The organism is Microbacterium sp. NPDC056057 (assembly GCF_042266945.1).
Lineage (GTDB): Bacteria > Actinomycetota > Actinomycetes > Actinomycetales > Microbacteriaceae > Microbacterium > Microbacterium trichothecenolyticum_C.
The window spans coordinates 169,149-225,790 of record NZ_JBHJWS010000003.1; the positions used below are offsets into that span (position 1 = coordinate 169,149).

At 70.7% G+C, this 56,642-nt stretch carries 51 protein-coding genes and 3 tRNA genes (2 of these 54 cut by a window edge); 42 read left to right on the plus strand and 12 right to left on the minus strand.

The window, feature by feature from the left end; all coding sequences use genetic code 11:
- Together ilvC and ACFC1K_RS12875 are read left to right on the plus strand one after the other, a co-directional pair.
- Positions 1-871 carry the 3' portion of a ketol-acid reductoisomerase gene (gene ilvC / locus ACFC1K_RS12870; RefSeq protein WP_375871940.1) on the plus strand. Its footprint begins 362 nt before the window's first position, so 871 of the gene's 1,233 nt are visible here — the last part of the coding sequence; its start codon lies off the left edge, out of view; it ends in the stop codon at positions 869-871.
- Between the two features lie 97 nt (positions 872-968).
- On the plus strand, positions 969-2,279 hold the full coding sequence (locus tag ACFC1K_RS12875; RefSeq protein WP_375872404.1) for an alpha-L-fucosidase: 1,311 nt from the start codon (positions 969-971) through the stop codon (positions 2,277-2,279).
- 4 nt (positions 2,280-2,283) lie between these two features.
- Here the strand turns inward: ACFC1K_RS12875 and ACFC1K_RS12880 are convergent, their stop codons facing one another.
- A complete protein-coding gene (locus ACFC1K_RS12880; RefSeq protein WP_375871941.1) occupies positions 2,284-3,435 on the minus strand; it encodes an ROK family protein in 1,152 nt (383 codons plus the stop codon).
- Positions 3,436-3,625: 190 nt separating this feature from the next.
- Between ACFC1K_RS12880 and ACFC1K_RS12885 the strand changes: the two genes are divergently transcribed.
- The 15 genes from ACFC1K_RS12885 to serA all read left to right on the plus strand — a co-directional run bounded on the left by ACFC1K_RS12885 (position 3,626) and on the right by serA (position 21,516).
- Positions 3,626-4,888 carry a sugar ABC transporter substrate-binding protein gene (locus tag ACFC1K_RS12885; RefSeq protein WP_310291378.1) on the plus strand — a complete coding sequence of 421 codons (1,263 nt, stop codon included), beginning with the start codon at positions 3,626-3,628 and terminating at the stop codon, positions 4,886-4,888.
- Positions 4,889-4,934: 46 nt separating this feature from the next.
- Positions 4,935-5,843: a sugar ABC transporter permease gene (locus tag ACFC1K_RS12890; RefSeq protein ID WP_310291375.1), complete on the plus strand. Its 909-nt coding sequence runs from the start codon at positions 4,935-4,937 to the stop codon at positions 5,841-5,843.
- Positions 5,833-6,780 (plus strand): carbohydrate ABC transporter permease, encoded by a 948-nt coding sequence (locus ACFC1K_RS12895; RefSeq protein ID WP_375871942.1) that lies wholly within the window; start codon positions 5,833-5,835, stop codon positions 6,778-6,780. Before ACFC1K_RS12890 ends, ACFC1K_RS12895 begins: the two co-directional genes overlap by 11 nt.
- Positions 6,777-7,757 carry an ROK family protein gene (locus ACFC1K_RS12900; RefSeq protein ID WP_310291370.1) on the plus strand — a complete coding sequence of 327 codons (981 nt, stop codon included), beginning with the start codon at positions 6,777-6,779 and terminating at the stop codon, positions 7,755-7,757. Before ACFC1K_RS12895 ends, ACFC1K_RS12900 begins: the two co-directional genes overlap by 4 nt.
- A complete protein-coding gene (locus ACFC1K_RS12905) occupies positions 7,741-9,318 on the plus strand; it encodes a M81 family metallopeptidase (RefSeq protein WP_375871943.1) in 1,578 nt (525 codons plus the stop codon). Before ACFC1K_RS12900 ends, ACFC1K_RS12905 begins: the two co-directional genes overlap by 17 nt.
- Positions 9,315-10,658, plus strand: a complete 1,344-nt coding sequence (locus ACFC1K_RS12910; protein WP_375871944.1) for an alpha-L-fucosidase — start codon at positions 9,315-9,317, stop codon at positions 10,656-10,658. Before ACFC1K_RS12905 ends, ACFC1K_RS12910 begins: the two co-directional genes overlap by 4 nt.
- Complete coding sequence (locus ACFC1K_RS12915) at positions 10,658-11,374, plus strand: copper homeostasis protein CutC (RefSeq protein WP_375871945.1); 717 nt, start codon at positions 10,658-10,660, stop codon at positions 11,372-11,374. The genes ACFC1K_RS12910 and ACFC1K_RS12915 overlap by 1 nt, the downstream gene beginning before the upstream one ends.
- 100 nt (positions 11,375-11,474) lie before the next feature.
- Complete coding sequence (locus tag ACFC1K_RS12920) at positions 11,475-13,310, plus strand: 5'-nucleotidase C-terminal domain-containing protein (RefSeq protein WP_375871946.1); 1,836 nt, start codon at positions 11,475-11,477, stop codon at positions 13,308-13,310.
- 201 nt (positions 13,311-13,511) lie between these two features.
- Positions 13,512-13,718: a hypothetical protein gene (locus tag ACFC1K_RS12925; RefSeq protein ID WP_375871947.1), complete on the plus strand. Its 207-nt coding sequence runs from the start codon at positions 13,512-13,514 to the stop codon at positions 13,716-13,718.
- Positions 13,719-13,800: 82 nt separating this feature from the next.
- Positions 13,801-14,517, plus strand: a complete 717-nt coding sequence (locus tag ACFC1K_RS12930; RefSeq protein ID WP_375871948.1) for a copper homeostasis protein CutC — start codon at positions 13,801-13,803, stop codon at positions 14,515-14,517.
- 79 nt (positions 14,518-14,596) lie between these two features.
- A complete protein-coding gene (locus ACFC1K_RS12935) occupies positions 14,597-17,845 on the plus strand; it encodes a lamin tail domain-containing protein (RefSeq protein WP_375871949.1) in 3,249 nt (1,082 codons plus the stop codon).
- Between the two features lie 80 nt (positions 17,846-17,925).
- The gene (locus ACFC1K_RS12940; protein ID WP_375871950.1) at positions 17,926-18,780 is read left to right on the plus strand and encodes a peptidoglycan-binding protein; all 855 of its coding nucleotides are present in this window, start codon (positions 17,926-17,928) and stop codon (positions 18,778-18,780) included.
- Positions 18,781-18,855: 75 nt separating this feature from the next.
- Entirely contained in the window at positions 18,856-19,401 is a 546-nt protein-coding gene (locus ACFC1K_RS12945) for a DNA polymerase III subunit gamma/tau (RefSeq protein ID WP_375871951.1), read from the plus strand.
- A complete protein-coding gene (locus ACFC1K_RS12950; protein ID WP_310291349.1) occupies positions 19,398-19,772 on the plus strand; it encodes a bacitracin resistance protein in 375 nt (124 codons plus the stop codon). Before ACFC1K_RS12945 ends, ACFC1K_RS12950 begins: the two co-directional genes overlap by 4 nt.
- A gap of 139 nt (positions 19,773-19,911) precedes the next feature.
- On the plus strand, positions 19,912-21,516 hold the full coding sequence (gene serA, locus ACFC1K_RS12955) for a phosphoglycerate dehydrogenase (RefSeq protein WP_310291347.1): 1,605 nt from the start codon (positions 19,912-19,914) through the stop codon (positions 21,514-21,516).
- A gap of 81 nt (positions 21,517-21,597) precedes the next feature.
- On the opposite strand, the gene ACFC1K_RS12960 is transcribed toward serA, so the two are convergent.
- Complete coding sequence (locus ACFC1K_RS12960; RefSeq protein WP_375871952.1) at positions 21,598-22,143, minus strand: TetR/AcrR family transcriptional regulator; 546 nt, start codon at positions 22,141-22,143, stop codon at positions 21,598-21,600.
- Between the two features lie 63 nt (positions 22,144-22,206).
- On the opposite strand from ACFC1K_RS12960, the gene ACFC1K_RS12965 reads away from it, so the two are divergent.
- From ACFC1K_RS12965 to ACFC1K_RS12985, 5 genes are all read left to right on the plus strand, one after another.
- Entirely contained in the window at positions 22,207-23,748 is a 1,542-nt protein-coding gene (locus tag ACFC1K_RS12965; RefSeq protein WP_375871953.1) for an MFS transporter, read from the plus strand.
- A gap of 7 nt (positions 23,749-23,755) precedes the next feature.
- Positions 23,756-24,808 (plus strand): 3-isopropylmalate dehydrogenase, encoded by a 1,053-nt coding sequence (locus ACFC1K_RS12970; RefSeq protein ID WP_375871954.1) that lies wholly within the window; start codon positions 23,756-23,758, stop codon positions 24,806-24,808.
- A 61-nt stretch (positions 24,809-24,869) separates the two neighbouring features.
- A complete protein-coding gene (locus tag ACFC1K_RS12975; RefSeq protein WP_375871955.1) occupies positions 24,870-25,976 on the plus strand; it encodes a branched-chain amino acid aminotransferase in 1,107 nt (368 codons plus the stop codon).
- A gap of 112 nt (positions 25,977-26,088) precedes the next feature.
- Positions 26,089-26,856, plus strand: a complete 768-nt coding sequence (locus tag ACFC1K_RS12980; protein ID WP_045297943.1) for a fumarylacetoacetate hydrolase family protein — start codon at positions 26,089-26,091, stop codon at positions 26,854-26,856.
- On the plus strand, positions 26,849-28,150 hold the full coding sequence (locus ACFC1K_RS12985) for an MFS transporter (protein ID WP_375871956.1): 1,302 nt from the start codon (positions 26,849-26,851) through the stop codon (positions 28,148-28,150). The genes ACFC1K_RS12980 and ACFC1K_RS12985 overlap by 8 nt, the downstream gene beginning before the upstream one ends.
- Before the next feature lie 16 nt (positions 28,151-28,166).
- On the opposite strand, the gene ACFC1K_RS12990 is transcribed toward ACFC1K_RS12985, so the two are convergent.
- The 4 genes from ACFC1K_RS12990 to ACFC1K_RS13005 form a co-directional block, all read right to left on the minus strand.
- The gene (locus ACFC1K_RS12990; RefSeq protein ID WP_375871957.1) at positions 28,167-29,426 is read right to left on the minus strand and encodes an alanine racemase; all 1,260 of its coding nucleotides are present in this window, start codon (positions 29,424-29,426) and stop codon (positions 28,167-28,169) included.
- The gene (locus ACFC1K_RS12995; RefSeq protein WP_310247105.1) at positions 29,426-29,812 is read right to left on the minus strand and encodes a Rid family hydrolase; all 387 of its coding nucleotides are present in this window, start codon (positions 29,810-29,812) and stop codon (positions 29,426-29,428) included. Before ACFC1K_RS12995 ends, ACFC1K_RS12990 begins: the two co-directional genes overlap by 1 nt.
- 37 nt (positions 29,813-29,849) lie before the next feature.
- Positions 29,850-31,481, minus strand: coding sequence for an amidohydrolase family protein (locus tag ACFC1K_RS13000; protein ID WP_375871958.1), 1,632 nt, complete (start codon positions 31,479-31,481; stop codon positions 29,850-29,852).
- Between the two features lie 78 nt (positions 31,482-31,559).
- Complete coding sequence (locus tag ACFC1K_RS13005; protein ID WP_310291325.1) at positions 31,560-32,627, minus strand: aminotransferase class V-fold PLP-dependent enzyme; 1,068 nt, start codon at positions 32,625-32,627, stop codon at positions 31,560-31,562.
- An 81-nt stretch (positions 32,628-32,708) separates the two neighbouring features.
- Between ACFC1K_RS13005 and ACFC1K_RS13010 the strand changes: the two genes are divergently transcribed.
- From ACFC1K_RS13010 to ACFC1K_RS13020, 3 genes are all read left to right on the plus strand, one after another.
- Positions 32,709-33,680, plus strand: a complete 972-nt coding sequence (locus ACFC1K_RS13010) for a LysR family transcriptional regulator (protein WP_310291320.1) — start codon at positions 32,709-32,711, stop codon at positions 33,678-33,680.
- Positions 33,681-33,691: 11 nt separating this feature from the next.
- Positions 33,692-35,221 (plus strand): glutamate--tRNA ligase, encoded by a 1,530-nt coding sequence (gene gltX / locus ACFC1K_RS13015; protein ID WP_375871959.1) that lies wholly within the window; start codon positions 33,692-33,694, stop codon positions 35,219-35,221.
- A gap of 69 nt (positions 35,222-35,290) precedes the next feature.
- Positions 35,291-35,362: transfer RNA gene (locus ACFC1K_RS13020), tRNA-Gln, on the plus strand.
- A 64-nt stretch (positions 35,363-35,426) separates the two neighbouring features.
- On the opposite strand, the gene ACFC1K_RS13025 is transcribed toward ACFC1K_RS13020, so the two are convergent.
- Entirely contained in the window at positions 35,427-36,347 is a 921-nt protein-coding gene (locus ACFC1K_RS13025; protein ID WP_375871960.1) for an aminoglycoside phosphotransferase family protein, read from the minus strand.
- Positions 36,348-36,421: 74 nt separating this feature from the next.
- Between ACFC1K_RS13025 and ACFC1K_RS13030 the strand changes: the two genes are divergently transcribed.
- The 4 genes from ACFC1K_RS13030 (at position 36,422) to ACFC1K_RS13045 (ending at position 40,540) form a co-directional block, all read left to right on the plus strand.
- A complete protein-coding gene (locus tag ACFC1K_RS13030; RefSeq protein WP_375871961.1) occupies positions 36,422-37,201 on the plus strand; it encodes a DeoR/GlpR family DNA-binding transcription regulator in 780 nt (259 codons plus the stop codon).
- Positions 37,198-38,139: a 1-phosphofructokinase gene (pfkB, locus tag ACFC1K_RS13035; protein WP_375871962.1), complete on the plus strand. Its 942-nt coding sequence runs from the start codon at positions 37,198-37,200 to the stop codon at positions 38,137-38,139. Before ACFC1K_RS13030 ends, pfkB begins: the two co-directional genes overlap by 4 nt.
- Positions 38,140-38,176: 37 nt before the next feature.
- Complete coding sequence (locus ACFC1K_RS13040) at positions 38,177-40,207, plus strand: fructose-specific PTS transporter subunit EIIC (protein ID WP_310291310.1); 2,031 nt, start codon at positions 38,177-38,179, stop codon at positions 40,205-40,207.
- A gap of 63 nt (positions 40,208-40,270) precedes the next feature.
- Entirely contained in the window at positions 40,271-40,540 is a 270-nt protein-coding gene (locus ACFC1K_RS13045; protein WP_045297931.1) for an HPr family phosphocarrier protein, read from the plus strand.
- Positions 40,541-40,630: 90 nt separating this feature from the next.
- Here the strand turns inward: ACFC1K_RS13045 and ACFC1K_RS13050 are convergent, their stop codons facing one another.
- Positions 40,631-41,269 carry an MBL fold metallo-hydrolase gene (locus ACFC1K_RS13050; protein WP_310291308.1) on the minus strand — a complete coding sequence of 213 codons (639 nt, stop codon included), beginning with the start codon at positions 41,267-41,269 and terminating at the stop codon, positions 40,631-40,633.
- Positions 41,270-41,387: 118 nt separating this feature from the next.
- On the opposite strand from ACFC1K_RS13050, the gene ACFC1K_RS13055 reads away from it, so the two are divergent.
- Positions 41,388-41,463 (plus strand) — tRNA-Glu (locus ACFC1K_RS13055).
- Between the two features lie 42 nt (positions 41,464-41,505).
- Positions 41,506-41,578: transfer RNA gene (locus ACFC1K_RS13060), tRNA-Glu, on the plus strand.
- 90 nt (positions 41,579-41,668) lie between these two features.
- On the opposite strand, the gene ACFC1K_RS13065 is transcribed toward ACFC1K_RS13060, so the two are convergent.
- Complete coding sequence (locus ACFC1K_RS13065; protein WP_375871963.1) at positions 41,669-42,856, minus strand: DUF4349 domain-containing protein; 1,188 nt, start codon at positions 42,854-42,856, stop codon at positions 41,669-41,671.
- On the minus strand, positions 42,853-43,410 hold the full coding sequence (locus ACFC1K_RS13070; protein ID WP_310291304.1) for a sigma-70 family RNA polymerase sigma factor: 558 nt from the start codon (positions 43,408-43,410) through the stop codon (positions 42,853-42,855). Before ACFC1K_RS13070 ends, ACFC1K_RS13065 begins: the two co-directional genes overlap by 4 nt.
- A 246-nt stretch (positions 43,411-43,656) precedes the next feature.
- Between ACFC1K_RS13070 and ACFC1K_RS13075 the strand changes: the two genes are divergently transcribed.
- From ACFC1K_RS13075 to ACFC1K_RS13105, 7 genes are all read left to right on the plus strand, one after another.
- Positions 43,657-44,730 carry a TerC family protein gene (locus ACFC1K_RS13075; protein WP_375871964.1) on the plus strand — a complete coding sequence of 358 codons (1,074 nt, stop codon included), beginning with the start codon at positions 43,657-43,659 and terminating at the stop codon, positions 44,728-44,730.
- 245 nt (positions 44,731-44,975) lie between these two features.
- A complete protein-coding gene (leuC, locus tag ACFC1K_RS13080) occupies positions 44,976-46,448 on the plus strand; it encodes a 3-isopropylmalate dehydratase large subunit (RefSeq protein WP_375871965.1) in 1,473 nt (490 codons plus the stop codon).
- Position 46,449: 1 nt separating this feature from the next.
- Positions 46,450-47,046, plus strand: a complete 597-nt coding sequence (gene leuD / locus ACFC1K_RS13085) for a 3-isopropylmalate dehydratase small subunit (protein ID WP_375871966.1) — start codon at positions 46,450-46,452, stop codon at positions 47,044-47,046.
- A gap of 74 nt (positions 47,047-47,120) precedes the next feature.
- Entirely contained in the window at positions 47,121-48,503 is a 1,383-nt protein-coding gene (murA, locus tag ACFC1K_RS13090) for a UDP-N-acetylglucosamine 1-carboxyvinyltransferase (RefSeq protein WP_310291297.1), read from the plus strand.
- 4 nt (positions 48,504-48,507) lie between these two features.
- The gene (locus tag ACFC1K_RS13095; RefSeq protein WP_310291293.1) at positions 48,508-49,272 is read left to right on the plus strand and encodes a lysophospholipid acyltransferase family protein; all 765 of its coding nucleotides are present in this window, start codon (positions 48,508-48,510) and stop codon (positions 49,270-49,272) included.
- Positions 49,262-50,398, plus strand: a complete 1,137-nt coding sequence (locus ACFC1K_RS13100; protein ID WP_310291291.1) for an NAD(P)H-dependent glycerol-3-phosphate dehydrogenase — start codon at positions 49,262-49,264, stop codon at positions 50,396-50,398. The genes ACFC1K_RS13095 and ACFC1K_RS13100 overlap by 11 nt, the downstream gene beginning before the upstream one ends.
- Positions 50,298-51,413 (plus strand): D-alanine--D-alanine ligase family protein, encoded by a 1,116-nt coding sequence (locus ACFC1K_RS13105; RefSeq protein WP_375871967.1) that lies wholly within the window; start codon positions 50,298-50,300, stop codon positions 51,411-51,413. Before ACFC1K_RS13100 ends, ACFC1K_RS13105 begins: the two co-directional genes overlap by 101 nt.
- Positions 51,414-51,422: 9 nt before the next feature.
- Here the strand turns inward: ACFC1K_RS13105 and ACFC1K_RS13110 are convergent, their stop codons facing one another.
- On the minus strand, positions 51,423-51,920 hold the full coding sequence (locus ACFC1K_RS13110) for a DUF3515 family protein (protein WP_310291286.1): 498 nt from the start codon (positions 51,918-51,920) through the stop codon (positions 51,423-51,425).
- Positions 51,921-51,977: 57 nt separating this feature from the next.
- On the opposite strand from ACFC1K_RS13110, the gene thiL reads away from it, so the two are divergent.
- Positions 51,978-52,973 carry a thiamine-phosphate kinase gene (thiL, locus tag ACFC1K_RS13115; RefSeq protein ID WP_375871968.1) on the plus strand — a complete coding sequence of 332 codons (996 nt, stop codon included), beginning with the start codon at positions 51,978-51,980 and terminating at the stop codon, positions 52,971-52,973.
- A gap of 37 nt (positions 52,974-53,010) precedes the next feature.
- Here the strand turns inward: thiL and rsmD are convergent, their stop codons facing one another.
- Entirely contained in the window at positions 53,011-53,574 is a 564-nt protein-coding gene (gene rsmD / locus ACFC1K_RS13120; protein ID WP_375871969.1) for a 16S rRNA (guanine(966)-N(2))-methyltransferase RsmD, read from the minus strand.
- A 91-nt stretch (positions 53,575-53,665) separates the two neighbouring features.
- Between rsmD and ACFC1K_RS13125 the strand changes: the two genes are divergently transcribed.
- The 3 genes in view from ACFC1K_RS13125 to coaD are tightly spaced (at most 41 nt apart) and all read left to right on the plus strand, a layout consistent with a single transcriptional unit that may run on beyond the window.
- Positions 53,666-54,253, plus strand: coding sequence for a hypothetical protein (locus ACFC1K_RS13125; RefSeq protein ID WP_375871970.1), 588 nt, complete (start codon positions 53,666-53,668; stop codon positions 54,251-54,253).
- Positions 54,254-54,290: 37 nt separating this feature from the next.
- Positions 54,291-56,453 (plus strand): ATP-dependent DNA helicase RecG, encoded by a 2,163-nt coding sequence (locus ACFC1K_RS13130; protein ID WP_375871971.1) that lies wholly within the window; start codon positions 54,291-54,293, stop codon positions 56,451-56,453.
- 41 nt (positions 56,454-56,494) lie between these two features.
- On the plus strand, positions 56,495-56,642 hold the start of the coding sequence (gene coaD / locus ACFC1K_RS13135; RefSeq protein WP_375871972.1) for a pantetheine-phosphate adenylyltransferase. 350 nt of this gene lie beyond the right edge of the window; the window shows 148 of its 498 coding nt (coding positions 1-148); it begins with the start codon at positions 56,495-56,497; the stop codon falls past the right edge of the window.

The window sequence follows — 56,642 nt, forward strand, 5'->3', positions numbered from 1 at the left end:
GTCGATCGAGAAGGCGCAGGACGAGGGCTTCGAGGTCAAGTCGGTCGCCGACGCGGCCGAGTGGGCCGACGTCATCATGATCCTCGCGCCGGACCAGCACCAGCGCGGGATCTTCACCGACAGCATCAAGGACAAGCTGACCCCGGGCAAGACGCTCGCGTTCGCGCACGGCTTCAACATCCGCTTCGGCTACATCGAGGCGCCCGAGGGCGTCGACGTCATCCTCGTCGCGCCCAAGGCGCCGGGACACACGGTGCGCCGCGAGTACGTCGCGGGCCGCGGCATCCCCGACATCATCGCCGTCGAGCGCGACGCGACGGGCGGCGCCTGGGCGACCGCGCTTTCGTACGCGAAGGCCATCGGCGGCACGCGTGCCGGCGTCATCAAGACGACCTTCACCGAGGAGACCGAGACCGACCTGTTCGGCGAGCAGGCCGTCCTCTGCGGCGGTGTGTCGCAGCTCGTCCAGTACGGCTTCGAGACCCTCACCGAGGCGGGCTACCAGCCGCAGATCGCCTACTTCGAGGTGCTGCACGAGCTCAAGCTCATCGTCGACCTCATGTGGGAGGGCGGCATCGCCAAGCAGCGCTGGTCGGTCTCCGACACCGCCGAGTACGGCGACTACGTCTCGGGCCCGCGCGTCATCGACCCGCACGTCAAGGAGAACATGCAGGCCGTGCTCGCCGACATCCAGTCGGGTGCGTTCGCCAAGCGCTTCATCGACGACCAGGACAACGGCGGCGTCGAGTTCCTCGAGCTGCGCGAGAAGGCCGCCGCCCACCCGATCGAGTCGGTCGGCAAGGACCTGCGCTCGCTCTTCGCATGGAAGCAACAGGACGCGGACTACGTCGAGGGCTCGGCCGCGCGCTGAACCTCGATTCACCGAAGGCCCGGCTCCCCTCGCGGGGGCCGGGCCTTCGGCGTTCGCGGTGGGCTGAGGCGTCGGAGCGCGGAGACATCCGATGTTTATGGGAGGATGGAGCCGACCAGCGACGGAAGGCGAGTGGGCGAGAATGCGACAGCAGTGGTTCGACGAGGCGCGATTCGGGATGTTCGTGCACTTCGGCCTGTACAGCGGTGCCGCACGGCACGAGTGGGTGCAGAACTACGAGTTCCTGACCGACGAGGACTACCTCCCGTACTTCGAGAACTTCGACCCCGACCTGTTCGATGCACGGGCGCTCGCCCGCCGCGCGAAGGAGACGGGCATGGGCTACGTCGTGCTCACCACGAAGCACCACGACGGCTTCGCGCTGTGGAACACCGCGGTCAGCGACTTCAACGCGGTCGCCGCGTGCGGCCGGGACCTCGTGCGGGAGTACGTCGACGCGCTCCGCACCGAGGGGGTTCGCGTGGGCCTGTACCACTCGCTCATCGACTGGCATCACCCCGACTTCACGGTGGACTGGAACCATCCTCGACGGGCCGACGAGGACGTCGCCGCCCTCAACGAGGGTCGCGACATGGCGCGCTACCGCGAGTTCCTGCACGCCCAGGTGCGCGAGCTCCTCACGGATTACGGACAGATCGACTACCTGTTCTTCGACTTCACGTACCCAGAGCCGATGGACGGGCTCGCGGGCAAGGGCCCCGAGGACTGGGACGCCGAAGCGTTGCTCGAGATGTGCCGCGAACTGCAGCCCGAGATGCTCGTCAACGACCGCCTCGGCATCCCGGGGGACTTCGTCACGCCCGAGCAGTACCAGCCCACCGCGCCGCTGATGGTCGAGGGCATGCCGCAGGTGTGGGAGGCCTGTCAGACCATGAACGGCTCGTGGGGCTACCACCGCGACAACACCGAGCAGAAGCCGGCGACGCTGCTCGTCCAGATGCTCGCCGACTCGGTGGCGATGGACGGCAACATGCTGCTCAACATCGGCCCCGACGGGCGCGGTGCGATCGCCCCGCGTGACGAGCGCACCCTGTCGGAGATCGGAGAATGGATGCGGCTGCACCGGGGCGCGATCGTCGGCGCCGGTCACGCCAGCTTCGTGCCGCCGCGCGAGGGCGTGTACACCCGACGCGGTCACAAGCTCTACCTGCACCTGATGTCGTGGCCACTGGGATTCGTGCACCTTCCCGGGCTCGCCGGCAAGGTCACGTACGCGCGATTCCTGAACGACGGCTCCTGGCTCCGCACGTCGGTGGCCGACCCGGGTCAGAAGGCGGTCAACATGACGCCGGCGGGTGAGGCGGAGGGGACGCTCACCGTGCACCTTCCGGTCGCTCGACCGGACGTGCTGATGCCTGTGATCGAGCTCACGCTCACCGAGGACTGACCGCTCAGGCGGTGGGCAGCTCGAGGTTGTCGAGCGCCCACCGCGCGGCGCCGTGGAGGATGGCGTCAGCGCGCGTCTGCGCGGCTTCGATCCGCAGCTGCTGGGTGGCCAGTGGGTGGCATGCCTCGTACACCCGGCTGCGCACCGCGGCGATGAACGGCTCCGACGCACTCATGCTGCCCGTCAGGAACACGGCGTGCGGATTGAAGAAGTTCACGACGCCCGACAGCGCCTGACCGAGGTGCGTCCCCGCCGTACGGACGATCATGGTCGCCTCCGGCTCCGCGTCGCGCGCCAGCGCCAGCACGTCGGCGGTGGTCTCGACGTCCGTCCGCCCGCGCTCGCGCATCTGCCGCACGAGGCTCGCGCCGCTGGCCACGGTCTCGAGGCAGCCGGTGTTGCCGCAGGAGCACGGGATGTCGCCGCTGCCGTCGATGCGCGTGTGCGTGATGTCGCCTGCCGCGCCCGTTGCCCCACGGTGGATGTGGCCGTCCACGATGATGCCGCTGCCGATGGCGGTGCCGGCCTTCACGGTGATGCTGTGGCCGTTCGCGCCGAACTGCGCGCGGTGCTCGCCGAGTGCGGCGAGGTTCGCGTCGTTGTCGACGGCTACCGGGACGCCGTAGCGGCGCCGCACGTAATCGGGGACGCGGAAGCCGGGCCACCCGGGCATGCGCGACGGCTGAGTGACGGTGCCGCGGTCGATGTCGACCGGGCCGGGAAGGCTGATGCCGATCGCGTGGACCGTGGTGTCGCGCGCGAGTTCGTCGAAGACCACGCACACGGCGTCGAGGGTCGCCTCGGGGCCGTCCGCGAGGGCGACCGGGATCGAACGCGTCTCGCGCAGCTCGCCGCTGAGCGAGTGCGCGCCGATGCGGGCGTGTCCGCCTCCCAGGTCGACCGTGAGCACGATCCCCGAACCCTCGTCGATGCCCAGCAGCCGCGGGCGTCTGCCGCCGCGTGACGTGCCGTCGCCCCGCTCGGTCACGAGCCCGGCGTCGATCAGCGACTGCACCCTCAGGCTGACGGTCGACGGCGCGAGTCCGAGGGCCGCGGCGAGCTCGCTGCGCGAGCTCGCCTGCCCGCGCGCGATCAGATCGATGATCCGCCGGGACAGGTCCTCATCTGCGGAAGAGCGGTCGGTGTCGGGGGTCATGGTCCCTTTCGCGGGTGGTGGTCTGGCCGTGTTTCCGAGATGTGACGAAGTATCACACGTCGATAAACATCCGATGTTCGGGTTGCGTCACTGATCGAAACCTGCGAGGGTGACTTGCGACACAAGAGTACAAGGTTGGTTCGAGAATCGAAATAACCTTGTGAGAACTGGCTGCCATAGGAGGCATTCGATGAAGAAGTTGCGCGTCGGCGCGGTGGCCGCAGCCACCGGCGTAGCGGTGGTCCTGACGGGGTGTGCGAGCGGTTCGGGCGGAGAGAGCTCCACCGATGGCAAGCCCACGATCGTCGTCGACATGTGGGCGGGCAGTGAGGCCGACACCACGGCGCTGGAGAAGCAGGTCGCGATCGCGCAGGAGGAGAACCCCGATGTGACGATCAAGCTCCAGACCGCGCCGTGGAACGACTTCTTCACGAAGCTCACCACGAACATGGCCAGCGGGAACATGGCGTGCGTCACGGGTATGAGCGGTGCGCAGCTCGGCGGGTTCACCGACGGATTCCGCGAGCTGTCGGCGGACGACCTCAAGACCGCGGGTCTCGACTTCGCCGACTTCAACCCGGGCGCCGAGGGCATCCTGAGCTTCGAGGGCGGCCTGTACGGCGTTCCCTTCGACGTCGCGACGATGCTCGTCTACTACAACCAGGACATGCTGACCGCGACCGGTGCGGCCACGCCCGAGATCGACTGGACCTTCGACGACTTCGAAGACATCGCGACGACGGCGACGGCCGACGGCAAGTACGGCTTCGGCATGGGCATGGGCGGCTACCAGTGGATGTCGATGCCCATCGCACTTTCGGGCAAGCAGCCGGCCTCCGAGGACGGCACGCTCCACATCGACGACCCCGACTTCGTCGACGCGGCGTCGTGGTACTCCGGTCTCGTCACCGACCTCGGCGTCGCGGCGCCGGTCGCGTCGGCGTCGGACACGGGCTGGGGCGAGAACCAGTACACCGGCGGCAACGCCGCCATGGCGGTCGACGGCACGTGGAACGCGGTGAGCTACCTCAACAACGAGTCGGGCTTCGCCGCCGGCATGGCGCCGCTCCCGGCGGGTGACCACGGCAACTCCGGACCGATCCTCGGCTCGGGCTACGGCATCTCGAAGACGTGCGACAACCCCGAGGCGGCGCTCAAGGTCTTGGGATCGCTCCTCGGCAAGGACGCGCAGGACTACATCGCCTCGTCGGGCCGCTCGTATCCGGCACGCACCGAGTCGCAGCCGCTGTACTTCGACTCGATCGACGAGGAGTACCGCGAGCAGGTCCAGACGGTCTTCGAGTCGGCGTTCGCCACCACCGTCCCGCTGTACATGACGAAGAACTGGGAGAAGCTCGACAGTTACATCCAGCCGAACCTCGTCAGCGTCTACAACGGCCAGATGGAGATGTCGGACCTGCTGGAGAGCGCCCAGGCGCAGTTCGGCAACTGACCGGGTTCGTCCTCGAACCCTCGTACGTGAGCAAGAGAGCAGAGCAATGACGACCACGACGACGACACGTCGCGGGTCGCTCGCCAGGGCCGAGGCCCGCCAGGCGCTGGGCTTCGCAAGCCCGGCCCTGGTGGGGCTCGCCCTGTTCACGATCGTGCCCGTCGGGCTCTCGATCGTGATGAGCGTCTACGACTGGCCGACGTTCGGCGACCGCACCTTCAACGGCGTCGAGAACTACGCAAAGCTGTTCACCAGCAGCCCCGACTTCTGGCCGGCGCTGCGCAACTCCGCGGTGTACACGCTGCTGTACGTGCCGCTCAGCATCGCCCTCTCTCTCGCGCTCGCGATCGGGCTCGGGCCGCGTATCCGCGGCCGTGGCGCCCTCCGCGTGCTCTTCTTCATCCCCGTCGTCGTGCCCATGGTGGCCAACGTCCTGGTGTGGAAGATGATGCTGCAGCCGCAGGGCCTGTTCAACGGGCTGGCGCAGAGCTGGTTCGGCGTCACGCTGCCGAACTTCCTCGCCGATCCCTCGTGGGCGATGATCATGGTGGTCGCCATGAGCGTGTGGCAGGGACTCGGCTACAACATGCTGATCTTCTCCGCGGCGCTCGAGCAGCTTCCCGAGAGCGTGCTCGAGGCGGCCAGCATCGACGGCGCCCGGGGCTTCCGCCTCGTCTGGAGCGTCATGATCCCGATGATCTCGCCGTCGATCTTCTTCGCGACGATCATGACGATGATCACCGCCCTCCAGGTGTTCGCGCAGCCGCAGCTGCTCACCGGCGGTGGCCCGGGCAACGCGACGAAGCCGCTCGTGATGTTCATCTGGGAACAGGGCTTCACCTTCGGCGACCTGGGACTCGCGGCAGCAGCGGCGTGGATCCTCTTCGCGATCATCATCCTCATCACAGGCATGCAGTTCGCCGCGCAGCGGAAGTGGGTGCACTATGAGCACTGACACCGAGACCGACAAGGAAGCGTCGGCGATCGAGCAGACGCTGCTCATGACGTCCGACGACGAGTTCGTCGAGGAGCCCCCGGCGCGCCGCCGCACCGCCGCGCGCACGCCGGGTGAGCGCATCCGCCTGGTCCTCGCGCACATCTGCATCTACCTGGCGGCGCTCATCTTCGTCGCGCCCCTCGTCTACGCCTTCTTCTCGGCGCTCAAGCCCAACGAGGAGATGTTCTCGATGCCGCCGACGCTGGTCGGCTCGCAGATCAAGTGGGGCAACTTCGCGGAGGTCTTCGCCTACGGGCCGTTCCTCACCTACATCGGCAATTCGCTGTTCGTGGCGGTCGCGGGCACGCTGGTCGTGCTCATCGTCTCGACGACGGCGGGCTATGCGTTCGGGCGCCTGCGCTGGAAGGGCCGCGACGCGGTCTTCGTGCTGTTCCTGGCCACCCTGATGGTGCCGGCCGAGGTCCTCGTCATCCCGATGTTCCAGGTGATGCAGTGGTTCGGATGGGTCAACACCTACCAGGCGCTCATCTTCCCGTTCGCCTTCACGGCGTTCGGCACCTTCCTCATGCGTCAGTTCTTCCGCGGCATCCCGTTCGAGCTCGAAGAGGCTGCCCGTGTGGACGGGTCGGGTCCGGTGCGCACGTTCCTCCAGATCATCCTTCCGCTGTCCAAGTCGGCGGTGGCGGTGCTGGCGGTGTTCACGTTCCTGTCGTTCTGGAACAGCTACCTCTGGCCGCTCATCGTGACGGTCGACTACGCGACACTGGGCACGCTCCCCGTGGGCCTCGCCAGCTTCTCGGGCCTCACCGGCACGCGCTGGGACCTGCAGATGGCGGCAGCGATCATCTCGATGATCCCCACCACGATCCTCGTGATCGTCCTGCAGAAGCACCTCGTGAAGGGCATCGCGATGGCCGGGCTGGGCGGCCGATGAGCGGGTGCGCAGAGGCCCCCGCCGTCGTCGCCGGCATCGACATCGGGGGCACGAAGACCGCCGGCGCCCTCGTCGCCGCGGACGGCACGGTGCTGGCGCGCCGTACGCGCGACACCCCGGCCCGCATCGGTGGCGCCGCGATGGCCGAGACGGCTGCGCTCCTCGTCGAGGAGCTCGCCGACGACGCGGGCGTGCGTCCCGATGCGGTCGGTGTCGGCGCGGCGGGGGTCGTCGACCCGCAGAGCGGTGCCATCCGCGCCGCGTCGGACATGTTCGTCGACTGGGCGGGATTCCCGCTCGGCGAGCGGCTCGGTGACAGGCTCGAGGTCGAGGTGCGCGTCGAGAACGACGTCAACGCCTTCCTCCTCGGCGAGACCGCATGGGGCTCGGGGCGGGGCGCCGACGTGCTCGGCGTGATGCTCGGCACCGGCGTCGGCGGAGCGCTCGTGCTCGACGGCAGACTCCGCCACGGTCCCTACGGCGCTGCCGGCGAGATCGGCCACACTCCGGGCTACAGCGACCTGGTCTGCACCTGTGGCCGCACCGGTCACCTCGAGACTCTGGCCTCGGGCACCTCGATCGCGCGCCGTTATGCGGCGGCGACCGGCGATGGCGTCGTGTCGGCGCGGGTCGTGGCGGACCGGGCGCGTATCGGCGACCCCGTCGCGAAGACCGTGTTCGACGACGCCGGCAGGGCGGTCGCCCTCGCATGCATCTCCGCGGCGACCCTCGTCGACGTGCCGCTCGCCGTGGTCGGAGGCGGGGTGGCGTCGGCGTGGGACCTGCTCGCTCCCGCCGTCGAGGCCACCCTCCTGACCGATCCGCCGGTGTCCGGTGCTCCCTTGCGCATCGTTCCCGGCACGCTGCGCGGCGATGCGGTCGTGCTCGGCGCCGCGGCGCTGGCGGCGGCATCCTATCGATCCCTTTCCTCCGAACAGTTCGCAGAAGGTGAGCTCCTCCGTGACGTCGCGTCCTGACCACGATCAGATCTGGAAGGGCCCGCTGGGCCTGCTCCACCCGTCGGGGCTCGCGCGCCCGCGCGTCGGCATCGGTGGCATCTCGATCGAGTCCAGCACGTTCTCCCCGCACATCTCGGGCGACGAGGCGTTCACGATCCGCACCGGCGACGAGCTGCTCGCGTACTATCCCTTCCTCGCCGAGGGGGAGGAGCTGCGGGATGCTGCGGCCTGGGTTCCCCTCACGCACGGGCGTTCCCTGCCCGGTGGGGCTGTCGACCCGGAGACCTATGCGCGCATGAAGCAGGCGATCGTCGAGGGGATCCGTGCGGAGGGTCCGTTCGACGCGTTCTTCTTCGACATCCACGGCGCCATGAGCGTCGTGGGCATGGACGACGCCGAGGGCGACCTCGCGACCGCGGTGCGCGAGGCGCTCGGTCCCGACACCCTCGTGTCGGCATCGATGGATCTGCACGGCAACGTGTCTGACGCCCTCTTCGACGCCGTCGACCTCATCACGTGCTACCGGATGGCGCCGCACGAGGACTGGATGAACACCAAGCAGCGCGCGGTGCACAATCTGCTCGAGCGGCTGCGCGGCGCCTCGGGCGCCGACCCGGATGCGCGACGCCCCTACAAGGCGTGGGTGCGCGTCCCGGTGCTGCTGCCCGGCGAGAAGACGAGCACGCGGCTCGAGCCCGCGAAGGGGCTGTACGGCACGATCCCGGATGTCGAGGAGCTCGAGGGCGTCGTCGACGCCGCCGTGTGGGTGGGGTACGCGTGGGCCGACGAGCCCCGTTGCCACGCCACGGTCATCGTGACCGGCGACGACCCGGAGATGATCGCGCACGAAGCGGAGCGACTCGGACAGCGGTACTGGGACGCACGGGCGGACTTCGTCTTCGTGGGTCCGACCGCGAGCCTCGACGAGGCGCTCGATCTGGCTCTGGCGGACGACGCGCCGCGGCCCTACGTCATCTCCGATTCGGGCGACAACCCGACGGCTGGCGGCGCCGGAGACGTCTCGTGGACCCTCGGACGCCTGCTCGAGCGGGCCGACCTCCAGGATGCGTCGCGCACGGTGCTCGCGGCATCCGTCTTCGATCCGGAGGCGGTGCGCGCCGCCGAGGCAGGGGGGTTCGGCGCCACGGTCACGGTGCACGTGGGTGGACGCGTCGATCCCGGTCCGCGCGGGCCCGTCGAGGTCACCGGCGAGGTCGTCTCGATCACCGGCGGCGACCCGGTCGCGGGTACGCAGGTCGTGCTCCGCCGCGGCGCCGTGCACGCAATCGTGACAGAGCGGCGCAAGCCCTTCCACCACCTCGACGACTTCCGGATGCTGGGACTCGACCCCGAGACGGCCGACATCGTGATCGTGAAGATCGGCTATCTCGAGCCCGAGCTCTACGATCTGGCCGCGGGATGGACGCTCGCGCTCACACCCGGCGGGGTCGACCAGGATCTGCTGCGCCTCGGCCACTCCCGACTGCGTCCCGGCACCTACCCGTTCGCCACCACCGACGACGAGCCCGACCTTGCGGCACTCGTCACCCGACGCCGCGGCATGGAGGCACGCGCATGAACTTCGAGACCCGCACCGGACCCGACCTCGGCCACGCGGCCCCCGAGTACCCAGAGACGCCGGTCCCCGAGTGGTACCGCGACGCGAAGCTCGGGTTCTTCGTGCACTGGGGGCTGTACTCCGTGCCTGCCTGGGCGCCGGCCCACCCTCCCGGAGGAGTGCCCACCGAGGACGCCTATGCCCACCACCAGTACGCCGAGTGGTACGCCAACACGGTGCGCATCGCGGGCAGCCCGACGTGGCGGCGCCACCAGGAGCTGTACGGCACCGGCACGAGCTACGAGGACCTCGCGGACCAGTGGAATCCGGGCGGGTTCGACGCCGACACCTTCGTCGGCGCGCTCGTCGACGCGGGCGCGCGCTACGTCGTCCCCACGACGAAGCACCACGACGGCTTCTGCCTGTGGGACACCGCGACGACGTCGTTCAGCGCGGCCCGCCGCGGCCCGCGCCGCGACCTGATCGCCGAACTCCACGACGCGACGCGTCGCGCCGGCACGCGGTTCGGCGTCTACTTCTCGGGTGCGCTGGACTGGCACGTGAGCGACTACCCGCCGATCGAGTCAGACACCGACCTCTTCCGGTTCCGCCGTGCGGACGAGTGGTTCTCGCGGTACGCCGCCGCCCAGCTCGACGAGCTCGTCGATCGCTTCCGCCCCGACCTGCTCTGGAACGACATCGAGTGGCCGGACGGCGGCAAGGGGCAGCAGGACTACGCGGTCGCCGCGCTGCTGCGCCGGTACCTCGCGGCCGTGCCGGACGGCGCCGTGAACGACCGCTGGGGCGTGCCTCGGCACGGCTTCCTCACGCGCGAGTACACCCACGTCGCCGACATCGTCGCCGAGCCCTGGGAGTCGACGCGCGGTCTCGGGTACTCCTTCGGCTACAACCAGGCGGAGGATGCGAGTCACTCGCTGTCGGGCGCCGCCCTCATCCGCCTCCTCGCCGACGTCGTGAGCAAGAACGGCAACCTCCTGATCAACGTCGGCCCGCGCGCCGACGGATCGATCCCCGAGCTGCAGGAACGCGCCATGCGCGAGCTCGGCGGGTGGCTCCGCCGCGACGGCGATGCGATCTACGCCACGCGTCCGTGGGTGCGCGCGTACGAGGAGACCGGCGCGCCACGCGCCTACACGGCCGCGGAGGGTGTCGTGAACGTGATCGCGCTCGACCCCGCCGCGGGCGAGTTCGATCTTCCTGAGGAGCTCGCCGGCCGGCCCGCGCGCTGGGCGGACGGCTCCGAGGCGGCGCTCGAGCGCACGCCCGATGGCCGCTCGCACGCGACCGTCCCCGATGCCTTCCGCGCCGGGCCGGCGGTCGCCCTCCGGGTCGAGCTGTGATGCCCACGGCCGTCGAGATCGCGGTGCAGGACGCCGCGGGCGCCCGTGCGGCGATCGAGGCGGGTGCGGATCGGCTCGAACTCTGCCAGGCGCTCGTCGTCGGCGGTCTCACGCCGTCGATGGGGTCGATCGAGGCCGTGTGCGACGCGGTTGGCGCCGAGAGGGTGAACGTGCTGGTGCGTCCCCGGGGCGGCGGCTTCGTGTACGACGCCGACGAGGTCGCAGTCGTCACGGCCGACATCCGCGCCTGCGTCGCGCGGGGGGTGGGCGGCGTCGTGGTCGGCGCGCTCGAGCGCGACGGCCGCGCCGACCGCGAGGCGCTTCGCCGGTGGACGGATGCCGCGGGCCCTGCGACGCTCGTCTTCCACCGTGCGATCGACGCGTCGCCGCGCAGCGCCGAGGTGTTCGAGACCCTGCTGGCCGAGGGCATCGGCCGGGTGCTGACGTCGGGGGGCGCGGAGCGCAGCATCCAGGGGATCGACCGCCTCGAGGCGTACGCACGCCTCGCCGGGCCGGACCTCGAAGTGACGGCAGGCGGGGGAGTGGCGCCGGCCGACATCCGCCACCTCGTCCGCGCCGGCGTGGGCGCCGTGCACCTCTCGGCGCGCCGGCGCGCGGGGCTCGGCGCGTCCGCGGGACCCGGCGGCGGCACGGACGGGCACGATGTGACCGATCCGGGGATCGTGGCGGAAGCGGTGGCCGCCGCCCGGGGTTGAGCACCGCTGCCGGTCGGAGCGATTGCTGAGAGTTTCCTCATCCGCGGACTCTTGTCGGCGTGCCCGGGAGCGTGGTTCGATCCTCGCCATGGGAGAAAACATGCCTGATCACGTATCCGACCACGACCTCGGGACCACGGCGGAGAACCCGCCCCACTCGGGTCTGAGTCGACGCAATTTCCTCGTCGGCGTCTCCGCGGCGAGCGTGCTCGCCGCGGCCGGCTGGGTGCAGTCGCCGCAGGCGCTCGCCGCACCGGGCGGGAAGTCCGTGACCATCACCGTCATGGGCACATCCGACATCCACGCCAACGCGCTCAACTGGGACTACTACAAGGACGCCGCCTACAGCGACAGCGCAGGCAACACCATCGGGCTCGCGCGTGTGTCGAGCCTGGTGAACCAGATCCGCGCTGACCGCGGGCGGGGCCGGACGCTGCTGTTCGACGCCGGCGACACGATCCAGGGGTCGCCCCTGGGCTTCTACTACGCGACCGTCGATCCGGTCACCGCGTCGGGAGCAGTGCATCCGATCGCGGCCGCGTTCAACGCGATCGGCTACGACGCCGTGGCCCTCGGCAACCACGAGTTCAACTACGGGCTCGACTTCCTCGACAACTGGATCTCGCAGTTGGATGCCCCGGCCCTGGCCGCGAACGCCGTGCACGCGGGCACGACCGATCCCGCGTTCCGGCCCTATGTCGTGAAGAAGATGAACATCCCGGGCTATAAGCCGATCCGCGTCGGCGTGCTCGGCCTCACCAACCCCGGCGTCGTCATCTGGGACAAGGCGAACGTGAGCGGCCGCATCGACGTGCTCGACGTCGTGGAGACCGCCGCCCGCTGGGTGCCCGTCATGCGCGCCGAGGGCGTCGACGTGGTCATCGCCAGCGTGCACGCCGGCGACAGTGGCCTGTCGTCCTACGGCACCGACATCCCGGTCGAGAACGCGTCGGCTCTGCTCGCCGAGCAGGTCCCCGGCATCGACGCGATCCTCTTCGGCCACGCCCACCTCGACATCCCGCAGCGGTTCGTGACGAACAAGGTCACGGGCAAGCAGGTCGTGATGAGCGAGCCGAAGAACTGGGGTCAGCGCCTCAGCGTATTCGACCTCACCCTCACGATCGACCGCGGCAAGTGGGCGGTCACCGGAGCGAAGTCCCTCACCGTCAACACGAACACCGTCGTCGACGACCCCGCCCTGGTCCAGGTCGTGAAGGCGCAGCACGACGCCGTCGTCGCGTACGTCAACACGCCGGTCGCGACGTCCACCGAAGTGCTGTCCGCCGCCGAGTCGTGCTGGAAGGACACCGCGATCCTCGACTACGTCCACCACGTGCAGATCGACACCGTGTCGAAGGCGATCGCCGGCACCCCCGAGGCATCCCTTCCGATCATCTCTCTCGCCGCGCCGTTCAACCGCGCCGCGACGTTCCCGGCCGGGCAGGTGACGATCAAGGACGTCGCGGGGCTGTACATCTACGACAACACGCTGCTCGCGTCGGTGATCACGGGCGCCCAGATCAAGGACTACCTCGAGTACTCGGCGAAATACTTCCAGCAGGTGGCACCCGATGCCCCGGTCGCACCGGCGACCTGGACGAACGCACTGAACACGCCCGACTACAACTTCGACCAGTTCTCGGGCGTCACGTACGACATCGACATCTCCCAGCCCCAAGGGTCGCGCATCGCGAACCTTGCGTTCGGCGGAGCGCCGGTGGCGGCCGACCAGCGGTTCGTGGTGGCGATCAACAACTACCGGCAATCAGGTGGCGGCGGATTCCCCCACGTCGCGACGGCGCCCGTGGTGTACAACGCGCAGGTCGCGATCCGCGAGGCGATCGTCGCGTACGCCTCGGCGACCGGGGTGATCGACCCCGCCGACTTCCACGTCGAGAACTGGCGGCTGGTGCGTGCGGGCACGCCGGTGTTCTGACGCATGAGGCGAGGGCCCGGCATCCTGCGGGATGCCGGGCCTTCTCCGTTCCGCCGGGGCCGGGCCGGTACCGGGCGCCCCCGATTCCGGTACCGGATGCGGGGACGCCGTGTTCACGGCCTGGCGTATCACGGCGCCGCGTCCGCGACTCACATCACACAACCCTCGCCAACCCGGGCGAGCTTCATGAAAGGAACGGCCATGGACGGGCGCACCCTGACCTTCACGGCCGACCGGCTCGATCGCGAGCGGGCGGCCGCCCTGGATCGCGAGAACGAGATTCTCCGCAGCATCGCCGACCGCGGCGCGACGATCACGCCGGAAAGCCCGGCGTCTCATGTCATCGCCGGCATCGGCGTGTGGTTCCGGCACCTCTTCGCGGGGCCGCGGCAGCTGCGATTCTCTTGAATCCGTCGAGACCCGCCGCCCGGGAGCGCGGCGGGTCTCACCATGTCTGCGGCGGGGCGCGCCGCCGGGCTAGGCTCACGGCATGTCCGCACCGCGCCCCGTCGAGATCGCCGTCCAAGACCCCGCAGGGGCCCGCTCCGCGATCGCGGCCGGTGCCGCGCGCCTCGAGCTGTGCCAGGCCCTCGACGTCGGCGGGCTGACGCCGTCGCTCGCGACGCTCGAAGCCGTGCTCACGGCCGTCGAGCCGGCGGCCGTGAACGTGCTCGTGCGTCCTCGCGGAGGCGGCTTCGTCTACGACCCCGAGGAGGTCGCGCTCGTCGCGGCCGACATCCGCGCGTGCGTGGATCGCGGCGCGGGAGGTGTGGTCGTCGGCGCGCTGACCTCGGCGGGCGGCCTCGACGTCGACACGCTGCGCCGGTGGCGGGATGCTGCGGGCCCCGCGACGTTCGTGTTCCACCGGGCCGTCGACGCCGCGGCCGATCCGTCGGCCGTCTTCGACGCGCTGGTGGCCGAGGGCGTCGACCGCGTGCTGACCTCGGGCGGTGCGCCGCGCTCCATCGACGGGCTCGCCATGCTGGCGGCTTTCGCGACGCGCTCGGGAGCTGTCGAGGTGATGGCGGGCGGCGGCGTGCATCCGGCCGACATCCCGGCACTTTTCGCGGCAGGGGTCGATGCGGTGCACCTGTCGGCGCGAGCGCGCGCGGGCCACGATGCTCCGTCCGGCCCGGGCGGCGGCTCGCCGGGCCACGACGTCACCGACCCCGGGGTCGTGGCGGAGGCCGTCGCCGCCGCCGGCTGAGGCAAGCGTCCCGCAGCCGTACACCGGATGATCGCCGCCGCGCCCGTGCCGGTTCACCTCGCCGGGTCACCGTCGAGGCGTGCGCGCCACGAAACGTGTGACCACATTCCTTGCGGCATCCGTTCTCCTCGTCGCGATCGCGGCCTCGGTCGGCGGTCCCGCCGGTGCGGCGGAATCGCCCCGAATCATCACGTCGACGGGCACGGTGTCGCTCGTCGAGGTCGCGCCGGCAGGAGTTCGGGGCCCGGCTTCCGGGTTCTTCGAACTCGCGAATCCCGGTGATCGCCCCGTTGATCTCACGGGGTACGCGGTCTTCCGCTGCGACGACGAGGGCCTGCGGTCTCGCCCGTCGGATCCCGAGGCCGACCTGGGCGGAGTCATCCTCGCGGCGGGGGAGCGGCGGGCGTTCCCGACGACCCGTCTCTCAGAGCGCGGGTACGGGCTCATCATCATCGCCCCGTCCGGCGAGACCGTCGACGCGCTCGCGGTGTACTCGGACGATCCTGCGCCGACGACGTCGGAATGCGGCGGGGGCGCCGAGCTGCCGGTGACCACTGCCGCGGCGCTCGGCGAGAGCTGGCAGCGCGCCGGGTCGTCCGACGACGGGCGCTGGGTGCGCGCCGTCGCGACCCCGGGTGAGCGGAACGTGCTTGCGATCGCCGCCGACGAGTCGGTGCGGGTGTCGGAGATCGCCGCGGCGGGCCCGGCCGGGCGCGGCGACGACTTCGTCGAGCTCGAGAACGACGGCCCGGTCGTCGTGGACCTCGACGGCTGGCGGCTCTTTCGCTGCACCGCCACCGGAGCCGCCCCGAGCGAGGCGCTCCAGCACGTGTTCGATGCGAGCGCGAGACTGCGACCGGGGGAGCGACTGGTGATCGGCGGTCCCGGGTTCGCGGATCACGCGGACATCCGCGTCGAGACGTCGCTCGCCGACCCCGTGCACGGTGTGCTCCTCGTCGACGCCGACGGACGCCGGGTCGACGGAGTCGGGGTGTCTTCCCGGGAGGACACCGCCTGCCAGACCGGACGCGACAAGCTGCCCTCGACGCTGGACTACCGCACCGGGGAGAGCTGGCAGCGGCAGGCCGAGGGCGGCTTCGCGATCGCGAGCCGCACCCCGGGCGCCCCGAACGCGAAGCGGTCGCCCTCCGAGGCCTCCTCCATCGCGACGGCGTTCGCGCACGACGACCGACCGGGGGTGGCGGTCAGCGAGATCGCGGCCGACCCCGAGATCGACGGGGTGCCTCGGCGCAACTTCGTCGAGCTCGCGAACTTCGGAGCACGCGAGGTCGACATCTCGGGCTGGACGCTGGTCGCGTGCGGTGCCGACGGCTTCCGCCGGTTCGACGACCTCGCCGTCGTGGCTCCGGGCACGGTGCTGGGTCCTGACGACACGTGGACAGCCGCCCTCGAAGGAACACCGGCGGCCGGCGCGGCCGACGCGGCATACGCCGAGGCGCTCGAGCTCGCGGGAGCGGGCGTGTGGGTGCAGGACGCCGAGGGGCGCCGCGTCGACAGCGTCGGCATCTTCCACCGCAACGAGATGGACAGCAGCGTGGACGTCCAGAGCCCTTGCACGAAGGGACTCGCGCTGTCGACCTTCGCCGTGGATCGGGTGCGCGGCGAGACGCTGCAGCGCGCCGCGTTCACGGGCGATGACGCGAGCGACTTCGTTTCCGCCGCGGCGACCCCCGGCGTGCTGGCCGCGCGCCGCGCGGTGTCTCCGGACGATCTCATCGAGCGCGCACTCGACGGCGCCCGATCGGGCGCGGCCGATGCGGCCGCGGGCCAGGCCGCCGCCGTCGCGGTCGTCCCCTCGGGCGTCGACGGCACCCCGCTGGAGGTGCTGGCCGCCCACACCGGGTCTTGGCCCTCACCGCTCACGAGCAGGACCGCGCCGGGCGAGCAGGAGGTCTCTGCCGCAGAACTCACGGCGCGCGACGACGGGTACGACCTGCCTTACGTGCGGATGCGCGTGCGGCTGCCCGACGACGGCGGCACGATCTCGTGGCAGGGCCGCACCGTCGGGCGGGCCGAGGTGCGGCTGTCGGTCTGGGCTCCGTCCGCCGGCACCACGGGCCGGGCAGGATGGCGCGCCCTCGACGAAGCCGCAGGCGTGGTGACGGCAGCGGATGCCGCAGCCACCGCATCGGTACGACTCGACGGAGTCGTGCGCCAGGAAGAGATCCTCGACGGCACGGCCGAGCTGCTGGTGCAGGTGGTGCCGAGAGCGGAGTCGGCGGCGGCCGACGCGGACGGGCTCGCCGACCCCGCCGACTACGACGTGGCTCTGGGGCACATCACAGACACGCAGTACTACTCCGAGGCGTACCCCGAGGTGTACGCGGGAGAGGTGGCGTGGCTGGCGGAGAACGCCGACACGCGAAAGCTCGCGTTCGTCACCCACACGGGCGATCTCATCCAGAACTGGGTCGATCCGGGCCAGACGGAGGAGCGTGCCCGCCGCGAGTACGAGGTGGCATCGCGGCTGCAAGGCGTGCTGGATGCGAACGGAATCGCGAACAGCGTGCTTCCGGGCAACCACGACAACAAACGCGGCGTGAGCAACGACCTCTTCAACGAGTACTTCGGGCCGGAGCGGTATCGCGACCAGCCGTGGTTCGGCGGCTCGCTCACCGCGGACGACAACAGCGCGAACTGGTCGTCGTTCGCCGCGGGCGGCGCGCGGTTCGTGATGATCTCGCTGCCGTACGCGTACGGCGAGCGCGAGGTCGCCTGGGCGCGGGACGTCGTCGCCGCCCACCGGGACGCGAACATCGTCATCTCGACGCACGAGCATCTGACGCCGGCGACCGCCACCGACGACGCGGAGCGTTCGACCACCTCGCGGTGGGTCTCGCACGGCGACCTGCTGTGGGAGCGGGTCGTCGCACCGAACCGCAACGTCGTGCTCGTGCTGTCGGGGCACTTCCACGGGCTCGGCGCGATCGTCACCGAGAACGCCGGCGGGATCCCCGGGCACACCGTGCTCGAGGCGCTCGCCGACTATCAGGAGTTCCGCACCCCGACGGGGGAGCGGGCGACGGGCTTCCAGCGACTGCTCCAGGTCGATCTCGCCGCGGGACTGCTTGCAGTCGACACGTTCTCGGTTCCGCTCGGCGCCACGGCCAGTCATCCGTACGACTACACGCAGTTCCTTCCCGACGACGGCGACGCCGCGACTGCGTCCAACGAACGGCCCTGGCGCATCCTTGCGCAGGGACTGCAGCACCGCTACACCGAAGAGGACGACGCGTTCACGGTGCCGCTGGCGCTGCAGTACGCGAAGGCGGTGGAGACGGATGCCGTCTCCACCGTGCGGGACTGAGGTATCACGGCGCGCCGGCGACGCCTCGGAAGCATGAGGGGCGGCGCGCCCCGCATTCCACCCAGATCAGAGGAGCCGTCATGAACGTCGAACCATGGAGCACCGTCGGGCCGGGATCGTCGGCAGCGATCGTCCCCGGCATCCAGTACCTGCTGAGAGCGCACGGCCATGCCGTCGTCGTCGACGGCGACTACGGGCCCGCGACCGCGGCCGCCGTCTCCGCCGTCCAGACCGCGCAGGGCGTGCCCGCCGACGGCATCGTCGGGCCCGTGACCTGGCCCAAGCTCGTCATCGCGGTGCAGCAGGGGTCGACCGGCGACGCCGTGCGCGCCGTTCAGCAGTTCGGGCTCGCGCGATCGCCGGGGGAGGACCCGCTGGTCGTGGACGGGGACTTCGGCCCCATCACGAAGGAGCGGGTCGAGTTCTTCCAGGAGTCGTGGGGCCTCACCCTCGACGGCGTGGCCGGCCGCGAGACCTGGTCGTTCTTCAGCACGTTCATGCCGGGCGACCGGCCGTGGGCGCTCGTGAAGCAGGGGTCGTCGCAGGCCACGAACTGGCGCGTCCTCGCCGCGCAGCATCTGCTGCGTGCGCACGGCGCGACCATCGCGGCCGACGGTGCGTTCGGCCCCCAGAGCGGCCAGGCCGCCAGGACCTTCCAGCAGACGCTCCGCGCCGTCGAGATCTCGACCACTCTCGGGCAGCTGGACTGGCCGAGCCTCATCATCACCGTGAAGCAGGGCGACGGCCCGGGCGGAGCGAAGGGCGAGGCCGTGCGCGCCGTGCAGACGCTCCTCGCCGGACTCACGGTCGACGGCGACTTCGGTCCGGCCACCGACGCCGCGGTCCGTGAGTTCCAGCAGCTGTTCGCGCCGCCGGTCGACGGGATCGTGGGCCCGGTCACGTGGCACACCCTGATGCTGCGGCTCTTCGACTGAGCGACGCGAGCCCGGGTGCCGCGCCCACCGCAGGTGGCACCCGGGCTTGCCGAGCCGCGGCACTACGCTGAGAGCGTGACGACCGGACGCGACGACGACGCCCTCAGCTGGGACGGCGACGACGATCCCACGCTCGACCACGGTGCGGCCGCAGAGCCGGAGGACGAGCGCGGTACGCCGCCCTCGTCGACGCCACCGGAGCTCCCCAAGGGCTTCACCGCCGTGGGCAGGGGCAGCGAGACGCTGGGCGGCGCGGACGCGCCGGTCGCGGGATCGGTGGCCGAGAGCTCGTCCGCGGCGCCGACCGCCACCGCCGACCGCCGGCCGATGGGCAACGGCGCGCTGATCGCGTTCGGCGTGCTCGGCGGCGTGTACGCCCTGTATGCGATCGGCTGGCTCATCGGAGGCCTGCGCCTGCAGGGGAGGGCCCAGTACCTCGTGACCGACGTGATGTACCAGGGAAGCCTGTGGCTCGCCGTGCTGGCCCCCCTGCTGTGGTTCGCCACCACCCTGCTGCTGACCCGCGCCTCACGCGCGTGGCTGCGGTTCACGTGGCTCGCGGCCGGAGTCGTGCTGCTGCTGCCCTGGCCCTTCGTGATGATCGGGGCGATCGGACAATGAGCGAGAACGTGATGGATGCTGCGCCTTCGGCCGCGAAGCGCGGCAAGACGCCCACGTGGCTCGTGGCGACGATCTCGGGCGCTGTGGGCCTGTTCTACGCCTACGCGGTCTGGAACGCGATCGGCAACCTCGTGATCACGCTTCAGACGTTCGGGGGCGCGGGCGTCTCGCTCAACGCCCTCGGCTGGTTCATCTGGATCTTCGCCGCGGTGTTCCCGCTGCTGGTGTGGGGCGGAGCGTTCGCGATCGGCTATCGACGGGCACCGCACGAGCTCCTCCTCGTGATGCTCACCGGCCTCGCGCTGGTGGCGGTGTTCTGGCTGAACGTCGTCGCGTACACGACGCTGAACTCCGCGTCCTTCCTGGGCTGAGCCTGTCGCCGGCCGTCACACGGTCGGGCGCCGCGCCGCGCGGGCGGTAGGCTGGCACAGGCCTCGCCCCCCGACGGCGTGCGGCGCGGCATCCGGTTCTGCTCCGCGCGTTCGCGCACCGCCCCACTAAGGAACACCCGTGCCGAAGCCTGTCGTCCTGATCGCCGAAGAGCTCTCTCCCGCCACGATCGATGCCCTGGGTCCCGACTTCGACGTGCGCAACGTCGACGGCACCGACCGCCCCGCACTTCTTACGGCCCTTGCCGACGCCAACGCGGTGCTGATCCGGTCGGCGACGAAGATCGACGCCGAGGCGATCGCCGCGGCGCCCGTCCTCAAGGTCGTCGCCCGCGCCGGCGTCGGGCTCGACAACGTCGACATCAAGACGGCCACCACCGCCGGCGTCATGGTCGTGAACGCGCCGACCTCCAACATCATCTCGGCGGCAGAGCTCACGGTCGGCCACATCCTCAGCCTCGCGCGCCGCATCCCCGCCGCGCACGCCTCGCTCTCGGGCGGTGCGTGGAAGCGCAGCTCGTACACCGGCACCGAGCTCTTCGAGAAGACGGTCGGCATCATCGGCCTCGGCCGCATCGGCGCGCTGATCACGGCGCGCCTGCAGGCGTTCGACGTGCGCGTCATCGCGTACGACCCCTATGTCACGAGCGCCCGCGCGCAGCAGCTCGGCGTGCAGCTGGTCACGCTCGACGAGCTGCTCGAGCAGAGCGACTTCGTCACGATCCACATGCCGAAGACCCCCGAGACCACGGGCATGATCGGCGCCGAGCAGTTCAAGATCATGAAGCCGACCGCGTACGTGGTCAACGTCGCGCGCGGCGGCCTCATCGATGAAGAGGCGCTCCACGCCGCCCTCACCGCGGGCGAGATCGCGGGCGCCGGCCTCGACGTCTTCACCTCGGAGCCCCCGGCGGAGGGCGGGACCGCCGCGGCGCTGCTGGACCTCCCGAACGTCGTCGTCACCCCGCACCTCGGCGCCTCCACCGAAGAGGCACAGGAGAAGGCGGGCGTCTCTGTCGCGAAGTCCGTGCGCCTCGCGCTCGGCGGCGAGCTCGTTCCGGACGCCGTGAACGTCGCGGGCGGCGTCATCGACCCGTACGTGCGTCCCGGCATCCCGCTCGTCGAGAAGCTCGGTCAGATCTTCTCGGCGCTCGCCCGGTCGCCCCTCACGAGCCTCGACGTCGAGGTGCACGGCGAGCTGCAGGGCTACGACGTCAGCGTTCTCAAGCTCGCTGCGCTCAAGGGCGTCTTCACGAACATCGTCAGCGAGACCGTGTCGTACGTGAATGCTCCGCTGCTCGCCGAACAGCGCGGTGTGGAGGTGCGCCTGCTCGTCGACGACGACAGCCCCGAGTACCGCAACGTCATCACGCTGCGCGGCGCCCTGTCGGACGGCTCGCAGCTCGCGATCTCGGGCACGCTCACCGGACCGAAGCAGGTCGAGAAGCTGGTCGGCATCAACGACTACGCGATCGAGCTGCCGATCGAGACGAACCACGTCGTCATGCTGTACACCGATCGGCCCGGCATCGTCGCGATCTACGGCCAGAAGTTCGGCGAGGCGGGCATCAACATCGCCGGCATGCAGATCGCGCGCCAGACGGCCGGCGGCCAGGCGCTGTCGGTCCTCACGGTCGACTCGCCGGTGCCCGACGCCCTGCTCGACGAGGTGAGCACCGCGATCCAGGCCGACCTGTTCCGCCAGATCGAGATCACCGAGTCCTGATTCCACGACGGATGCCGCGTCCCTGAGCCCTCTGTAAAGGCTCGTTGGCGCGGCATCCGCACGCCGTCAAGCGGGCGCGGGTCAGGGACGCGCGGCGCGTTCCACCAGCGCCACCAGCGCGTCGAGCGCCTCGCCGCGGGGGACCGGGCCGGGGATGGAGCCGCCCGCGAGGGCGTTGTTGAAGTAGAGGCCGTCGCTCACGAGCATCACGAGATCGAGCGCCGTGGCGTCCTTCGTGTGGGGCCGAAGCACGGCGGCCCAGTCGTCTCTGATGTACCGCAGCGCGTCGCTCGCCGTCGCGTCGCCCCCCTGTGCGAGTCGCGATGTCGCAAGGATCGCGCGGTCGATCGGGTCGTTCGCCATGACCGACGTGTGCAGGAAGTAGGCGATCGGGCCCTCCGGTGCGGACGCCATCCGGTCGACGTCCGCCTGCACGAGCGCCCGCAGCCGTTCGATGAGCGCGGCTTCGAGAGCCTCCTTCGTGCCGAAGTGGTACAGCAGTCCGCCCTTGGAGACCCCCGCGGCCTTCGCGGTGGCGTCCATCGTGGCCGCGCGCTCGCCCTCCTCGATGAGGATCTGCTCGAAGGCATCGAGCACCTTCTCGCGGGCGAGGGGAGGGCGGCTCATGGCCTCGATGGTATCGACAGGTGTCGGGACATCCTGTTACTATACCGGCTGGACGGTATAGAAATGATGACTCTCACTCAAGAACTCTCTCTCGCCGACGCCCAGGGCCGGAAGGTCGGCTGGCGCGGCTGGGCGGCGCTGGTCGTGCTCATGCTGCCGGTGCTGCTCGTGTCGGTCGACAACACGGTGCTGAGCTTCGCGCTGCCGTCGATCGCCCTCGAACTCGGGCCCTCGAGCGCCCAGCAGCTGTGGATTATCGACGCGTATCCGCTCGTGCTCGCGGGCCTGCTCGTCACGATGGGCACGCTCGGCGACCGATTCGGACGACGACGGATGCTGCTCATCGGCGCGACCGGCTTCGCCGCCGTGTCCGTGCTCGCGGCTTTCGCGCCGAGCGCCGCGTGGCTCATCGCAGCCCGCGCGGCGATGGGCGTGTTCGGCGCGATGCTGATGCCGTCGACGCTCTCGCTGCTGCGCAGCATCTTCACCGACCGCGATCAGCGGCGCCTCGCGATCGCGGTCTGGGCATCGATGTTCTCTGCGGGAGCGGCACTCGGCCCGATCGTGGGCGGACTGCTCCTCGAGCACTTCTCGTGGGGCTCGGTGTTCCTCATGTCGGTGCCCGTGCTGATCCCGCTTCTGGTGCTCGCACCGCTGCTCGTGCCCGAGAGCCGAGACCCGAAGCCCGGCCGTATCGACCCGCTCAGCATCGCGCTGTCTATGGCGACGATGATCCCGGTCGTCTACGGCATCAAGGAGCTCGCGGTGCACGGGTTCACGGTCGCCGCGTGGCTGCCGATGCTCGTCGGCCTCGGCTTCGGCGTGCTCTTCGTACGACGCCAGCTCCGCGCCAAGACCCCGATGCTCGACATGCGGCTGTTCGGCCTCGGCACGTTCAGCGGTGCGCTGCTCGTGAACCTCCTCAGCGTGATCGCGCTGGTCGGCTTCCTCTTCTTCGTCGCGCAGCATCTGCAGCTCATCGTCGGGCTGTCGCCGATGCAGGCCGGTCTCGCACTCGTCCCGGGCCTCGCGATGATGATCCTGGCAGGCCTCGCGGTCGTGCCGATCTCGAAGAAGTGGCCTGCACGGATCGTCGTCCCGGTCGCGCTGGTGTTCTCCGTCGCGGGCTACATCGCGGTGGCGTTCGCGACCGGGCCCGACAGCATCGGCACGCTGGTGGCGGCGTTCATCTCGCTCGGCATCGGAATCGGCGCGGCCGAGACCGTGTCGAACGAGCTCGTGCTCTCGAGCGCGCCACCCGCGAAGGCGGGTGCCGCGAGCGCCGTCTCCGAGACCGCGTACGAGCTCGGTGCTGTTCTCGGCACGACGGTGCTGGGCGGCATCCTGACGGCTCTGTACCGCACGAATCTCGTGGTGCCGGACGGAGTTCCGGATGCTGCGGCAGCGGCGGCGTCCGAGACCCTGGCGGGTGCGGTGCACGCGGCCGACCAGATCGGCGGGGCGTCCGGCGAGGCGCTCTTCGAGGCGGCGGCCACGGCGTTCGACGCCGGCGTCACGGTCACTGCGCTCATCGGTGCGGCCCTCGTGGTCGTCGCGGGGGTCATCGCGGCCACTACCCTGGGAGGGTCCCGCCAGAAGTCGTAGGAGCACCATGTCGCGTGTCGTGAAGCTGGCCGTCATCCCGGGTGACGGCATCGGTCCGGAGGTCATCGCCGAAGCGGAGAAGGTGCTCGACGCCGCGACCGCGGGCAGCAGCATCCGTTTCGAGAAGACGCGGTACTCGCTGGGCGCCGCCCGCTACCTCGAGACCGGCGACACGCTCACGGACGACGACCTCGACGCGATCAAGACGCACGATGCGATCCTCCTGGGCGCTGTCGGGGGAGTGCCCGGCGACCCGCGGCTGACGCACGCGAACATCGAGCGCGGGCTGCTGCTCAAGCTGCGGTTCGAGCTCGACCACTACGTCAACCTGCGTCCGTCGAAGCTGTACCCAGGCGTGCCGGGGCCGCTGGCCGAGCCGGGCGACATCGACTTCGTCGTGGTCCGCGAGGGCACCGAGGGGCCGTACGTCGGCAACGGCGGATCGATCCGCACCGGCACGCCGCACGAGGTCGCCAACGAGACCTCGGTGAACACCGCCTTCGGCGTCGAGCGGGTGGTGCGCTACGCGTTCGACCTGGCGGAGCGCCGCTCGAAGCGCGTGACCCTCGTGCACAAGACGAACGTGCTCGTGCACGCCGGCGGCATCTGGAAGCGCCTGGTCGACGAGGTGGCGCGGGAGCACCCCGACGTCGCCGTAGACTATCTGCACGTCGACGCGGCAACCATCTTCCTGGTCACGAACCCGGGCCGTTTCGACGTGATCGTCACCGACAACCTCTTCGGCGACATCCTCACAGACCTGGCCGGCGCCGTGACCGGTGGCATCGGCCTCGCAGCCTCGGGCAACATCAACCCCGATGGCGCGTTCCCCTCGATGTTCGAGCCCGTGCACGGATCGGCGCCCGACATCGCAGGACAGCAGAAGGCCGATCCCACGGCCGCGATCCTCTCCGTCTCGCTGCTGCTCGATCACCTCGGGCTCTCCGACGAGGCACAGCGCGTCACTACGGCTGTCGAAGAGGACATCGCGAACCGGGGCACCGCAGCGCGCACCACCGCGCAGATCGGCGACGCCATCGCCGGCCGGCTCCCGGCGTAACCTGGAACCGGCAAGCGCCTCTCCATCCAGCGGCTCGACCGCACGAAAGCACAGGCTCGTCATGACCCTCATCGATTCCGATCCCGACACCGGACTCGCGCCTCTCGAGTTCACCGTCAACCGCAACCTCCAGGCGAAGACCACGGCGCAGCGCGAGGAGATCCTCTCGAACCCCGGCTTCGGCACCAGCTTCACCGACCACATGGTCGACATCTGCTGGTCGGTCGGCGGCGGATGGCACCGACCGCGCGTCCAGCCTTACGGCCCGCTCTCGCTCGATCCCGCTGCGGCGGTGCTGCATTACGGCCAGGAGATCTTCGAGGGCATCAAGGCCTACCGCCACGCGGACGGGTCGGTCCACACCTTCCGTCCCGATCAGAACGGCCGCCGGCTGCAGCGCTCCGCCCGTCGCCTCGCCCTGCCGGAGCTGCCGGTCACGTACTTCATCCAGTCGCTGCGCGAGCTCATCGCCGTCGATGGTGCGTGGGTGCCGTCGGGCGATGACCAGAGCCTGTACCTGCGCCCCTTCATGTTCGCCAAGGAGGCGTTCCTGGGCGTCCGTCCCGCGCACAAGGTCGGCTACTACGTCATCGCCTCGCCCGCCGGCGCCTACTTCAAGGGCGGTGTGCAGCCGGTGTCGATCTGGCTCAGCGAGGACTACGCCCGCGCCGGCAAGGGCGGCACGGGCGCGGCCAAGACCGGCGGCAACTACGCCGCGAGCCTGCTGCCGCAGTCCGAGGCGTACGAGAACGAGTGCGACCAGGTCGTCTTCCTCGACCAGGACCGCAACGTCGAGGAGCTCGGCGGCATGAACGTCGTGTTCGTCTACAAAGACGGCACGATCGTCACTCCGCAGTCCGACTCGATCCTCGAGGGCATCACGCGCGACTCGATCCTGCAGCTCGCCGCCGACCGTGGCCACAAGGTCGAGGGTCGTGCGGTGTCGTTCGACGAGTGGCGTCAGGGTGTGGCATCCGGCGACATCGTCGAGGTGTTCGCCTGCGGGACGGCCGCCGTGGTCACCCCGATCGGCGTGCTCAAGGGCAAGGACTTCCTCGACGAGCAGCCGACCGGCTCGCTCGCCCTCTCGCTGCGCGAGGAACTCACCGACATCCAGTACGGCCGCCGCGAAGACAAGCACAACTGGCTCGTGCGCCTCGACGGCTGAGCGGCGCTGACACCGACCTTCTGGAGCGGACGGATGCTGCGGCATCCGTCCGCTCCGTCGTTCCGGTGCGCGCACCCCGGCCGGCGTCGGCGCTTCTCGCTAGGCTGAGCGGGTGAGGATCGCGCGCTTCAGCCACAACGACGCCATCAGATTCGGGATCGTCGACGAGGGCGAGCTGGTCGTCCTCGCGGGCGACCCGATGTTCGCCGGCTACGAGACCACCGGGGAGCGCGTGCCGCTGGCCGATGTCGCTCTGCTGGCGCCGGTGATCCCCCGCTCCAAGATCGTGGCGGTGGGCCGCAACTACCGCGACCACGCTGCCGAGATGGGCAACGACGTGCCGACGTCGCCGATGCTGTTCTTCAAGCCGAACACCTCGGTGATCGGCCCCGGCGACGCGGTCGTGCTCCCCAAGGGGTCTGACTTCATCAGCTTCGAGGGCGAGCTCGCCGCCGTCATCGGCCGCATCGCCAAGAACGTCTCGGCCGAGAACGCGCTCGACTACGTCTTCGGCTACACGATCGCGAACGACCTCACGGCGCGTGATTGGCAGAAGTCGGACGGCCAGTGGGCGCGCGCCAAGGGCTTCGACACGTCCTGCCCGCTGGGTCCGGCGATCGAGACCGATTTCGACGTGAACGGCCCCGCGGTCATCACGACCCGTCTCAACGGCGAGGTCCGCCAGCAGGGTCCGATCAGCGACATGATCTTCTCGCTCGCCGATGTCATCGCCTTCGCCTCGGCCGCCTTCACGCTGCTGCCGGGCGACGTCATCCTCACGGGCACCCCCGCCGGCGTCGGCCAGATCAGCGCGGGTGACACCGTCGAGGTCGAGATCACCGGGCTCGGGACGCTCCGCAATCCCGCCCGCGATGCCTGAGACCGGATCAGAACCGGCGGTCGACATCGCGCCGACCGCTCACGAGGTCGCGCGCGTCCAGCGACGCACCGTGTGGGTCCTGTCGGGCGGGCAGGTGCTCGGCGGGCTCGCGTTCGGTGCGACGCTGTCGCTGGGCGCGGTGCTCGCGGCCGAGCTGTCCGGCGAAGACGCGTTCTCGGGGCTGGCGGCCGCCGCGGTCACCTTCGGCACGGCGCTGACGGCGGTGCCGCTCGCGGCGATCGCCCGCCGCCGCGGCCGCAGGCTGTCACTCACCACGGGTATGGCCGTCGCACTCATCGGCGTCGGCCTCGTGATCTTCGCCGTCGCGCTGCGATCGTTCCCGGTCCTGCTCGTGGGATTCCTCATCATCGGCTCAGGGCAGGCCGCGAACCTGCAGTCCCGCTTCGCCGCGGCGGATCTCGCGACGGATGCCTCCCGCGGCCGTGATCTGTCGATCGTGGTGTGGGCGACCACCGTGGGAGCGGTCCTCGGCCCGAACCTCACCGGTCCCGGCGAACTGATCGGCGGCGCCATCGGGATGCCGCCGCTGACGGGTGCGTACCTGTTCACCATCGTCGCGCAGGGGCTCGCCATCGTCCTCTATCTGGTCGCGATGCGACCCGACCCGCTGCTGCTCGCGCAGCGCGTGGTCGCCTCCGCGAAGGCGGCGAGCCGGGCGATCGCCAAGGCCGACCGGCCCGTGGCCGCGCGCTATGCGATCTTCGCGGTCGCCGCGGCCCACGGCACCATGGTCTCGGTCATGGCCATGACGCCCGTGCACCTGGCGCACCTGACCCACGGGGCGACGGAGGCCGCGACCCTGTCGGTCATCGGTCTCACGATCAGCCTGCACATCGCCGGCATGTACGTGCTCTCGCCGATCTTCGGCATCCTCGCCGACAAGGTCGGGCGTGTCCCGACGATCCTCGTGGGTCAGGCGCTGCTCGCCGCCGCGCTGCTGACGGCGTCGTTCGGCCAAGCCTCGACGACGGCGGTCACCGTCGCGCTGGTGCTGCTCGGGCTCGGGTGGAGCGCGTCGACCGTCGCAGGCTCGACGCTGCTGACCGAGTCGTCGTCGGAGGAGCTGCGCACCAGGCGGCAGGGGATCAGCGACTTCACGATGAGCATCGTCGGCGGCCTCGGCGCGATCACCGCCGGCGCACTGCTCGGCTGGATCGGCTACGGCGGGCTCGCGCTCGTCGTGATGGTGCTCGTGGCCGCCTCGGTGGTGCTTTCTCCGCTGGGCTGGCGGGCGTCGACCGCGCGGGCTCCGGAGGCCGCGTCGGGCGCCTGACCGCCCGACGGGGCCCTCAGAACCGCGTCTCGACGAGGTCGGTCACGATCGCGGCCTCCAGATCCTCCACGGAGTCCACCACCGGCACGAGCCGCCACTTGTCGAGCATCGTGCACGGGTGCGAGAGCCCGAACACCACGAGATCGCCCACGGACAGAGGCGAATCGCGCCCGATGCGCACGAAGCCGTGCTGATCGCTGAGCTTGGTGGTCTCGGCGCCGGTCAGCGGCATCCGCTCACCGTCCCTTGTGATCGCGTACAGCGGCGTCGGCAGTCCCTCGTCGTACGGGAAGTCGCGCTTGCCGGCATCGACGATCGCCGTGTCGGCGTCCTGTCGCGACACCACTCGTGCGAGCCCGCGCGCCGCGGGGCGGAGTCCCGCGCCCTCGAACGGCGAGTTCTGGCGGTAGTAGCCGTGGTCGTGCACGAGGTACGCCCCCGAGCGCAGGACGAATCGCGAGCCGTCGCCGCCGACGGCTGCGGCGGCGAACGCCGCGCCGACCACGTCCGGATAGGCGCTGCCGCCGGCGGACACCAGCACGTCGCCGTCGTCGTAGAGCTCGGCCACCGCGTCGTGGACGGCGAGCAGCTCGTCGATGTACGCCCTCGCCGACGCCAGCGCCTCTTCGCCGCGCCCGTGCGCGACGGAGCCCTCGTACCCGGTGACGCCGGCGAGGCGCACGGCCGGCGAGGCCGCCGCGCGTTCGGCCACCGCGACCGCCGCCTTGAGCGATCGGGCGCCCGTGCGGCCCCCGGGACGGCCCACGTCCACGAGAACCTCGAGGGGCAGCTCCGCAGGCCCGCCGAGGGCACGCTCGATCACCTCGATCCCGGCGACGTCATCGACCCAGCTCCAGATCCTCGTGCCCGCCGCGACGACGTCGGCGGTCCAGCGGATCGCCTCCGGCTGCACGAGCTGGTTGGCGAGCATGATCGCCGGGATGCCGGCATCCACCGCCACGCGCAGCTGCGAGGGGTTCGCCACCGTGATGCCGGTGGCTCCCGCATCCAGCTGCCGATGCCACAGCTGCGGCGCCATCGTGGTCTTGCCGTGCGGCATGAGCTCGAGCCCTCGCGCGGCCACCCAGCCGGCCAGGAACGCGATGTTGTCGTCGAGCACGCCGTCGTCGAGCACGACGAGGGGCGTCCACAGGTCGGCGAGCCGTGGCCTGCGCGCCAGGAATTCGGCGACGGTCAGGCCCGCGGCATCCGACGGCAGCGCCTTGTCGCCCGCGTCGAGCAGGCGAGCCGCGACACCGCGCTGCGGGGCTGACATCACTCGCCCGGGAGGACCGCGACGACGTCGATCTCGACGAGGATGTCGTACAGGTCGGAGCCGACCGTGGTGCGCACCGGGTAGGGCTCGGTGAAGAACTCGGCGTAGGCTCGGTTGTACTCGGCGAAGTCGCGCTTGAGGTGCTGCAGGTGCGCCGTCACCTTGACGACGTCGTCGAACGAGGCGCCCTTGGCGGCGAGCACGCTGCCGACGTTGCGCAGCACCTGCTGCGTCTGCTCGTAGACGCCGCCGGGCACGACCTCTCCCGTCGCGGGGTCCTGCGGGCCGAACCCGGCCGTGAAGAGCAGGCCCGCGGCGGCGACACCGTGGCTGTAGGGCCCGGCGGGCTTCGGAGCGTTCTCGATGAGGACGGCTTGCTTGGTCATGGGTTTCCTCTCCTTGGGGCGAATGGTTGCTCGCCTGTCACGAAGTGCCGGCCGGGGCAGCAGTTCGTGACAGGGGAGCAGTCTGATTCGAACGGCGAAGTCCGCGCCCGGCCAGAGCGCCGGTGAGTCCTCCGCCGCGCAGGACGTGCGTGCCGTTGACGAACACGTCGTCGATGCCGCGCACGGGCTGCTGGGGGTCGTCGTAGGTGGCGGCATCCGTGACGGCCGCCGGATCCACGATGGCGACATCCGCGGCAGCGCCAGGACGCAGCATGCCGCGATCGGCCAGTCCGAACCGGTCGGCGGCGCGCGCGGCGAGGTGGACGGCGGCACCCTCCCACGTGAACGAGCGTCCGACGTAGGTGCCGAGGAACCGGCCGAACGCGCCCCACGCGCGGGGGTGCGGCACCGCCCCGATGAAGATGCCGTCCGAGCCGCCGGTGTGCCCTGGATGTGCGAACAGCTGCGCCAGATTCTCGACCGGTCGCTCGTCTCGCACCGCCATCACCGCGTTGACCTCCATGCGCCCGGCGACGAGGAGGTCGAGCGTCGCGTCTTCGACCGAGGTCTGCCGACGATCGGCGATCTCGGCGAGTGTCCGTCCGGGCGCCCAGGCCCAGTCCTTCGCGGGCGTGTGCCCGACGCGGATCATCGAGGCCCAGTCGGGTCCGAGACTCGGCTTGTGTGCGACGGTGGGGAACCACTCGTCGCGCAGCCGCGCGCGCTCGGCGGGATCCGACAGCCGGGCGATCGCCTCGTCGACGGCCAGCGCGCTGTACTCCGGCGGAAGCACCGCCATCGAGACGAGCGTGCAGCCTCGGGTGTACGGGTACATGTCGAAGGAGAGATCGGCTCCGGATGCTGCGGCCTCAGCCAGCAGCAGCCCGGCGTCGTCGGCGTCGACGTGAAGGTGCGAGACGTGTCCGCGGACGCCGTCGTGCGCGTCACCCGCCGCGCAGATGGCGACGACCTCTTGGAGCCCGGCCGCGGTGTTGGTCTCGTAGCCGCCGCGCATGTGCGTCACGTAGAGCCCGCCCGCCGCGGCCAGGGGAGCGCACAGCTGTGCGAGCTCGTCCGTGTCGGCGAAGATGCCGGGCACGTAGTCGAGCCCGGTCGACAGCCCGAGCGCGCCGGCGTCGAGCCCGTCGGCCACGAGCCGCTGCATCCGGGTCAGCTGCGCAGCATCCGCTCGTCCCGTCGCCATGCCCATGACCTCGTGGCGCACGGTGCCGGCAGGTACGAGATAGCCGACGTTGAGGGGCGTGGTGTCGTCGTAGGTGCGGAGCAGCTCTGCGACGCCGCCGCCCGCGTAGGTCGGGTGGGCGCCGTTGATCGCCGCGAAGTACCGGCTCGCCCAGACGCCGTCGCCGGGGGCGTACGAGACGCCGTCCTGCCCGCCGATGACGGTCGTGACTCCCTGGCGCAGCAGGGCGAGCTGCACGTCCGACCGGAAGACGGCTCCGTCGGCGTGCGCGTGCGCGTCGATGAAGCCCGGCATCACGAGGCGCCCGCGGCAGTCGACGACGTCATCGCCTTCCCGCGGCGCGACCTCGCCGATCGCGCCGATCCGATCGCCGAGGATCTCGACGTCGGCGACGCGGGAGTCCCCTCCCGTGCCGTCGACCACTCTGCCGCCGCGCAGCACCGTGCGGTCGGGGTGGGCGGTCATGCGGCCTCCGTCGTGCGGGGCCCGGCTGACCCGCGTTGGCAGTCTACGCAGTCGCCCGGATGCCCCGTGGGCGTGCCGTCAGTGGCCCAGCGCCGCGAGCGCGAGGTCGACGTCGTCGGCGTCGTTGAAGACGTGGAACGCCACGCGCGCGCGGCCCGATCGACCGGATGCGGTGATCCCCGCCGCCGTCAGCCGCGCGAGATCGCACCCCTCGGCGTCGTCCCACGTGACGATCGCCGACGCGCGCTCCGGCTGTGCGAGGCCGAGGCCCGTGCGGAACGCCGCAGCGAGGCCGGTCGCGTGCTCATGGAGCTCCGCAGGGTCCAGCGACGCGAAGAGCTCGAGTGCCGGGGCGGCGCCGACGAAGGCCTGCCAGGCCGGCGACACGTCGAAGCGGCGGGCGTCGGGCGCGAGCTCGACGTCCGTGCCGTAGCACGACGACCAGGGGTCGTCCCCGGCGTACCAGCCGGCGTTGAGCGGCGTCATGCGCGCCCCCAGACGGTCCGACACGGTCAGGAACGACACGCCCCGCGGTGCGCAGAGCCACTTGTACGCGTGGCACACGACGGCATCGAAGACGGATGCCTCGACGCGCAGCCAGCCGACGGCCTGGGTCGCGTCGCACAGCGTGAGGGCATCGTGCGAGGCCGCTGCGGCGGCGATCGCCGCGGCATCCGCCACCTCCCCGGTCGCCGACTGCACCACGGAGAACGCGACGAGCGCCGTGGTCGGACGCACGTGCGCGGCCAGGTCGGCCAGCGGCGCGGTGCGCACGACGAGCCCGCGGCCGGAGTGGACGAACGGCAGCACGAGCGACGAGAACTCGCCCTCGGGCACGAGCACCTCGGCGCCGTGGGGGAGCGCGGAGGCCACCATTCCCGCCGCGACCGAGGTCTGCGAGCCGATCGCCACCCGTTCGGCGCCCACGCCGACCAGGGATGCGAAGAGGGCTCGCGAGCGCTCGACCGCCGCGCAGTAGGCGGCGAGGTCGGGGCGGCCCGAGGCGGAGGCGTCGAGGTCTGCCAGCACAGCGCGTCGCGTCGCCCGGCTCGGCAGGCCCACCGTGCACGCCGCGAGGTAGTCGCGGCCGCCGGCGAACTCACGCCGTGCGGCGTCGAGGGCGGAGGAAGGAGCGATCGCGGGCATGCATCCAGAGTGACGGTGGCGATTGCTCACGTCTACGGCAGGTGTTCCATGCAGGTCATAACGAGCGCTTATGATTCAGGCATGACGGATGCGTGGGACGACGACCCGGGCTTCGACGCGCGCGAACTCCGCGTGGTGAAGGCGATCGCGGATGAAGGGTCCATCACGGGCGCCGCCCTCTCCCTGGGTTTCAGTCAGCCCGCGGTGAGCCAGCAGCTCAAGCGCCTCGAGCAGCGCCTCGGGGTCGCGATCGTCGAACGGGTCGGTCGCAGCGTCCGCCTCACCGATGCCGGCCGCATCCTCGCGCGGCACGCTCCCGCCGTGACGACGGCATTGGATGCTGCCGCCGGCGAGCTCGCAGAGCTCCGCGGTCTCCGCGCCGCGCGCGTGCGCCTCGTCGGCTTCCCGTCCGCCTCGCCCACGATCGTGCCGCGACTGCTCGCGGACCTCGCGCAGCGGCATCCGGGAATCTCCCTCACCTACGTCGAGGCGGAGCCGCCGGAGGCCGTCGAGGCCGTGCGCGAGGACCGCACCGACATCGCCCTCACCTTCAGCTACCCGGGTGACCGCGACGACCCGCACGGCTCGAGTGCCCGCGGCCTCGCCGTGCAGACGGTCGGCGCCGACGAGCTGCTGGCGGTGCTCCCCGCCGAGCACCCCGCGGCGACCGCGGAGATCATCGACGTCGCCACGCTCGCCGACGACGACTGGATCGCCGGATGCCCGCGCTGCCGGGGTCACCTGCTCGAGCTGTGCGGGCGCGCCGGGTTCGCGCCGCGCATCGCGTTCGAGACCGACAACTTCGTCGCCGTCGAAGGGCTCGTCGCGCAGGGGATCGGCGTCGCGACGCTGCCCCGGATGGCGGTCGAGTCGTTCCCGCAGCTGCCCGGGGTGGCGGTGGTGCCGCTGCCGGCGGGGGAGCAGCGCCGCATCCACACCGTGACGGCGCGCGGCGCGGACCGCGTTCCCGCGGTGCGCGCGACGCTGAACGCCCTTGCGCGGCTCATCGCCGAGCCCCTGGCCGAGCCTGGTTCCGCAGCATCCCGCAACTAGACTCAGGGGTGATGTCTTCTTCGCCTGATCCCCGCACCACGACCGCCACCGGCACCGACGTCCGCGTCCGGTTCTGCCCCTCGCCGACCGGTCTTCCGCACGTCGGACTCATCCGCACGGTGCTGTTCAACTGGGCATACGCGCGTCACACCGGCGGCAAGCTCGTGTTCCGCATCGAAGACACCGACGCGGCGCGCGACAGCGAGGAGAGCTACCAGCAGCTTCTCGACGCCCTCCGCTGGCTCAAGATCGACTGGGACGAGGGAGTCGAGGTCGGCGGTCCGCACGCCCCGTACCGCCAGTCGCAGCGCCACCACATCTACCGCGAGGTGCTCGACAAGCTCATCGCCGCCGGAGCCGTGTACGAGAGCTACTCGACCGCGGAGGAGATCGACGCCCGCAATGAGGCGAACGGCCGTGCGAAGCAGCTCGGCTACGACAACTACGACCGCGACCTCACCGACGAGCAGAAGGCGGCCTTCCGCGGCGAGGGCCGCGAGCCCGCGTGGCGCCTGCGGGTCCCCGACGAGGACCTCACCTACGTCGACCTGATCCGCGGCGAGGTGACCTTCCCGGCGGGTTCGTTCCCCGACTTCGTCCTCGTGCGTGCCGGCGGCGTGCCGCTGTATCCGTTCGTGAACCCCGTCGACGACGCGCTCATGGGCATCACCCACGTCATCCGCGGCGAGGACCTCATGCCCTCGACCGCCCGCCAGCTCGCGCTCTACAGCGCACTGGTCGATGCCGGTGTCACGACGTTCGTCCCGCGCTTCGCGCACATGCCCCTCGTGCTCGGCGAGGAGGGCAACAAGAAGCTCTCCAAGCGCGACCCGAAGGCGGACCTCTTCCTGCAGCGCGACAAGGGCTTCATCCACGAAGGCCTGCTCAACTACCTGGCGCTCCTCGGTTGGTCGATCGGCCCCGACCGCGACGTCTTCTCGCTCGAGGAGCTCGTGGCGGCGTTCGACATCGTCGACGTCAACCCGAACCCGGCACGCTTCGACCAGAAGAAGGCGGAGTCGATCAACGGCGACCACATCCGGATGCTGCAGCCCGGCGATTTCGCCGATCGCCTGGTGCCGTACCTGGCCGCTGCCGGAGTGGTCGCCGAGAACCCGACGCCGGCCCAGGAGGCCATGCTCGTCGCAGCTGCCCCACTGGTGCAGGAGCGCATGCAGCTGCTCGGCGACGCGCCCGGCCTGCTCGGCTTCCTGTTCTCCGACACGGTCGCGTACCAGGACGATGCCCTCGCCTCCCTGCCGGCGAACGCGAACGAGGTGCTGGTCGCCTCGGTCGGCGCCCTCGAGCTCGTGCCCGACACCGAGTTCACCGCCGCCGCGGTGCAGGACGCCCTCGCCGGCGCCCTGATCTCGCCCGTGGAGGAGGGTGGCCTCGGCCTCAAGCCCCGCGTCGCCTACGGCCCCCTGCGCGTCGCGCTGAGCGGCCGCCGGGTGTCGCCGCCGCTGTTCGAGTCGATCGAGCTGCTCGGCAGATCCGAGTCGATCCGCCGCCTCGGGGCACTGCTCGACGCGCGCGGGTGACGGCTCGGTTTGGAGCACGTGCCCGCGTCGCGTAGACTCATTCCTCGGCACGGCTTCGGCTGACAGCCTTGGGGTATGGTGTAATTGGCAACACGGCTGATTCTGGTTCAGTTGTTCTTGGTTCGAGTCCAGGTACCCCAGCAAGACGAAAAAACCCCCGCTGAGCGGGGGTTTTTCGTTTCCATCGAAGATGGATATCGCGGCCTCAGGCGTCTGCGAGCACCTCGGTGGCAGCATCCCGTCCCAGCGCGAAGTAGGCGGGGTTGTCGTCGCTGTGGGCCAGCAGCATGAGCACGACGGCGGCAGCCCAGGCGCGCGCCCGCACCCAGACGTCGATGTCGTAGCCAGAGCCCGCCGCGGCGAGGAATCGCTCGCGCCCTGCGGCGTCGAACGCCAGCCAGGCGACCGCCAGGTCATAGGCGGGGTCGCCTGCGGTGACGTCGCCGAAGTCGATGATCGCGGCGAGCGTGCCGTGGCGTGTGACGAGGTTGCCCGGATGCAGGTCGCCGTGGATCCACACCGGCGTGCGATCCCACGGCTCCGCTGCGAGTCCGGCGTGCCACAGCGCGTGCACGGCGTCCGCTGAAGTGTCGTCGAGGATGCCGGCCACGCGCAGCGTCCGCAGTCGCTGTTCGACGGCGTCTGTGCGCGCGGCGAGGGGGGCGCCGCGGAACGGATTGACCGGATGATCGTCCGGTGCGTCGGCGTGCAGTGCCACGAGCGCGCGAGCGAGCGCGTCGGCCCATTCGCCGCGCTCGGCGAGCGGCTGGTCGAGAGCGGAGACGCCGTCGATCCACGGCACCACGGACCATGCCCACGGGTAGCCGTGGCCTGCCGCACCGTCGACCACGGGCGCCGGAACGCGCACACCGACCGGCGCGAGCCGCTCCGCCACGCCCGGCAGCACGGCCTGCTCGTGCAGGACGAGAGGTGCGGCGAGGGCGCGTCGGGGGAGACGCACGGCGTACTCGTCGCCGAGCCGCCACACCTCGCTGTCCCAGCCCTCGGCGACCTTGCGGAGGGGCAGGTCGGTGGCGTCGGGGATGATCGCGGCCGCCTGGTCGGCGAGCAGCCCGCGGATGAGGGGGATGTCGATCGAGATCTCGGCGGCGGGCTTGTCGGGCACGGTACGAAGGTACTCTCTTGCGATCATGTGGGAATGTGTTGTATTGTGTGGGAATCCAACGGAGGGTTTCCCACATGTACGCGACGGAGCGCCACGAGCAGATCGAGCTCCTGCTGGCCGCACAGAGCCGCGTGAGCGTCGTCGAGCTCGCCGAGCGCTTCGACGTCACGACCGAGACCATCCGCCGCGATCTCGATCACCTCGAGTCGGCGGGCGCGCTGCGCCGGGTTCACGGGGGAGCGGTGAGCCGTGAGCGCGCCAGCACGCGCGAGCCCTCGCTCGCCGAGCGCTTCGAGCACCATGGCGGTGCCAAGGCCGCCATCGGCCAGCGCGCTCTGGACGCCCTCGGGGCCGACTTCACCGGATCCGTCTTCCTCGACGCCGGCACGACGACGGCGGCCGTGGCCTCAGCACTGATTCCGCGACTCTCCATCGCGCGGATCGAGGTCGTGACACACTCGCTGACCCTCGGCAACGCGCTGGCCGGCGTCCCGGGCGCCTCGCTCTCGCTGGTCGGGGGTCGCGTGCGCGGACTCACCGCCGCAGCCGTCGGCGCCGACACGGTCCGCGCCATCGGCGACCTGCGTCCCGACGTCGCCTTCGTCGGCACCAACGGTGTCTCCGCGACCTTCGGCCTCAGCACGCCCGACCCCGACGAGGCGGCTGTGAAGCGCGCGATCGTCGAGTCGGCGCGTCGGGTGGTCGTCGTGGCCGACGCCGAGAAGCTCGGCGCGGAGCTGCTCGTCGGCTTCGCGCCGCTGTCCGACATCGACGTGCTGGTGACGGATGCCGCACCCGACGCAGAACTCGCGTCCGCGCTCGCGGACGCCGACGTGGAGGTCTGGCTCGCATGATCGTGACGCTCACCGCCAACCCGTCCCTCGACCGCACGGTGATGCTTCCCGCTCCGCTGCAGGTCGGTGACGTGCAGAGCGCGGCCTCCACACGGGAGGATGCCGGCGGCAAGGGGATCAACGTCGCCCGCGCCATCGCGGCTGCGGGCGAGGATTGCACCGCGGTGCTGCCGCTCGCGCCGGGTGATCCGTTCGACGCGGCCCTCCGCGCGGCCGAGGTCGACGCACAGCGCGTTCCGATCCGCGGAAACGTGCGCGCCAACATCGCGATCACCGACCCCGCCGGGGTCACCACGAAGCTGAACCTGCCGGGCGCGGAGCTCTCGCAGGACGAGGTCACCGCGGTGATCGATGCGGTGGTCGCAGCATCCGTCGGCGCACGTTGGCTGGTTCTGGCAGGCTCGTTGCCTCCCGGAGTCGCCGATGACTTCTACGTGCGCGTGATCGCTGCCGTTCGCCGGGCGCACGGCGCGCACGCCCCGCTCATCGCCGTCGACACCTCCGGCCCGGCGCTCACGGCCGTCGTCGCCGGCGGCGCGCCCGACCTCATCAAGCCGAACGACGAGGAGCTCGCCGAGCTCGCCGGCGTCGCCATCGACGGCACCGACCCGCAGGCCGTGCTCGACGTGGCGCGAGTTCTCGTCCCCGCGCGCGTGCGGGCCGCGCTCGTCACCCTCGGCTCCCGCGGCGCCGTGCTCGTCGCCGCCGACGGCGCCTGGGCGGCCACGCCGCCCCCGATCCAGGTCGTGAGCACCGTCGGCGCGGGTGACAGCTCGCTCGCGGGATACGTGCTCGCTGCGACGCGCGGCGCCGACCAGGGCGAGCGGCTGCGCCTGGCCGTTCGGTACGGATCGGCCGCAGCATCCCTTCCCGGCACCAAGGCGCCGGCTCCCGCAGACCTTCCCACCGGCGACGTGCCCGTCACGCGTCTCCACTGACACCACCCACCCCATCCCACGACCGCAGGAGGTCACCGTGTCCGACACCATCACCCCAGGCCTGGTGAGCCTCGACGTCCCGCTGGGCGCCGACAAGGCCGCCGTCATCCGGTCCCTCGCCGCACGCGTGGTCGCGCAAGGTCGCGCGACCGACGCCGAAGCGCTCTACGCAGACGCGTGGGCCCGCGAAGAGAAGGACGAGACCGGGCTTCCGGGCGGCATCGCCATCCCGCACGCCAAGAGCGCCGCGGTGACGACGCCGTCCCTCGCCTTCGCGCGACTGAACCCGGGCGTCGACTTCGGAGCGCCGGACGGCGCCGCCGATCTCGTGTTCCTCATCGCCGCCCCCGCGGACGCCGCCGAGGCGCACCTCGCGGTGCTCTCGAAGCTCGCCCGCAGCCTCATGCAGGCGGACTTCACCTCGGGCTTGCGCGCCGCCTCGTCCGACGACGACGTGGTCGCGATCGTGCAGGCGGCCATCGGGGAGCGCGAGGCGGCGGCGCCCGCTCCTGCTGCTGCTGCGGCTACCGCGCCCAGCGCCGCCTCGGGCCTCGACGTCGACGGCCGCCCGGCACGCGTCGTCGCGGTCACGGCCTGCGCGACCGGCATCGCGCACACGTTCATGGCCGCCGACGCGCTCACCGCGGCCGGCAAGAAGGCCGGCATCGACCTCGTCGTCGAGCCGCAGGGCTCGAGCGGCTACCAGGCGCTTCCGGCCGATGTCATCCGCAACGCCGACGCTGTGATCTTCGCGACCGACGTCGACGTGCGGGAACCGCAGCGGTTCGCCGGCAAGCCCGTCGTACGCTCGGGCGTCAAGCGCGGCATCGAGCAGCCGGACCAGCTGATCTCGGAGGCCGTCGCCGCCGCGAACGATCCGTCCGCCACGCGGGTGGGGGGAGACGCGGCCGCCGCTGCTGCGGCCCCCGCCGAGACGATGTCGTGGGGTGCGCGGATCCAGCGGATCCTCCTCACGGGCGTCAGCTACATGATCCCGTTCGTCGCGGGCGGCGGTCTGCTGATCGCCCTCGGCTTCCTCATCGGCGGCGTCAACGTCAATGCGGACGACGCGGCGTTCACCGTCATCAAGGACAACGCCCTGTGGGCGCTTCCGGAGGGCGGGCTCGCGCAGTACTTCGGGTCGGTCTTCTTCGTGATCGGCGTGACGTCGATGGGCTTCCTGGTCTCGGCGCTCGCGGGCTACATCGCCTTCGCGATCGCGGACCGCCCCGGCATCGCCCCCGGCTTCGTCGCCGGCGCGATCGCAGCCCTGATGGGCGCCGGCTTCATCGGCGGCATCATCGGCGGTCTGCTCGCGGGCTACGTCGCGTGGTGGATCGGGCGATTCAACGCCCCGCGCTGGCTGCGCGGCCTCATGCCCGTCGTGATCATCCCGCTCGTGGCGTCGATCGTGGCCTCGGGGCTCATGATCCTGTTCCTCGGCCGGCCCATCGCGACCCTGATGGTCGGGCTCAACGACTGGCTCACGGGCCTCGCCGCCACCGGCGCGATCATCCTCGTCGGCGTGATCCTCGGACTCATGATGTGCTTCGATTTGGGGGGTCCGGTCAACAAGGTCGCCTACGCGTTCGCGGTCGCGGGCTTGGCGTCCGCTTCGGCGGAGAACCCCACGCCGTACCTGATCATGGCCGCGGTCATGACCGCCGGCATGGTCCCGCCGCTCGCGATGGCTCTGGCGTCCACGGTGCTGGCGCGCAACATGTTCCCCCCGGTCGAACGTGAGAACGGCAAGGCAGCCTGGCTGCTCGGTGCGGCGTTCATCAGCGAGGGTGCGATCCCGTTCGCCGCGGCGGACCCGCTCCGCGTCATCCCCGCGATGATGGCGGGCGGCGCGGTCACCGGCGCGCTCAGTATGGCGTTCGCCGTCGAGTCCCTGGCACCGCATGGCGGCATCTTCGTCCTCTTCGCGATCAACCCGATCTGGGGCTTCCTGATCGCCCTCGCCGCGGGCACGGTCGTCTCGGCCCTCACGGTGATCGCTCTCAAGAAGTGGATCGCCCCGAAGGAGCTCGAAGAGGCCGAAGCGCGCGTACCCGTGGCGGCCTGAGGCCGTCGTCCGCCAGAATCGGAATCGTCGACCGCCGAGGTCCGACACAGACAGGAGAGAACCATGGCAGAACGTCAGGCCACCATCGCCAGCAGCTCGGGACTCCACGCCCGCCCCGCGAAGCTCTTCGTGCAGGCCGTGCAGGCGCAGCCCGTCCCGGTCACGATCGCGGTCGAGGGCGGTGCCGACCTCAACGCCGGCAGCATCCTGTCGCTGATGGGCCTCGGTGCCTCGCAGGGGACCGTCGTGACCCTCAAGGCCGACGGCGACGGCGCCGAAGAGGCGCTGGACGCCCTGGTCGCTCTGCTCGAGACGGACCTCGACGCACAGTAAGCACCGAAGAATGTGACGACGGATGCCGCGGGTCGAAGCCGCTGCGGCATCCGTCGTCCGCGTTCTGCGGGGTCGTCCGGCGCTTCCGGTTCAGATGTCGGTGCTGTCTCCGGGGTTGAGCGCGAGGAGCTCCCCGCCGTCCTGCTCGGCCGCCCAGCCCAGGCGCGCGCGGCCCATGTCGCGGCCCGCGACCGACAGCGTCATGTCGTGCGTGCCGAAGACGCGCCGCGGGGCGACGGCGAGCACGAAGTCCATCGCCTCGCCGATCTTGAGCCAGGGGGCGCCGACCGGAGATGCCAGCAGCTTCACCGCACGTCCCTTCGGGACGGCGTACGAGTCTCCTGGGTAGTAGAACTCGTCGTTCACGAGCACTCCGACGTTGTCGACGACCGGGATCGACTCGTGGATCACCGCGTGCCGGCCGCCGAAGAACTCGAGGCGGAACGGTTCGACTTCGACGACGTCGCCCGGATGGACGATCGTCACGTTGTAGCCCTCGGCCGCCTTCGATACGCCCTCGGGGGCGAAGATCGGCGTCCCCGGGAAAGTCTGGAGGATGCGGTCCAGGTGGTCCGGTGTCCAGTGATCGGGGTGCTCGTGCGTGATGACGATCGCGACGACGCCCTCGAGGTCTCCGAGCGGGGCCGTGAACGACCCCGGGTCGATGACGACGGTGCTGCCGGTGTCGACGAGGGTCAGGGTGGCGTGCTCGAACTTCGTGACTCGCATGCGTCGAGTCAAGCGCTACGGCGTCGTCGGAGCAAGCGATGAGGGAGCGGCGCGCCGGTGCCCGCGTCGATTTGGAGAGGGCATGTGGCCCGTGGCATAATCGAACGGTTGCCTGAACGGCCCCATCGTATAGCGGCCTAGTACGCCGCCCTCTCACGGCGGTAACGCGGGTTCGAATCCCGCTGGGGTCACCAGTCAGGCAACAACGCCGCAACCTCGGTTGCGGTGCGCTGTACGGCCCCATCGTATAGCGGCCTAGTACGCCGCCCTCTCACGGCGGTAACGCGGGTTCGAATCCCGCTGGGGTCACATGCGTGACAGAGCCCCCGAGTCCACCAGGACCCGGGGGCTCTTCGCTGTACCGGCACCGGAGCGCTCAGGTGCGGCGCGCCGGAAGCGTCACGCTGAGGGGTCGGTCGTGCGGTCGGCTTCGACCGACGGCGGAGGCGGGGTCGCAGCATCCGTCCGCCGGCGCCGACGCCCGCGCACGAGTCGCACGATGGCCCACACCACGAGCGCGATCACGGCCGCCACGGCGAGCCAGGGCAGGAGGAAGCCGAGCGCGACCACGATGCCGTTGAGCGTGGCGACGAGGCCGTTCCAGCCGGCGGCGAGGCCGTCGCCGAACCCGGCGGGATCGGCGGTCACCGGCTCGACCTCGGGGACGACCGTGACCGACAGCGTCGACATGGCGACCTGGTCGTCGAGCATCTCGAGCTGCTGCTGATAGGACTCCAGCGTCGCCTGGCGTTCCGAGAGCGCGGACTCCGCGGCGATGAGATCGGCGACGCTCTGCGCCTGCGCCATCAGCTCGTTGAGGCGGTTCACGGACGCCTGCGCCGCATCGATGCGGGCCTCGAGATCCACTGTCTGCTCGGTGACGTCCTGACGGGACAGGTTGGTCGCCGTCACCTCGCCCACGTCGTCGAGCTCGTCGACGACGCTCTGCAGCTGGTCGGCGGGGACGCGAACGGTGATCCATGCGCCGTCCGTCGGATAGGGGTAGGGCATGGTGTCGTAGACGATGCCGCCGTCGGTGGGACTCACCGGGTACACGGTGCCGTCGCTTCCGACGCTCATCGATTCGACATAGCCACCGTGGGCGATTGCCGAGTTGGCGATGGCCCGCGCGGCCACGTCGACCTCCTCGGCGGTGACCGTCGCAGAGGCCGTGGTGATGATGTCGCGATCAGCGGCCGCCGAGCCGGCGGCGGTGTCGCCGGCTGCACCGGGTGCGACCGTGAGCGGTGCGGATTCGCGCGTGTCGGCACCCGAGGAGTCCGTCGTGTTCGCGCCGGCCCCGGAGTCGGCGGGCGCGACGGGCGCGACGGCGGACTCGTCGCCGACGCCGCCCGAGGGACTGACCAGCGAGCCGACGGACGGGGCGATGATTGCCGCGACGGCGATCACCGCGGCTGCCGCGCCGCCGGCGATCCAGAGGCGTCCTCGCCGCGTGCGCCGCGCGGACCGGCGTGCCCGCTCGTGTGCGATGTCGGCGAAGAGAGCGTCCTCGATCTCGTCGATGCGCTCGGAGCTGAGTTCGGGGAGGGATGCGGGGGTCTCGGGACCCGGGGGCTGCGTGCTCATGTGCTCTCCTTCACAACGGTCCGCAGACGGGTGCGGATGCGGGAGAGACGGTTGCGGACGACACCGTGGGCGACGCCGAGCTCGTCGGCGGCCGCCTGGTACGCGTAGCCTTCGGTCGCGCACAGCCGGAAGATGGCTCGATCGAGCTCGCCGAGTCCGGCGACCTCGTGCAGGATCGCCTCGGCGAGGCGGTCGTCGATCACCTGCTGCTCGACGTCGACCGTGGACGGCAGGGTCTCGTCGGCCGCGGCCCCGGTGTGCTCGCGGTCGCGCCGCTGCCGGCGGATGCGGTTCGCGGACTGGAACCGGCAGATCGTCGCGAGCCAGGGCAGGAGCGAATCGCCGACCAGGTCGAGGTCGGGGAGCTTGCGCCAGGCGACGAGGAACGTCTCCTGCGTGACCTCCTCGGCGTCCGCGGGGTTGCCGACGAGCCCGTGCGCAAGCCAGTAGACCGGGCGCACGTACGCCCGGTACAGCGTGCGGAAGGCGTGCTCGCTCCCGCCCGCAGCCAGCACCACGAGTTCGGCGTCGCCCGGCACGTCGTCGTCGGCCATCCCCATCCTCCGCATTGTCTCTCACCGTGTCAGTGTCCGCATCGCCCGGATCGTCTCACAGGCGCTGATCGCGCCCCGCCGAGCCTGTATTCTGTTGCGAGCGAGAGGGAGTATCCCGACACCGCGCATCCGTCATCACGGGTCCCGACATTGCGACCCCGGGTGTGCGCCGCTGGCGGTCAGCCGGCGGGGGAGAGACTTTCGGATTCCGCCGACCCCTCTCACGTCCCCTTCGAAAGGCCCTCCATGGACCTCGAACTCCCGCTGTGGTTCGAAATCGGATCACTCGTGATCCTCACCCTGATCCTGATCGCGGATCTGCTGCTCATCCTCAAGCGGCCCCACATCCCCTCGACGCGTGAGTCCACGCTCTGGGTCGTCTTCTACGTGACTCTCGCGCTCATCTTCGCGGGCATCATGTGGATCGTCGCCGGGCCCGAGTACGCCGGCCAGTTCGTCGCCGGCTGGCTCACTGAATACAGCCTGTCGATCGACAACCTCTTCGTCTTCGTGCTGATCATGAGCCAGTTCGCGGTTCCGCGGCGCTATCAGCAGGAAGTCCTGATGGTGGGCATCATCATCGCACTCGTGCTGCGCGGCATCTTCATCCTGGTCGGTGCCGCCGTGATCGAGGAGTTCAGCTGGGTCTTCTACATCTTCGGCGCGTTCCTCGTGTGGACGGCGTGGCGCCAGGCCTTCCCGGGCGGCGACCACGACTCCGATGTGAAGCAGGAGAACTTCGTGGTGCGCATGCTGCGCCGCACGATCGACATCAGCGACCACTACGACGGCGCGAAGATCCGCACGGTCGTGGACGGCAAGAAGATGTGGACGCCGATGATCATCGTGTTCGCGGCGATCGGTGTGACCGACCTGCTGTTCGCGATCGACTCGATCCCCGCGATCTTCGGCATCACCCAGAGCGCGTTCATCGTGTTCACGGCGAACATCTTCGCGCTCATGGGCCTGCGCCAGCTCTACTTCCTCCTCGGCGACCTCCTCGACCGCCTCCGCTACCTGCACTACGGCATCGCGTTCATCCTGGCCTTCATCGGTCTGAAGCTCGTTTTCCACGCCATGCACGTCAACGAACTTCCGTTCATCAACGGCGGCGAGCCGATCGAATGGGCGCCCGAGATCTCGACGTGGATGTCGCTCGGCGTCATCATCATCTCGATGCTGGTCGCGACGGTGGCGAGCCTCGTCGCGTCCGCGCGTGAGAAGAAGATGCCGAACGCGGATGCTGCCGCCGTCGTCGTGGCGGACGAGAAGGGCACCCCTCCCACGGTCGATCAGCCCCGTTCCGACGACGCTCGCTGATCGCCTCCTCAGCCGTATCCCTCGGGCCGCCGACCGTCGTCGGCGGCCCGAGGCGCCGGGGAGACGGCAGATGACGGCGGCGGGACGGGTGCCCGATTCGGCGGTGGTAGCCTGGGCACGTGCGGATCGCTCGCCTTCTCCTTAGCGGCCGCGACGAGTCCTAGTCCCCAGGCCTCCCTCGTCGCGGAGTTCGTCGCGGGCCCCACCCCTTTCGGGCGCAGTCCCACAGAGGAGAACGACTAGCAATGAGCACGACCGATGCATCCGGCATTCCCGACCGTCCCCGCACCCTCGCCGAGAAGGTGTGGGACGACCACGTCGTCGTCCGCGGCGAAGACGGTCAGCCGGACCTGATCTACATCGACCTGCACCTCGTGCACGAGGTCACCAGCCCCCAGGCCTTCGACGGTCTGCGGGCGGAGGGCCGCCCGGTGCGGCGCCTCGACCTGACGATCGCGACCGAGGACCACAACACCCCGACGCTCGACATCGACAAGCCGATCGCCGACCTCACGAGCCGCACCCAGATCGAGACGCTGCGGCGCAACGCCGCGGAGTTCGGCGTGCGCCTGCACTCGCTCGGCGATAAGGAGCAGGGCATCGTCCACGTCGTCGGACCGCAGCTGGGTCTGACCATGCCGGGCATCACGGTGGTCTGCGGAGACTCGCACACCTCCACCCACGGCGCGTTCGGCGCGATGGCGTTCGGCATCGGCACCAGCGAGGTCGAGCATGTCCTCGCGACGCAGACGCTCCCGCTCAAGCCCTTCAAGACCATGGCCATCACGGTCGAGGGCGAGCTGAAGCCCGGCGTCACAGCCAAAGACATCGTTCTGGCGATCATCGCCAAGATCGGTGCGAACGGCGGGCAGGGCTACGTGCTCGAGTTCCGCGGCAGCGCCATCCGGTCCCTCTCCATGGAGGGTCGCATGACGATCTGCAACATGTCGATCGAAGCCGGCGCCCGCGCCGGAATGGTCGCACCCGACGAGACCACCTTCGCGTACGTGAAGGGCCGTGAGCACGCGCCGACCGGTCAGGACTGGGACGACGCCGTCGCCTACTGGCGGACGCTCCCCAGCGACGAGGGCGCGGTGTACGACGCCGAGGTGTTCCTCGACGCCGCCGAGCTCGAGCCGTTCGTGACGTGGGGCACCAATCCGGGCCAGGGCGTCTCGCTGAGCGCGTCCGTCCCGTCGCCCGAAGACTTCGCCGACCCCAACGAGCGCGCCGCCGCCGAGCGTGCACTCGAGTACATGGATCTCGTGCCCGGCACCCCGCTCAAAGAGGTGCCCGTCGACGCCGTGTTCATGGGGTCGTGCACGAACAGCCGCATCGAGGACCTCCGTGCGTTCGCGTCGGTCATCGAAGGCCGCAAGAAGGCCGACGGTGTCCGCGTCATGGTCGTCCCGGGCTCGGCCCGGGTCCGCCTCGAGGCCGAGGCCGAGGGCCTCGACAAGGTCATCGAGGACTTCGGCGCCGAGTGGCGCTTCGCCGGCTGCTCGATGTGCCTCGGCATGAACCCCGACCAGCTCGCTCCCGGGGAGCGCTGCGCCTCCACGAGCAACCGCAACTTCGAGGGCCGTCAGGGCAAGGGCGGCCGCACGCACCTCGTCTCGCCGCTCGTCGCAGCCGCCACCGCCGTCATGGGCCGCCTCGCGAGCCCGGGGGATCTTCCCGCGCCCGTCGCGGCCGCAGTAGAGGGCACGGAGGCCTGACATGGAGAAGTTCACGACGCACACCGGCATCGCCGCGCCGCTGAAGCGCTCCGCGGTCGACACCGACCAGATCATCCCGGCCGTCTACCTGAAGCGCGTCACCAAGACGGGTTTCGAGGACGCACTGTTCGCCAGCTGGCGCCAGGACCCCGAGTTCGTGCTGAACCAGCCGGTGTACGCGGGCGCCAGCATCCTCGTCGCCGGCCCCGACTTCGGCACCGGCTCGAGCCGTGAGCACGCCGTCTGGGCGTTGCGCGACTTCGGGTTCAAGGTCGTGCTGAGCCCGCGGTTCGCCGACATCTTCCGCGGGAACGCGGGCAAGCAGGGGCTCGTCGCCGGAGTGATCTCCGAGGCCGACCTCGAGGCCGCATGGGCCGCCATCGAGGCGGATCCCGGCGTGTCGATGACGGTCGACCTCGACGCCCGCACCGCGCGCATCGGCGCGCTGGAGCTCTCTTTCGAGATCGACGATTACACTAGGTGGCGGCTTCTCGAAGGGCTCGACGACATCGGGCTCACGCTGCGCGACGCAGACAGGATCGCGCAGTTCGAGGCTCGCCGAGAGGCGTGGCGGCCGCGGACACTTCCCGTTCCGTAAGCCGGGCCGGGCGCCCAGACCCCGGGCACCCGACCGTCGCAAGCCCCCTCTGCACACCAAGTGAGGACCACCGGATGAAGCCGCTCCTGAACGTCGCCGCCGGCGAAAGCACCACTGCCGAAGCGGAAGAGCAGGAACGGACCGGCGAAGTCCTCGCGATCCGCGGCGGGCGACCGCTGACCGGACGCGTCGAGGTCAAGGGCGCCAAGAACCTCGTCACGAAGGCGATGGTCGCAGCTCTCCTCGGAGAGACCGCCAGCACGCTGCGCGACGTCCCCGACATCAGCGACGTCCAGGTGGTCCGCTCCCTTCTCGAAGTCCACGGCGTCCGCGTCGTGGACGGAGAGGAGGAGGGCACGATCCACCTCGACCCGAGTGGGGCCGTCGCCGCGCACTTCGAGGAGATCGACGCGCACGCCGGGGCCTCCCGCATCCCGATCCTCTTCTGCGGGCCGCTGCTGCACCTTCTCGGCGAGGCGCTCATCCCCGACCTCGGCGGCTGCCGCATCGGGGACCGCCCGATCAACTTCCACATGGACGCGCTGCGCGCCTTCGGCGCCGTCGTCGACAAGAGCTACGAGGGCATCCGCATCACCGCCCCCGACGGCCTGCACGGCGCGAACATCGAGCTGCCGTATCCGAGCGTCGGCGCGACCGAGCAGGTGCTGCTCACCGCCGTGCGCGCGAAGGGCGTGACGGAGCTTCGGAACGCCGCGATCGAGCCCGAGATCATGGATCTCATCGCGGTGCTCCAGAAGATGGGCGCCATCATCTCGTACGAGCCGAACCGCGTCATCTTCATCGAGGGCGTCGATTCGCTGCGCGGATACGACCACCGCGCGATCTTCGACCGCAACGAGGCCGCCTCGTGGGCGTGCGCGGCGCTCGCGACCGACGGTGACATCTTCGTCGGCGGAGCGCGCCAGCAGGAGATGCTGACGTTCCTCAACGTCTTCCGCAAGGCCGGCGGATGGTTCGACGTCCGTGAGGACGGCATTCAGTTCCGTCGCGGAGGGGCCCTGAAGCCCGTCGTCGTCGAGACCGATGTGCACCCCGGCTTCATGACCGACTGGCAGCAGCCGCTCATCGTCGCGCTCACGCAGGCCGAGGGCACCTCGACCGTGCACGAGACCGTGTACGAGAACCGGCTCGGATTCACCGAGGCGCTCAACCTGATGGGCGCCGACATCGCGGTGCACCGTGACGGGATCGATGCGCCCGGCCGTCGCGTTCCCCGCCGAGCCCTGGAGCAGGCGGCCGTGATCAACGGCCCGACGCCGCTTCACGGCGCCGATGTGGTCGTCCCCGACCTCCGCGGCGGCTACAGCTACGTGATCGCGGCACTGGCCGCCGAGGGGGAGTCGGTCGTCCGCAACGTCGGGATCATCCGTCGCGGCTACGAGAAGTTCTTCGCCAAGCTCGACCAGCTCGGCGCCGACTTCGACGTCATCGGATAACCCGGTGGCCACCGATCGTCCACGCGCGTCGGCCGAGAAGACGCGACCGAGCGCCTTCTGGCCGCTGGCCGGCCTCCTCGTGCCGCTCCTGAGCCTGCTCTTCAAACTGGAGATCGAAGACGGCAGAAAGCTCCCGCGTGATGGTGCCTACGTCCTCGCTCCGAACCACATGAGCGAGATCGATCCACTCGTGGTCGCCCTCGCCGTGTGGCGATTGGGCCGTGCGCCCCGGTTCATGGCGAAGGAGAGCCTGTTCCGCGTGCCGGTGCTGGGCTGGGTCCTTCGCATCACGGGGATGGTGCCGGTCGCCCGGGCGACGTCGGCCGCCGCGGCTCGCGCCACGCTCGAGGCGTCGCAGACGCTCGTGGAGCACGGTCGCGGAGTGATCGTGTACCCGGAGGGCTCGCTCACCCGCGAGCCGAACCTCTGGCCCATGCGCGGCAAGACCGGAGCCGTCCGTCTTGCGCTGGCGGGAGGCATCCCGGTCATCCCGATGGCGCAGTGGGGCTCGCAGCAGGTGCTCCCGCGCTACGGGAAGCTCAAGCTCTGGCCGCTGCGCCGCCGCGTGCGCGTGATCGTGGGCGACCCGGTGGACCTGTCGGCGTATGCCGGGTCGGCCTCGTCGCAGACTGCGCTCGTCGAGGCGACCGACGCCGTGATGGCCGACATCTCGGGCCTCCTCTCGCAGCTGCGCGGAGAGCCCGCACCCGCGCAGCGCTGGAACCCGGCCGATCACGGCCAGAAGGAGACGGGGCGCCTTGAGCCGTAGGCAGGATGCTGCGCGCCCGCGTGTCGCCGTGGTCGGCGCGGGCAGCTGGGGCACGACTTTCGGCAAGATCCTGGCCGACGGCGGCGCCCACGTCACGATGTGGGCACGTCGCCCCGAGCTCGCGAGCGAGATCCAGGAGGGCAAGCGCAACAGCGAGTACCTCCCCGGCATCAACCTGCCGCGCGACATGCACGCCACCCACCATCTGTCGGAGGCCCTCGAGGGCGCCGAGCAGATCTACCTGTCGATCCCGAGCCAGGCGGTGCGCCAGAACCTCAAAGCGGTCCGCCCGCTGATCGCGCAGAGCGACGCGCCCGTCGTGTCGCTCATGAAGGGTGTCGAGCGGCGGACGGGCCTGCGCATGAGCCAGGTGATCGAGCAGGAGCTGCACTGCGACCCGGCGCGCATCGCGGTCGCGTCCGGACCCAACCTCGCCCTCGAGATCGCCCGCGAGCAGCCGACCGCGGCCGTCATCTCATCGACGAGCCAGGAGACGGCCGAGGCGGTCGCCCGGCGGGCGCGCAACAGGTACTTCCGCACGTTCGTCAACACCGACGTGATCGGAACCGAGTTCGGCGGCGTGCTCAAGAACCTCATCGCGGTGGCGATCGGCATCGTCGACGGGGTCGGCTACGGCGAGAACACGAAGGCCTCGATCATCACGCGCGGCCTCGTCGAGATGACGGACTTCGCGGTGGCGTTCGGGGCACAGCACGAGACGCTGCAGGGCCTCGCCGGGCTCGGCGATCTCATCGCGACGTGCCAGTCGCCGCTCAGCCGCAACAACACCGCCGGGCGACTGCTCGGCCAGGGCTATCGCTTCGACGACGTCGTCAAGCAGATGAACCAGACGGCGGAAGGGCTCGCGTCCGTCGCGCCTATCCTGCAGCTGGCGCGGGAGGTGGGCGTGCAGATGCCCATCGTCGAGCAGGTGAAGATGGTGCTCGACGGCACCATGAACCCTCGCGACATCGCGCCGCACCTTACGACCGACGACGACACCCCCCAGGGCGAGAGGACGACGAATGGACAAGCCGGCGGTGGCGGTGCTCTTTGGCGGTCGATCCAGCGAGCACTCGATCAGTTCCGCAACGGCGGGCGGGGTGCTGCGGGCGATCGACCGTGACAGCTACCGCGTGATCCCCGTCGGGATCACGCGCGACGGCGTGTTCGTCCTCGAAGACGACGACCCCGACAAGTTCGCGCTCGACGCGGAACGGCTTCCAGAGGTCGTCGACAACGGCACCCGTGTGCTGTGGCCCGAGGTCGGGGAGCGCGAACTGCGCGTGCGCCGCGCCGACGGCACCGTCGACGACCTGGGCGCCCTCGACGTCGTGCTTCCCATCCTCCACGGCGTGCATGGCGAGGACGGCACGATCCAGGGCTACTTCGACACGCTCGAGATCCCGTACGCGGGCGGCGGTGTGCTCGACTCCGCGCTGTGCATGGACAAGCACTTCATGAAGATCGTCCTGCAGGCGGCGGGCGTGCCGGTCTCTCCCTGGGTCACCGTGACGCAGGAGCGCTGGGACCGCGACCCCGAGGGCGTGCGAGCGGATGCTGCGGCCCTCGGTGAGCCGTCCTTCGTGAAGCCCGCGCGCGCCGGGTCGAGCGTCGGCGTCTCGAAGGTCCACGACTCCTCGGAGCTCGATGCGGCGCTCGCCCTCGCGTTCGCCGAGGACGACAAGGTGCTCATCGAGTCGGCGATCGTCGGCCGCGAGGTCGAGGTCGCGATCCTCGAAGGACGCGGCGGTGCCGCCCCGCGCGCGTCGCTGCCGGGCGAGATCGTGCTCACGACGCGCGAGTTCTACGACTTCGAAGGCAAGTACCTCGGTGGTGACGGAGCCGAGGTCGTCTGCCCCGCGGACCTGACGGACCGCGAGATCGCCGCGATCCAGGAGCTCGGCATCCGCGCCTTCCAGGCGGTCGACGGCAAGGGTCTCGCGCGCGTCGACTTCTTCCTCGCCGCGGACGGGCTCTACGTCAACGAACTCAACACCATGCCGGGGTTCACACCGATCTCGATGTTCCCGAAGTGCTGGATCGCGTCCGGGATGTCGTACCCCGAGCTCATCACGGAGCTCATCGACACGGCACTCGAGCGGGCCCGGCAGACGGTCTCCGTCCGCGCGGCTCGCTGAGTCGGGGACTCAGGGAGCGGGGGTCGCCTCGCCGCGATCGAGGCACTGGCCGTCGACGGGCAGCACGCTGACGATCGGCGACAGGGCGTCGAGCACATCGCGGCTCGACACGCCCTCGCCGTTCTCGTCCGCGGTCGTGTCGAGGTAGATCTCCACGGCGGGGGTGCGGCCGAACGTCGTCACTCGGAAGCGCGGCGCGTCGGAGTCGTCGATGATCCAGTCGACGCCCGCGACGTCCTGGCAGGGGAGGGTGGTCGGCCCCGGCGGCTCGACGCCGCACGTGAGCAGCACCTTGGCCGGATCGCCCCACGCCCCGGTCGCCTGCGCGTCGGTCCACCGGCGCGCCTGACCGCTGACCGTGCCCGGGAGGTTCGAGGTGACCTCCGCGCAGAGCGGGTCGTTCGCGGCTTCCGCGGGATCGAGGTCGACGGTGGTGGTGCACCCCGTCAAGCCGACGGCAGCCACCATCGTGAGCCCGAACGCAACCAGGGAGGGGAGAACACGCACCGTTCCAGGCTAACCCGGCAGCGCTGTGGGGATCGTCGGCACCGGTAGCGTGGTCGTGTGGTCGACGAGCGCATGGATCCGACGGTGGGCGAGCTCAGCGAGGGGCGCATCCTGCGGCGCATCCTGGAGCGCCTGGGCGAGTCGAACGCCCTCGTCGGTCCGGGTGACGATGCCGCCGTGATCGCCGCCGCGGACGGCCGGGTGGTGGCGACGGTCGACACTCTCGTCCACGGTCCTGACTTCCGCCTCGCATGGTCAAACGCGTTCGACCTCGGGTACAAGGCGGCTGCCGTCAACCTCGCGGACGTCGCCGCCATGGGTGCGACCCCCACCGCCCTGCTCGTCGCCCTCGCCATGCCCGATGCGACACGGCTCTCCTTCGTCACCGGCATCGCGGACGGACTGCGCGCGGCCTGCCGCGACCTCGCGCCCGGCTGCCGCGTCGAGGGCGGCGACCTCACGGTCTCCGACACCCTCACGATCGCGGTCACCGCCCTGGGCGCGCTCGCGGGTCGCTCACCGGTGCTGCGCTCCGGCGCCGCACCCGGCGACCTCGTCGCCGTGGCGGGCGAGCTCGGACGCGCGGCGCGCGGCCTCGGCATCCTCTTCGAACGATTCACGGATGCCGCGGGCCACCCGATCCCGGTCGACGAGAGTCTGCTCGATCACGCGGAGCTCGCCGATCTCGCGGCCCAGCTGCGTCCGTCGCCTCCCGTGTGGCTCGGTCCCGAGGCGGCCGACGCGGGCGCGACGGCCATGATGGACGTGTCGGACGGCCTCGTGCTCGACGCGTCGCGCATGGCCGCGGCATCCGAAGTCACCATCGCCCTCGAGTCGGCGGCGCTGGGATCCGACGTCGCATCGGCCCTCGCGGGCGGTGAGGATCACGCGCTCCTCGCGACGTTCCCGGCGAACCGATCGCTGCCGCACGGGTTCGTCCGCGTCGGCGTGGTGCAGGCGCGGGGCCAGGACGCCGTGCTCGTCGACGGCCGGATCCACGACGGGCGTGGCGGCTGGGACCCCTACCGCGATTGGGACGCGGGCACCGGCTGATCCGGCGTGGGAGCGACGCTTCGACGCACTCCGTCGATCAGTCGGCGGTGGTCGCCCACCACATCGCGGTGTCGCCGTAGCGCTTCGAGCGCGTGGCGACGAGTCCGTGGGGCAGGCTCGGCTCGGGGGAGCGCGTCGCGCGCTCGATCACGACGTGCGCACCGGTGGCGAGCACCGGCACGAGCAGTGCCAGGGTCGACGACAGCTCCGTCTCGCCGAGGTCGTAGGGCGGGTCGAGGAAGACCAGGTCGAACGGGCCGCGGGCCGAACGCAGGAAGGCGTCGGCCGATGCGCGGTGCACGCGGATCGTGCTGCCGGTCCCCACGGCCTTGGTCACCCGGCCCGCGTTGCGCTGGACGATGGTCGCCGCGCGCGGGGACTTCTCGACGAGGTCGGCGGAGGCCGCGCCGCGACTCACGGCCTCGAGCCCGAGCGCGCCGGAGCCGGCGTAGAGGTCGAGCACGGCGGCGCCGCGGAGGGCATCCGCAGACTCCAGCGCGCCGAAGAGGGACTCGCGCACGCGATCGCTCGTGGGCCGGGTGCCGGCGTCCGGTACGTCCAGCATGAGCGAGCCCGCACGGCCGGCGATGATGCGCGTCACCCTCCCACGATATCGGCCCGCCACCGTGCGGCCCTGTCGCGGCCGCCCCTATGATCTCGGGTGGGGGAGTCCGCAATCGTTGGGGGTCGAGATGAGTCGCAGCGGCATCAGGGTTTCATCGGCGGTGGTCGCGTTCGTCGCGGCCGCACTCGTGCTCGCGGGCTGCGCGAGCGGCGGCGGTTCTCCGACGACGTCGCCGACGACATCGGCATCGCCTTCGGAGTCTCCGAGCCCGTCGCCGACGCCCACACCGACCGAGTCCGCCTCGGTCACGCTGCCGACGGACTGCAACAACCTGGCGACGCCCGCGACGTGGCAGGCAGCGGTGGGTGACATGACGCTGCAGAGCAACGGCGAGGGCTTCGTGCGGCCGGCTCCCGAGGGTGCGACGCTCGCACTGGGCTGCGACTGGATCGTCGGCGATGCGACAGGGATGCTGCTGCTCATCAGCACCGCGACGCCGGAGGCCGTCACCGCCGCGGTCGCCGACCTCCCGGCACAGGGCTACACCTGCCAGGTGTCGGATGGCTTCGGCGCCGACTTCTGCGTGCTCCCCGGACAGGGGACCGACACCGAGGAGATGATCGTCGCTCGCGACGGGGTGTGGATCTACCTCTCCACGGTGAACCGCAACGGGCGCGCGTTCCTCTCCGAGATCGTGGAGTCCATCTTCGGCTAGCGCACGGCACGTCGCCGGTCGCTCCTAGACTCGTGGCGTGGCCTCCTTCACCCTCGACTCGAGCCTCGGCGGCGCGATCGGTGGAAAGACGGCGGCGGCCCTCGAGCGCGCGTTCGGCATGACGACGGTCGGCGATCTGCTCGTCCACTATCCCCGCCGCTACGCCCGCCATGGCGAGCTGACGCCGATCTCGACACTGCCGCTCGGCGAACCCGTGACGATCGTCGCCGAGGTGCGCCGTGTGAGCGAACGGCGAATGAAGAACCGGAACGGTTCGCTGCTCGAAGTCGTGATCAGCGACGGCAACGGCGAGATGTCGCTGACGTTCTTCAACCAGTCGTGGCGGGTGCGCGATCTGCAGCCCGGCCGGCAGGGCATCTTCGCGGGCAAGGTGGGCATCTACAAGGGTGCACAGCAGCTCGCCCACCCCGACTACGAGCTGTTCGAAGATGCCGACACGGCGCGGCTCAAGGTCCAGGCGAACGCCAACCTTCCCATCCCGATCTACCCGGCGACGAGCACGGTCGCAAGCTGGCAGATCCAGAAGATCGTCGAACTCGTCCTCGACGGACTCGGCGACGTGCCCGAGCCCCTCACCGACGAGCTGCGCGCACGGCACGGCCTCATCGAGGCCCGGTCCGCCATCGAGCACATCCACCGCCCGACCGACTTCGAGCAGATCGACCCGGCACGCGACACACTGCGCATGCAGGAGGCCTTCGTCCTCCAGGTCGCGCTCCTGCAGCAGCGGCAGTTCGTCCGTGCGCTGTCGGCGACGAAGCGGGCTCCGGGAACGCTGCTCGAGAGATTCGACGAGGCGCTGCCGTTCCCGCGGACGCCCGACCAGATCACCGTCGGCGACGACGTCGCGCGCGACCTGCAGGGCGACTGGCCCATGAACCGCCTCGTCCAGGGCGAGGTCGGCTCCGGCAAGACGCTCGTCGCGCTGCGCGCCATGCTCCAGGTCGCCCAGTCCGGTGGTCAGTCCGCCCTCATCGCGCCGACCGAAGTCCTCGCCGCACAGCACGTGAGGTCGATCGCACGGATGCTGGGGCCGAAGCTCGCCCCCGAGCTCATGCCCACGCTCCTCACCGGGCAGCTCCCCGCGGCGGAGCGCCGCAAGGCGGCGCTGCGCGCCGCGTCCGGACAGGCGCTCATCGTCGTCGGGACGCACGCACTCCTGAGCGAGAGCACGACCTTCGCCGACCTCGGTCTCGTCGTCGTCGACGAACAGCACCGCTTCGGTGTCGAGCAGCGCGAGTCGCTGCGCGCCAAGGGATCGTCGCCCCACGCGCTCGTGCTGACCGCCACCCCCATCCCGCGCACAGTGGCGATGACGGTGTTCGGCGATCTCGATGTGTCGACGATTCGCACCATGCCCGCCGGCCGCGCGGGCATCGAGACCTTCGTCGCGCCGCTCGCGGAACGTCCGGGCTGGTTCGCGCGAGTGTGGGAGCGCGTCGCCGAAGAGGTCGCACAGGGGCGTCAGGCGTTCGTCGTGTGCGCCGCCATCGACGCCGAGAAGCTCACCAACGACGACACCGCCGACGAGCCCGCCGGCGATACGGAGGGCGAGGCCACCCGGACCCGCTGGGGCGTCGTCCAGGTCGCGGACCTGCTGTCGCGGCATCCGTCGTTCTCGAACATCCGCGTCGAGGTCCTCCACGGCAAGATGCCGTCGGACGAGAAGGACGCGATCATGCAGGCCTTCGCCCGGGGCGACATCGATGTGCTCGTGGCGACGACCGTGGTCGAGGTCGGCGTCGACGTGCCGAACGCCTCGACGATGGCGATCCTCGAGGCCGACCGGTTCGGTGTCTCGCAGCTGCACCAGCTGCGCGGACGCGTGGGACGCGGCGGAGTCCCGGGGCTCTGCCTGCTGGTGACCGAGGCTCCGCTCGGCACCCCCGCCCTCGAGCGCGTGGAAGCCGTCGCCTCGACCCTCGACGGCTTCGCCCTCGCGGAGATCGACCTCGAGCTGAGGGGCGAAGGCGACGTGCTCGGCGACGCGCAGTCCGGGGCGCGCTCGTCGTTGCGCCTGCTGCGGGTCGTGAAGGACGCCGACATCATCTCCGAGGCACGTGTGGCGGCCGAGCGGCTGCTCGCCGAGGACCCCGCGCTGCTCCGGCATCCCGGGCTCGCCGCCGCCCTCGAGCGCAACGTCGGCATGGCGGAGCGCGCCGCCCTCGCCAAGAACTGACGCGTCGGAGGGCCTCGGGACGGCCCACTAGGCTGGACCGCATGAGCAGCCGGATCGCCGTCGTCCCGGGATCGTTCGATCCGCCGACCCTCGGTCATCTCGACGTGATCCGCCGTGCCGCCTCGCTGTACGACCAGCTTCACGTGCTGGTCGTGCACAACCCCGGCAAGGAGGCGATGCTCCCCATCG

Excerpts from the sequence above, each read along its gene's own strand:
- ACFC1K_RS12875 (WP_375872404.1), top strand. The coding sequence starts at position 969 with ATGGGAGGATGGAGCCGACCAGCGACGGAAGGCGAGTGGGCGAGAATG.
- ACFC1K_RS12880 (WP_375871941.1), bottom strand. The coding sequence starts at position 3,435 with ATGACCCCCGACACCGACCGCTCTTCCGCAGATGAGGACCTGTCCCGG.
- ACFC1K_RS12885 (WP_310291378.1), top strand. The coding sequence starts at position 3,626 with ATGAAGAAGTTGCGCGTCGGCGCGGTGGCCGCAGCCACCGGCGTAGCG.
- ACFC1K_RS12890 (WP_310291375.1), top strand. The coding sequence starts at position 4,935 with ATGACGACCACGACGACGACACGTCGCGGGTCGCTCGCCAGGGCCGAG.
- ACFC1K_RS12895 (WP_375871942.1), top strand. The coding sequence starts at position 5,833 with ATGAGCACTGACACCGAGACCGACAAGGAAGCGTCGGCGATCGAGCAG.
- ACFC1K_RS12900 (WP_310291370.1), top strand. The coding sequence starts at position 6,777 with ATGAGCGGGTGCGCAGAGGCCCCCGCCGTCGTCGCCGGCATCGACATC.
- ACFC1K_RS12910 (WP_375871944.1), top strand. The coding sequence starts at position 9,315 with ATGAACTTCGAGACCCGCACCGGACCCGACCTCGGCCACGCGGCCCCC.
- ACFC1K_RS12915 (WP_375871945.1), top strand. The coding sequence starts at position 10,658 with ATGCCCACGGCCGTCGAGATCGCGGTGCAGGACGCCGCGGGCGCCCGT.
- ACFC1K_RS12920 (WP_375871946.1), top strand. The coding sequence starts at position 11,475 with ATGCCTGATCACGTATCCGACCACGACCTCGGGACCACGGCGGAGAAC.
- ACFC1K_RS12925 (WP_375871947.1), top strand. The coding sequence starts at position 13,512 with ATGGACGGGCGCACCCTGACCTTCACGGCCGACCGGCTCGATCGCGAG.
- ACFC1K_RS12930 (WP_375871948.1), top strand. The coding sequence starts at position 13,801 with ATGTCCGCACCGCGCCCCGTCGAGATCGCCGTCCAAGACCCCGCAGGG.
- ACFC1K_RS12940 (WP_375871950.1), top strand. The coding sequence starts at position 17,926 with ATGAACGTCGAACCATGGAGCACCGTCGGGCCGGGATCGTCGGCAGCG.
- ACFC1K_RS12950 (WP_310291349.1), top strand. The coding sequence starts at position 19,398 with ATGAGCGAGAACGTGATGGATGCTGCGCCTTCGGCCGCGAAGCGCGGC.
- ACFC1K_RS12960 (WP_375871952.1), bottom strand. The coding sequence starts at position 22,143 with ATGAGCCGCCCTCCCCTCGCCCGCGAGAAGGTGCTCGATGCCTTCGAG.
- ACFC1K_RS12965 (WP_375871953.1), top strand. The coding sequence starts at position 22,207 with ATGATGACTCTCACTCAAGAACTCTCTCTCGCCGACGCCCAGGGCCGG.
- ACFC1K_RS12970 (WP_375871954.1), top strand. The coding sequence starts at position 23,756 with ATGTCGCGTGTCGTGAAGCTGGCCGTCATCCCGGGTGACGGCATCGGT.
- ACFC1K_RS12975 (WP_375871955.1), top strand. The coding sequence starts at position 24,870 with ATGACCCTCATCGATTCCGATCCCGACACCGGACTCGCGCCTCTCGAG.
- ACFC1K_RS12985 (WP_375871956.1), top strand. The coding sequence starts at position 26,849 with ATGCCTGAGACCGGATCAGAACCGGCGGTCGACATCGCGCCGACCGCT.
- ACFC1K_RS12990 (WP_375871957.1), bottom strand. The coding sequence starts at position 29,426 with ATGTCAGCCCCGCAGCGCGGTGTCGCGGCTCGCCTGCTCGACGCGGGC.
- ACFC1K_RS12995 (WP_310247105.1), bottom strand. The coding sequence starts at position 29,812 with ATGACCAAGCAAGCCGTCCTCATCGAGAACGCTCCGAAGCCCGCCGGG.
- ACFC1K_RS13000 (WP_375871958.1), bottom strand. The coding sequence starts at position 31,481 with ATGACCGCCCACCCCGACCGCACGGTGCTGCGCGGCGGCAGAGTGGTC.
- ACFC1K_RS13005 (WP_310291325.1), bottom strand. The coding sequence starts at position 32,627 with ATGCCCGCGATCGCTCCTTCCTCCGCCCTCGACGCCGCACGGCGTGAG.
- ACFC1K_RS13010 (WP_310291320.1), top strand. The coding sequence starts at position 32,709 with ATGACGGATGCGTGGGACGACGACCCGGGCTTCGACGCGCGCGAACTC.
- gltX (WP_375871959.1), top strand. The coding sequence starts at position 33,692 with ATGTCTTCTTCGCCTGATCCCCGCACCACGACCGCCACCGGCACCGAC.
- ACFC1K_RS13030 (WP_375871961.1), top strand. The coding sequence starts at position 36,422 with ATGTACGCGACGGAGCGCCACGAGCAGATCGAGCTCCTGCTGGCCGCA.
- pfkB (WP_375871962.1), top strand. The coding sequence starts at position 37,198 with ATGATCGTGACGCTCACCGCCAACCCGTCCCTCGACCGCACGGTGATG.
- ACFC1K_RS13045 (WP_045297931.1), top strand. The coding sequence starts at position 40,271 with ATGGCAGAACGTCAGGCCACCATCGCCAGCAGCTCGGGACTCCACGCC.
- ACFC1K_RS13050 (WP_310291308.1), bottom strand. The coding sequence starts at position 41,269 with ATGCGAGTCACGAAGTTCGAGCACGCCACCCTGACCCTCGTCGACACC.
- ACFC1K_RS13065 (WP_375871963.1), bottom strand. The coding sequence starts at position 42,856 with ATGAGCACGCAGCCCCCGGGTCCCGAGACCCCCGCATCCCTCCCCGAA.
- ACFC1K_RS13070 (WP_310291304.1), bottom strand. The coding sequence starts at position 43,410 with ATGGCCGACGACGACGTGCCGGGCGACGCCGAACTCGTGGTGCTGGCT.
- ACFC1K_RS13075 (WP_375871964.1), top strand. The coding sequence starts at position 43,657 with ATGGACCTCGAACTCCCGCTGTGGTTCGAAATCGGATCACTCGTGATC.
- leuC (WP_375871965.1), top strand. The coding sequence starts at position 44,976 with ATGAGCACGACCGATGCATCCGGCATTCCCGACCGTCCCCGCACCCTC.
- leuD (WP_375871966.1), top strand. The coding sequence starts at position 46,450 with ATGGAGAAGTTCACGACGCACACCGGCATCGCCGCGCCGCTGAAGCGC.
- murA (WP_310291297.1), top strand. The coding sequence starts at position 47,121 with ATGAAGCCGCTCCTGAACGTCGCCGCCGGCGAAAGCACCACTGCCGAA.
- ACFC1K_RS13105 (WP_375871967.1), top strand. The coding sequence starts at position 50,298 with ATGGACAAGCCGGCGGTGGCGGTGCTCTTTGGCGGTCGATCCAGCGAG.
- ACFC1K_RS13125 (WP_375871970.1), top strand. The coding sequence starts at position 53,666 with ATGAGTCGCAGCGGCATCAGGGTTTCATCGGCGGTGGTCGCGTTCGTC.